This window comes from Amycolatopsis sp. NPDC051071, assembly GCF_040682875.1.
Taxonomy (GTDB): domain Bacteria; phylum Actinomycetota; class Actinomycetes; order Mycobacteriales; family Pseudonocardiaceae; genus Amycolatopsis.
In genome coordinates this window covers 1-57,671 of the sequence record NZ_JBFBBY010000037.1, presented here as the reverse complement: position 1 = coordinate 57,671, position 57,671 = coordinate 1, and the positions used below count along the sequence as shown (strand labels likewise).

Sequence of the window (57,671 nt, the reverse complement as noted above, 5' to 3'; positions counted from 1 at the left end):
TGTCGGTGAGTCGGAAGTCCGTGCGTTATGTCTTGGGTCGCGTCATCGAGGCGTGCTCAGAGGCGGATCTCGCGTGCTTCGGGCTCACGACCGTTAGCGCCGGATGTGGGCCCGCTCGCCTTGGGGTCCGAACAGGATGAGGGTTTCGACGGCGTGGCCGTCGGCCGAGCCGAGCCAATGCGGCGACGCCGTGTCGAACTCGGCGGCCTCGCCGGGCGGCACCTGCGCGCCGCCGTCGCGGCCAAGGCCGAAGGAGTACCGGAGGCCAAGGCTCGCGTCGCCGGGGTGCCCTCGGGCACCAGCCTGCTCGGCCTGGTCACGCATCTGACCGCGGTGGAACGGCACTGGCTGCTCGGGCACGACGTCGCCGACTGGCCCGCGACCTTCCGGCCGGAGGGCACGGCGGCGGCGATCATCGCCGCCTATCGGGAAACCAACACCGAAGCCGACGGCGAGATCGCGACCTGGGACGACCTCACCGAACCGGGCCCTCGTCCTTCGAAACACGCGCCGTCGCGGCGATGGACGCTGGCTCACCTGATCGAGGAAACCGCGCGACACGCCGGGCACGCCGACATCCTGCGCGAACTGATCGACGGAACCACCGGACGCTGAAACCAAAACGGGCACCATGGCTCACCGGATATCCCGGTGCCGATCCCATGGCAGAGGACAAGGGCCACGAGAACATCACTCGTGGCGACGCGTCTTTCACACAGTTATTCCGGTGGCGGTGAGTTGTATTTCGAGGTTCGCATGCCAAGTACATGAAGGCCCCCTTGCTTGCGTCAGGCGCAAGCAAGGGGGCCTTCATGTACTTGGGGCTGCCTTATGTACCTGGGCCCGGCCGTGCCGGAATCATCCACAGGACCCCGGTTGTCCTCAGGAACGGGTCAGCGTGACCCCGTAGGTGTTCGCCGCGTCCACCACGGGCTGGTAGTAGGAGTACGAACCGGTGGCGTTGGAGCCCTGGTTGTAACCGCAGTCGTGTCCGTCGGAGGGGCCGCCGGAGGTCATGCCCTGCGCGGTGTTGCCCGCGATGTAGGCGCCGCCGCTGTCACCGCCTTCGGTACAGACGGTGGACTTGGCCAGGCCGCGGGTCGCGACGCTTTCCCCGCTGTAGCGGACGGTCTGGTTGTACGCGGTGATCTTGCCGCAGGTCCAGCCGGTGGTGTTGCCCGCCTTGCACAGCGTGGTGCCGACCGGCGCCTTCGAGCTGCCGGTGATCCTGACCGTGGTGCCCTTGCGGGTGTCCACATAGCCCCGGCCGGTGTCCTCGTCGTCGATGTCCATCAAGCCCATGTCGGTCGACGGGAACTCGGTCGCGACGCCGCGGCCGATGTGCACGCCGTTGCGGTCGAGGATGTCGGGGTTGCCTTCGACGCAGTGCCCGGCGGTGAGCAGCACGTTGTCGCCGTCGCTGGTGGTGCCGGGGAAACCGAGGGAGCAGTTCGTGCCGGGGTCGAGGTCCATGATCTGGCCGGGGATGACGTCCGCCTGCGTCCGGTTCCCGGCGGCGGGCCCGGTCCGGACGGTCACGCCGGGCAGTGCGGACAGCCTGTCGAGCAGCTTGGCGTCCGCACCCGGCTGGACGGTGACGACGACCTTGTCGGCCGCGAGTTCCGGTCCCCAGGACTGCACCTGCGTGACGTCGCCCCCGATCACGGAGCCGACGGTGGCGGACAGGGTGTTCAGCGCCGATTCGCCGCGGGCGCCGGTGCGTGCCGTCAGCCCGGCCGACCGGATGGCCCGCGCGGTCCCGGCGTCGGGCGCGTTCACCACGAGGGTGCCCGCGTCGTCGAAGTACGCGCCGTCGGTGTGGAGGCCACGGGCCCTGACGTCGTCGAAGGAGGCGATCAGGTTCTTCTCGTGGTCCAGCCGATGCGCTGCCTGTACCGGGCTGATCTTCAGCTGGGCGGCGAGTGTTTCGAGCATCGTCGGGTCGTAGCCGGCGGGCGCGGCGGTGGCGGGGACGGTGAACGCGCCGAGACCGACGCAGGCGCTGAACAAAGTGAGCATGACGGGTCCGCGAATTCGCATGCGAATTTCCTTCGATAAGGAGGGAATGACAAACCGGCGGATATTCGGCAATGGCAGGGTCCGCCCGGTTCATCGCGACGTCATGCAGATTACGAGTGCCCGTAATCGGCCCGTAGCGCCGAAAGTAGGTTCGGCTGGAGCGGCCTACTTTCGTAGGCGAAATAGGAGTGGCGCGTGTATTGCTCCGCGCAAGAGTGTCATTGTCCGAACGGTGTCACTATTCGGAAAGCGACCGCGGGTGATTGCTCCATCCGGGTGTTGTGACACTTGGTGGCAACCTGTCAAGCTCGGCGGGCGGGGGCGGGCGCCGACAGCTACCGCCGGGAGTTCGACCGCTTGCTCTCCGGCGCACGTTCGCCGAGGTAGGCGTCCAGCGCGGCAGCGCCGGAAAGCAGCGCACGGCCCCTGGCCGAGAGCCGCGAGTGCCAGTCGTCCAGCGTCGCTTCGAGTGGTGCCACGCCGCCTGCCGAACGGACCTGGTCGATCAGCGGGGCGATCTGCTCCAGCAAGTAACCGCCCCGCCTGAGCTGATGGGTCAGTTTGGCGTCGCGTACGTCGGCCGCGCTGTAGACGCGGTAGCCCGTCCGCGGGTCGCGCTCCGGCCGGAGCAGGCCGGCGCGTTCCCATTTGCGCAGGGTGGCCGGGCGGATGCCCAGTTTCCCGGACAGGGGACCGACGAACAGCTCGCCGCGTTCCTGCGGCACGGGTTCGAGATCGCGGAGCGCGGCGGTGACCGCCTGGAGTGTGCGGCGGTCGTCGAGAAGCTGGGCGTGACTCTCGTCGATCAGCCGGAGCGCTTCCCCGATCGTGTCCCTGCCGACCGCCCGCATGATCGACGTCGCCGTCGAGTGGCCGTGCCCGGGGACGAGGGCGAGGAACGCGCGCAGGGCCGTCGCGTGCAGTGGCGTGTAGCCGCGGTAGCCGTGCGGACTCCGCTCGGCGGCGGGCAGGATGCCGTCCGCCTCGTAGTTGCGGATCGCCTGTGTGGACAGCCCGTGCTCACGCGCGAGGTCGACCGGCCTGAGCTGCCTGCCGCTTTGAAGGTTTCGCCCCATTTTCCTGCCAGTATCGCCTAGAAGTACCAATCGGCGGTTCAACGATACTGTGAAGACGATGATGATCGGGCTCGACCTGGCGGAACTCCGCGAAATCACGGCCTTCGCCTTGGCCTGCGCCGAGCCCGCGCTGGCGATCTTCGAACGCCGCTATCCCGGAGATCCACGCCCGCGAGCCGTCCTCGACGAGGCACGCGTGTTCGCGGGCGGGGGCAAGCGGACGAACGCGCTGCGGATGACCGCGCTGGCAGCGCATCGGGCGGCGAAGACGGCTCGCGAAGACGGCCACGAGGCCGCGTTCGAGGCCGCGCGCGCCGCCGGGCACGCGGGAGCGTCCGCGTATCTGCACCCGCTGGCGAAAGCCACTCAAGTCCCGCACATCCTCGGATCGGCGGCCGGCGCCGCCCGCGCCTTCGAACTCGACGCGGGCGACGATCCCGGCGTCGGCACCGAGTACATCGAGAAGGCGAAAGGCCTGGCGAGTCCCGTCGTGGTCGATGTCCTCAAGCGCTATCCGGCCGCACCCGGCGGTGGACGGCGGGCCGGGGAGTTGCTGCGGATCCTGGACGCGGCGTTGCGGGCCTGACCCGGCCCGGGACGCCAGGTGCCCGAGACCGCATTTAGTCCTCTAGTTGCGGCGTTCGTAGCGGGTACGCGCCTGCCGGTAGGCCGTTTCGAGCAGTTCGCGGGTCACCGCCTCGGTTCCGGCGGCCGGGTTCACCACCGCCAGCCAGCCCGCGGTCCCGTAGACGGGATGGGCGATCACGGTGTCCGCGACACCGGGGTCGACGTCGGTTTCGGCCGCTTCCCGGGGCGTACGGCCGAGTTGCCGGGTGAACGCCTCCTTCCCGGCGTGGATGTTCACGCGAAAGGTGTCCGGCCGGTCGAGGCGTGAGGCCTCGTCGCCGGGGTAGTCCTTGGTGACGACCGTCGCGAACGGCTGGACACCGTCCGGGACGACGCCGTCGGGGGAGTAGTAGAAGAACGCGTCGCCCCAGCCGAGTTCCGGCCAGTCGTCGCCGGGCGCCGGGGTGACGGCCAGGACGTCATCGAGCCCGGACACGAAATGGATGATCTCTTCGGTGGTCATGCTTCCAGCGTCGCATTAAAGTGATTATGGAGGGTTCGAGGTCATTTTCCAGGACAGGCGGGTGACAAGTCTCAAATGCGTACCGCGGAGGTCGCGCGCCGGGCGGGGTACTCCGTCCAGCAGGTGCGCAATCTCGAACGTGACGGCGTGCTGCCCTCGGCGGCGCGCACGTCGTCGGGCTATCGGAGCTACGGCGAGATCCACGTCCGGTCCGCGCTGGCCTACCGCGCCCTCGCCGCGGCCGTCGGTCCGGTCGAGGCCAAGAAGATCGTCCGCGCCGTCCACCGGGACCCGGTCGCCGAGGTACTCGCCCTCCTCGACGCGGCCCACGCCGGGCTGGACGCCGAGCGCGCGGAGCTGAGGCTGGCCAGGGAAGCCGTCCGGGTGATCTCGGGCGAACCGCTCGAGGACGTACGCGGTTCGGACTCGATGAGCGTCTCCGAACTCGCGACGGCGCTCGGCGTCCGCCCGTCGACGTTGCGGCACTGGGACGCCGAGCTGCTCGTCGTCCCCGATCGCGACCCGGCGCGAGGAACGCGGCGGTACACCCCGGCTCAGGTGCGGGACGCGCGGATCGTCCATCAGTTGCGGCTGGCCGGGTATCGCGTCGAGCCGCTTCGCGCGTTGATGCCGGAGTTACGGCGTTCCCGCCGCATCGAAGACATCACGTCCGCGCTGGCCGCCCGGGACGCCGCCATCACGACGCGCTCCTTGGCGCTCCTCGACGGCGGTGCCGCACTCTCCGCGGTGCTTTCCTACTGAAGGCTTGAAGGGTCACTTCGAGGGCTCTGCGATCGGTCGATCACAAAGGGGTCAGCGGGTGCACCGCCAGAAGACCGTCGCGTCGTAAGGCGAGATGATCAGCTTGTCGTACTCCTCGCAGTCGGCGAAACCGGCCCAGTCCGCCTGTCTTCTGGCGTCCTGGCGGGCGTAGACGAGTGCGAGGCCGAAGTCGCTGGACCCGTGCCCGACGAACTTCCTGGTCTCCTGCGTGCTCGCCGAAGCCGGGGCGGCGATTGTGCCAAGGAGTGCGGCCGCGCCGAGCAGCGCGAGCAGTATTTTCTTCATGGCCCCACGCTAGGCCAACGCGTGTGCGCGGATCGCCTGCTGGATGGGCGGTTCCGTGGCCGCCGTCCGTCGTAACATCGACGCCATGTCTTCCTCCCGCAAGATCGGTACCCAGCGTGCCTTCGACGCCGCCGCGGCCGATTTCACCGCACTGGGCCACCATCTTTGGGAGCCGATCGGCGCGGCCACCGTGGCGGCGGCCGGGCTCCGCGGCGGAGAGCGTGTCCTCGACGCCTGTTGCGGCACCGGGGCGTCGGCGATCCCGGCCGCGCGACTGGTCGGCGACGACGGTGTCGTCGACGCGATCGACCTTTCGGCGCCGATGATCGGCGAGTTGCGCGGCCTTGCCGCCGATTTGCCGCGGCTTCGCGCACACCAGGTGGACGCGATGACGTGGGACACCGACGGCTACGACGTCGTGCAGTCCGCGCTCGGCATCTTCTTCTTCCCCGACATGACGGCCGGGACCGAACGCCTGATCAGCCGGGCCCGCCCCGGCGGCCGGGTCGTGTTCACCATCTGGCGTGACGGCGCCATGGTGACGGCCGGCCGGTACGTCGGCCGCGCGGTGGCCGCGGTGACCGATTCCCCACCGCAGCCGGACCGCGAGCCGGGGCTGATCGACCGGATCAACCGGCCGGACACCTACGCCGCCTGGCTTTCCGGGCGAGGACTGTCCGATGTGGACGTCATGGTCAACGAACTCCGCCTGACCATGACCCCCGAACTGGCCTGGCTCGTCATCATCGGCTCCGGTTTCCGGGGCGCTCTCGGCGACCTCGGCCCCGACGTCGTCGACGCGGTGCGTGAGCACTACCTCGAATCCCTCCGTGCCGACGGCGTGACCGAAATCGACGCCACCACCCTGATCGGCACCGGCACGGTTCCCCGATAAAGTCCCCTGGTCCGGCGTGCCGGGGGAGCACCGCCGGACGGGTCCGGCATGCTGTGCGCGCACACGATCGTCGGGAAGGGTGTCGCATGACCGAGGTACCGGACGCCGTTGTGCCGGAACGGGTGGACAGCCCGGTCCGGCAGGCGGCACCGTCGGGCAAGGTCGGCCGGTGGCTGATGGAGCACCGGGTCCAGCCGGTCGGGCCCGAAAGCCACGAGGAACACACCACCCCGCAGTCGTGGTGGAAGGTCATGTGCCTCACCGGTGTGGACTATTTCTCCACATTGTCGTATCTGCCCGGTATCGCGGCGCTGGCCGCGGGCGCGCTGTCCCCGCTGGCGACGTTGCTGATCGTCGCGCTGACCCTGCTCGGCATGCTGCCGATGTACCGGCGTGTGGCGAAGGAGAGCCCGCGCGGCCAGGGCTCGGTCGCGATGCTGGAGAACCTGTTGCCGTTCTGGCGCGGCAAACTCTTCGTCCTTGTCCTGCTGGGCTTCGTCGCGACGTCGTGGATCATCACCATCACGCTGTCCTCGGCCGATGCCACCGTGCACGCGCTGGAGAACCCGAACGCCCCGTCGTTCCTGCACGGGCACGCGGTGCTGATCACGGTGATCCTGCTGTTGATCCTCGGCGGGGTCTTCCTGCTCGGGTTCAGCGAGGCCGTCGGGGTCGCGATCCCGCTGGTGGCGATCTTCCTGGTCTTGAACGCCGTGGTCGTGGTCGCCGGGATCGGAGAGATCTTCACCGAACCGGCCGCGTTCGACCGCTGGCTCGACGCGCTGACCTCGGGAGGTGGCGGCTTCGGCGGCGTCATCGGACCGGCGGTCCTGGCGTTCCCGTTGCTGGTGCTCGGCTTGTCCGGATTCGAGACGGGTGTGAGCATGATGCCGCTCGTCGCGGCCAAGGGGAAGAACGACGAGCAACGGCTGGCGGACCGGATCCGCAACACCCGGAAGCTGCTCACCGTCGCCGCGCTGATCATGTCCGTGTACTTGATCGCGACCAGTTTCGTCACCACGGTCCTGATCCCGGCTGAGAAGTTCAAACCGGGCGGCGAGGCCAACGGCCGCGCACTCGCCTATCTCGCGCACGAACTGCTCGGTGAATGGGCCGGGACCGCCTACGACATCAGCAGCATCCTGATCCTCTGGTTCGCCGGCGCCTCGGCGATGGCGGGGCTGATCAACATCGTCCCGCGCTACCTGCCCGCCTACGGGATGGCCCCGGACTGGGCCCGCGCCGTCCGGCCGGTCGTGCTCGTGTACACCGCGATCTGCGTACTCGTGACGATCATCTTCAACGCCGACGTCAACGCGCAGGCCGGGGCGTACGCCACCGGGATCCTCGCGATGATGGTGTCCGCGTCGGTCGCGGTGGCCATCTCCGCAGTCCGCCGCCGTCAGCGCCGGGCCGCGATCGCCTTCGCCGTGCTGACCTTGATCCTGATCTACGCGCTGGTGGAGAACGTCATCGAGAAACCCGACGGCCTCACGATTTCCGCGTTCTTCATCCTCGGGATCATCGTCGTGTCCCTGGTTTCGCGGGTCAGCCGGACCACCGAACTGCGGGTGGAGCACATCGAGTTCGACGAGCCCACCCGCCGGTTCGTCACCGATTCGATCGCCCACGACGGCGCGCTGACCATCATCGCGAACCGCCGCCAGGCCGGGGACGCCGACGAATACCGGGCGAAGGAGGCCGAACAGCGCGGCCTGAACCCGGTCCCGGGTGCCGCCGACGTCCTGTTCCTCGAAATCGACGTCATCGACCCGTCGGGCTTCAGTGACGTGCTGAAGGTCCGCGGTGTCGAGGTCGAAGGATTCCGTATCCTGCGCGTGGAGAGCCCGGCGGCGCCCAACGCGATCGCGGCGATCCTGCTCGCGCTGCGTGACGCCACGGGCGTGCGGCCGCAATGCCATTTCGAATGGAGTGAGGGCAACCCGCTCGGGCACCTGTTCCGCTACCTGATCCTCGGCCGCGGCGACACCGCCCCCGTCGTGCGCGAGATCATCCGCACCAGTGAACGGGATCCGGCGCTTCGTCCGGGCATTCACGTCGGCTGAGGCAGCCGGCCTCGGTGGCCTGAAGGCCCTTCGGTTCAGCCGAGGAAACGCGACCTTCCCAAGTACATGAAGGCCCCCTTGCTTGCGCCTAGCGCAAGTAAGGGGGCCTTCATGTACTTCCGGCGGGAGGGGACTCTTCAGGGGGCCTGACACTGCACTCGCGTGCTTGGGGACGGAACTCGCGTGCTTGAAGTCGTGACTCGCGTGCTTGGGGACGGAACTCGCGTGCTCAGACTTCGCACAAGTGAGTTCGGGATCCAGCACGTGAGATCCGTCTTCAAGCACGCGAGTCACGCGGCCAAGAAGGTCGGCGAACTCCGTGCCGACCTGCTCAACCGCTGGCGGAAGACGAAGAAGCAGATGGTGAGTGGCACCTTCGCCGACGAAACCGCCAAGGTCTGGGCCGACTACACCTCCGCGAACTGGTACTGGACGGAGATGACGAAGCAGAGCGCCGCCGACCACTACGACTTGGCCCGCCAGTACTACGACCGGTCCAAACCGTTCGACGACTCGGCGCTGCGGCGGGCCAACGAGCTCGGTTACCGCCACTGCGACTACGCCTGGCCCCGTCCGACCTCTTGGTGATCGACCCGAACCGATTTCGGTGTACAGTCGTTCACTCAACCGGGGTGAACGGCGGGGGATGGGTGCGATTACTCAAGGAGTCCGCTGGCCGCGGGCAAGGGCCGTTCGGTTCCCGGCTGCTCGGGCCGCTGGACCAGGAAGCGGCCGTGTTGCGTCGTCGCGTCCAGGGCCTGCTCACCGGGACGCTGATCGCGACCAACGTGATCGGCGCGCTGGTCGTGGTCGGGCTGGCGGCACTGCTCATGCCCGCCCCCGGGATGTCCGGCGACCTCGTCCGGGCCACCGCGATCGCTGTGCCCGTGTACGTGGTCTCCGCGGTGGTCGTGGGTGCGTTGTGGGGGACCAGGGGTGCACTGCGGACGTTGCGCTGGGCGGCCGAAGGCCGGACGCCGACCGACGCGGAGCGTGTCGCGAGCCTGCGGGTCCCGCTGCGGCTGACGTTGGTCCAGGCGGTGCTGTGGGGTGTCGCGACCCTGGTGTTCGGCCTGCTCACCGCCTTGGTGCAGCCGCGTGTCGTGCTGACCGAGATGCTCGTCGTCGGGTTCGCCGCCGTGGTCGTCTGCGCGATCGCCTACCTGGCGGGGGAGTTCATCCTGCGGCCGTACGTGGCGCTGGCGTTGGCGGGCACCGCCCCCGCGCGGCCGCTCAGCGGCGGCGTCAACCTGCGGATGCTGCTTTTCTGGTGCCTGGGCACCGGCGTGCCGGTGGCCGGACTGGTGGTCACGGCGATCCTGGCGTGGGTACGCGGCGACGTGTCGACCACGAAGCTCGCCGTCTCGGTCGTCGTGCTGGGTCTGGTGGTGCTGTGCTTCGGCCTGCTGGTGACGGTGTTCACCGCCCGCGCCGTGGTGAACCCGATCCGGTCGGTGCAGGACGCGCTGGGCCGGGTGCGGGCCGGTGACTTCGCCGTGGAGATCCCGGTCTACGACGGTACCGAACTCGGCTTGCTGCAGGCCGGATTCAACGGGATGACCGCCGGTCTCGCCGAACGCGAACGTTTGCGTGACCTGTTCGGCAGGCATGTCGGCGAGGACGTCGCGATCGAGGCGATGCGCACGTCGACCGAGCTCGGTGGCACGGTGCGGACGGTCTCGGTGTTGTTCGTCGACCTGATCGGTTCGACGGCGCTGGCCGCGAGCCGTCCGCCCCAGGAGGTCGTCGGCCTGCTCAACCGGTTCTTCGCGGTGGTGGTCGACGAGGTCGACCGGAACCACGGGCTGGTCAACAAATTCGTCGGTGACGCGGTGCTGGCGATCTTCGGCGCCCCGGTGCGCCTGACTGATCACGCGACCCTCGCGCTTTCCGCCGCCCGCGCGATTTCACGCAGGCTGGCCGAGGAGGTGCCGGAATGCCCGGCCGGGATCGGCGTCGCGACCGGTGAGGTGGTGGCCGGGAACGTCGGTGACCCGCGCCGGTTCGAGTACACGGTAATCGGTGACCCGGTCAACGAGGCCGCCCGGCTGACCGAACTGGCGAAGAACGTCGAAGCCCGGTTGCTCGCGTCCTGGACGGCGATCGAGTCGTCGGCCGGGACCGAAGCCATCCGCTGGGCGGCGACCGACGAAGTCACCCTGCGTGGCCGCAGCCGCCCCACCAGGCTCGCGACGCCGAAACCCCACCCCGGCTCGTCCACAGTGGAGTCGCCGTAGGGGGTGCTAGGGGTCGTCGTTTCGTTTCCGTGCTGGCAATCTGGGCCGCAGGTGAACGAACCGGGCAGCCAGACCACTCGTCGTCCGGTCCGAGAGACGGAAAGGCGGTGGGACGACTTGGTCGCCCACGGGGAAAAGGCCGAAGACAGCTGGTTCCGCCGGTTCCACGCGGCGCCGGACGCGAAGGCGCGACTGGTCTGCCTGCCGCACGCCGGGGGATCGGCCTCGTTCTACTTCCCGGTTTCGCGGGCGCTGGCACCGGAGATCGAGGTACTCGCCGTCCAGTATCCGGGGCGGCAGGACCGGCGGAACGAGCCGTTCCTCACCAGCGTCGACGCGCTCGCCGACTCGATCACCGCCCTGCTGCGCGACAAGACCGACCGGCCGCTCGCGTTCTTCGGCCACAGCATGGGTGCGATGATCGCCTACGAAGTCGTGCGACGGCTCGAAAAAGCGAGTCTGCCCGTCGCGAAACTGTTCGTTTCCGGGCGCAGGGCGCCTTCGCGGCCGCGTAACGAGAGTGTGCACACCCGTTCGGACGAAGGCGTGCTGGCCGAACTGCGCCGGTTGAGCGGCACCGAAATGGACCTGCTGGGTGACGAGGACGTCGTCCGCATGATCCTGCCCGCGGTACGCAACGACTATCGCGCGGTGGAGACCTACCGGCACACCCACGAAGAGCCGATCTCGACGCCTGTCGTGGCTTTCACCGGTAATGCCGACCCGGTCGCCACCGTGGACGAGGTCGGTTCGTGGGCGGACCATACGGACGGCGGCTTCGACCTGGTGACGCTGGAGGGCGGGCACTTTTTCCTGACCCGCCACCAGGACGTGATCCTGCGGCATCTGTCCGGCCTCGCCGACCAGGGGGCGCTCCGTGTCTGAGGCGCTGGCGGCGGAGGGCACCTTCGACAACCGGATCGTCGAACTGCGCGGGATCAAGGACTCCGCGCGGCGCGGGCCGGACGACGCGGCGACCGTCCGGCAGCACGAGCGCGGCAAGTTGACCGCGCACGAGCGGATCGAACTGCTGCTGGACCCTGGCACGTTCACCGAGATCGAGGCCTTGCGCCGTCACCGCGCCACCGGATTCGGGTTGGAGGACCGGCGGCCGTACTCCGACGGCGTGGTGTGCGGCTGGGGCACCGTGCACGGACGCACGGTTTTCGTGTACGCACACGACTTCCGGATCTTCGGCGGCGCACTCGGCGAGGCGCACGCGCAGAAGATCCACAAGGTGATGGACCTCGCGGAGGCGGCGGGCGCGCCGCTGGTGTCGCTCAACGACGGCGCGGGTGCCCGGATCCAGGAGGGGGTCACCGCGCTCGCCGGCTACGGCGGCATTTTCCGGCGCAACACCCGGTGTTCCGGGGTCATCCCGCAGATTTCGGTGATGCTGGGCCCGTGCGCGGGTGGGGCGGCCTATTCACCCGCGTTGACCGATTTCGTGTTCATGGTCCGCGAAACCTCGCAGATGTTCATCACCGGTCCCGACGTGGTGCGGGCGGTGACGGGGGAGGAGATCTCGCAGAACGGCCTCGGCGGCGCCGACGTGCACGCGTCGACCTCCGGGGTGGCCGCGTTCGCCTACGACGACGAGCGGACCTGCCTCGAAGACGTGCGATACCTGCTTTCCCTCTTGCCAGCCAACAACGGCGAGGCCCCGCCGCACGAGCCGACGGCCGATCCGGCCGACCGCCGCACCGACCGGCTGCTCGACCTGGTGCCGACGGATCCGTCTCGCGCGTACGACGTCTGCGCGGTGATCGAGGAGATCGTCGACGACGGCGAGTTCTTCCAGGTACACGCCGCCTGGGCCACCAACGTCGTCTGCGCGCTGGCCCGTTTGGATGGTCATGTCGTGGGCATCGTCGCGAACCAGCCCGCCGCGCTCGCCGGGGTGCTCGACATCGAGGCGAGCGAGAAGGCCGCCCGGTTCGTGCAGACCTGCGACGCGTTCAACATCCCGCTCGTGACCCTCGTGGACGTGCCCGGTTTCCTGCCCGGCGTGGACCAGGAGCACGGCGGCATCATCCGGCACGGCGCGAAGCTGCTGTACGCCTACTGCAACGCCACGGTGCCGCGGGTGCAGCTCATCCTGCGCAAGGCCTACGGCGGCGCGTACATCGTGATGGACTCGCGTTCCATCGGCGCCGACGTCTCGCTGGCGTGGCCGACGAACGAGATCGCCGTGATGGGCGCGGAAGGCGCCGCCAACGTCATCTTCCGCCGCGAGATCAAGGCCGCCGACGACCCGGACGCCGTGCGGAACCAGAAGATCAAGCAGTACCGCACCGAACTCATGCACTCGTACTACGCGGCGGAGCGTGGTTTGGTCGACGACGTGATCGAGCCGGGCGAGACACGCGAATTGCTGATCCGCACGTTGAAAATGCTCCGTACGAAGCACGCCGACATCCCCGCGCGCAAGCACGGGAACCCGCCCGTCTGATGGCCGACGCGACCGTCCGGGTCCTGCGTGGATCCCCGGACGACGACGAAGTTGCGGCCCTGATCGCGGTCCTTTCCGCGCTCGGCGCCGCGCCCCGGCCTGCTGTCCGGGAACAGCCGCGGCCCCGGCCGCGGCTCGTCCCGTTCCGGGTCGCCACCAGCTGGCGTGCCCTCCGCACTACCCACCCACGGTGATGGAGACCCAGTCATGCTCAAGGTCAGAGGTCTGACCAAGACCTTCCGGAGCCGCCGGAACACCGTCGAGGCGGTGCGCGGGGTGGACATCGACGTCGATGACGGCGAACTGATCGGCTTCCTCGGCCCGAACGGGGCCGGAAAGTCCACCAGCATCCGGATGCTGTCCACCCTGCTGCGCCCGACCGCCGGCGAGGCGGTGGTCGGCGGCTGCGATCTGCTGGCCGATCCGATGGGTGTCCGGCGGCGTATCGGCTATGTCGGGCAAGGCAACGGCGCCGGTCTCAACCAGCGTGTGGGGGAGGAACTGGAAAGCCACGCCGGTCTCTACGACATCGGACGAAGGGAAGCCCGCCGCCGCGTCGGCGACCTGCTCGACCGCTACGAACTCGGCGGGATGGCGGGCCGCAAGGTGTCCACCCTGTCCGGTGGCCAGCGACGACGGCTGGACATCGTGATGGGTGTGCTGCACCAGCCCAGCCTGGTCTTCCTCGACGAGCCGTCGGCCGCGCTCGATCCGCAGAGCCGCAGCAATTTGTGGGACCACATCCGGTCGCTGAACCGGGAACAGGGCGTCACGGTCTTCCTGACCACCCATTACCTGGACGAAGCGGACGCGCTGTGCGAGCGGATCCTGGTGATCGACGGCGGGAAGATCATCGACGAAGGCACCCCGGACGGTTTGAAGCGCAAGGTCGCCGGCGATCTCGTCACCATCGCCAGCACCGAACCCGCCGCCGCGGCCGAAGTGGCGGCCCGGTTCCCCGGAGCCGGTGACGTCGCCGTGGACGAGACGACGGCGAGTTTCCGGCTGCGTGGGTCGCACGGCGACCAGGCGGTGCCGGATCTCGTCCGCGCGCTGGACGACGTCGGCGTACCGGTGAGTTCGGTGCGGACCGAACGGCCGACCCTCGACGACGTCTTCCTCAGCTTGACCGGCCGCACCTTGCGGGACGACAGCGGCGACCAGACGAAAGAGGAAACAGCGTGAAGCGCGCGCTCCAGCAGACGTGGGTGGTGTTCGTCCGGGCCAGCCGCCCGTGGCTGCGCAGTCCGGTGTCCATTGTGGTCGGACTGTTCGGCCCGATCGTCTACCTGGTGCTGTTCGGCCCGGTGCTCGATGCCCTGTACCCGGTCAAAGGCGAGGCCTGGCAATGGTTTGTGCCGGGGATGCTGCTCCAGCTGACCCTTTTCGGCGGCGCGTACGCGGGATTCTCGATCACACCGGAGATCCGCTCGGGCGTGATGGAACGGATGCGGGTCACACCGGCGAGCCGGGCCGGGCTGTTGTTCGGCCGGGTCGCCAGTGACGTGGTCCAGCTGTTCGTCCAGGGCGTGATCCTGCTCGGCGTGGCCGCGCTGTTCGACTTCCGCGCGGACGCCGGTGCGGTACTGGCCGCGCTGGTGCTGGTCGCCGGTTTGGGGGCGGCGCTCAGCTCCGCGTCCTACGCGCTGGCGATCAAGCTCAAGGAGGAGAACAAGTTCGCGCCGCTGCTCAGCATGGCGCTCGTGCCGCTTCTGCTGCTGTCCGGGGTGCTGCTGCCGATGGACAAGGCGCCGTCCTGGCTGCGGACTCTCTCCGAGATCAACCCGCTGGCCCAGGTCGCGAACGCGCTGCGGGCGATCACCTCCGGCCAGTACGGTTCGCAGGCGCTGGTGGGCACTCTGGTGACGATCGGGCTGATCGTGGTCCTCGGTGCTTGGGGGCTGCGGACCATGGCGCGCGAACACCATTGAGGTACAAAGAAGGCCCACTGTGGGCAGTCCACAGTGGGCCTTCTTCGGCGCTCAGTTCAGGATCTGGCCGCTCAGTTCAGGATTTGGCCGCTCAGTTCAGGATCTGACAGAGCACGGTGACGGGAGTCGCCGGGTCGCCCACCTTCACGGCGAGGTTGGTCACGGTGCCCGAGCGGTGCGCGGTGACCGGCTGCTCCATCTTCATCGCCTCGACGACCAGGACGACGTCTCCCTGCTCGACCTGCTGGCCTTCGGTGACGACCACCTTCACCACGGTGCCCTGCATGGGTGAGGTCAGCGTTTCCTTGTCAGCACTGGACTTCCCGCCGGCCTGACCGGACGCGGACCGCTTGCGCCGGGGCGCGGCGGCGGAGGGAGACGCTCCCAGTGTCGCCGGGACCGACACCTCGACCCGTTTGCCGTCGACCTCGACGATCACCGTGTTCCGCGAGACGGCGGGCTCGTCGTCCAGCTCCGCGGGTGAAAACGGCGCCAGGGTGTTCACGAACTCGGTCTCTATCCATCGGGTGTGCACGCCGAAGCCGGAGGCCGTCTCGCCGGTGAAGGCCGGGTCGGTGACCACGGCGCGATGGAACGGCAGCGCGGTCGCCATACCGTCCACTTCGAACTCCGCGAGTGCCCGCGCGGCCCGCCGCAGCACCTGGTCACGAGTGGCGCCGGTGACGATCAGCTTGGCGAGCAGGGAATCCCAGGCGGGCCCGACGGTGGCACCGGTGGTCACGCCGGAGTCGAGCCGCACACCCGGTCCGGACGGCGGCGCGAACCGGGTGAGGGTGCCGGGCGCGGGCAGGAAGCCGAGTCCGGGATCCTCGCCGTTGATCCGGAATTCCATGCTGTGGCCGTGGATCACCGGATCGTCGTAGTCCAGCGTGCCGCCGTCGGCGAGCCGGAATTGTTCGAGGACGAGGTCGATACCGGTGACTTCTTCGGTGACCGGGTGTTCCACCTGCAGCCGGGTGTTCACCTCCAGGAACGACACCGTCCCGTCACGGCCGACGAGGAATTCGCAGGTGCCCGCCCCGACGTAGCCCGCCTCGGCGAGGATCGCCTTGGAGGCGCGGTAGAGCTCGGCCGTCTGCGCCTCGGTCAGGAACGGCGCGGGTGCCTCTTCGACGAGTTTCTGGTGCCGCCGTTGCAGTGAACAGTCCCTGGTGGACACCACGACGACCTTGCCGTCGCGGTCGGCGAGGCATTGGGTCTCCACGTGCCGCGGCCGGTCGAGATAGCGTTCGAGGAAGCATTCGCCGCGACCGAAGGCGGCGACGGCTTCGCGGACCGCGGATTCGTAAAGTTCCGGGATCTCTTCGAGGGTGTACGCGACCTTCAAACCTCGTCCGCCACCACCGAAAGCGGCTTTGATCGCGATCGGAAGCCCGTGCTCCCCGGCGAAGGCGACGACCTGCTCCGGACCGGACACCGGATCGGCGGTGCCGGCGACCAGCGGCGCGCCCGCGCGACGGGCGATGTGCCGGGCCGCGACCTTGTCGCCCAGCGCCCTGATCGCGTCCGGCGGCGGGCCGATCCAGGACAGTCCGGCGGCGAGGACGGCTTCCGCGAACTCGGCGTTCTCGGAAAGGAACCCGTAGCCGGGATGGACCGCGTCCGCGCCGGAAAGCTTCGCCGCGCCGAGTACCTTGCCGATGTCCAGATAGCTGGTGGCCGGGGTCGTCCCGCCGAGCGCGTACGCCTCGTCGGCGACCCGGACGTGCAGTGAGTCCAGGTCGGGTTCGGCGTACACGGCCACACTGTCCAGGCCGGCGTCGCGGCAGGCACGGGCTACCCGGACGGCGATCTCGCCGCGGTTGGCGATCAGCACCTTGCGCATGATGAATCCTTTCGGCACAGGGTCAGAACGGGGCACGGCCCCAGGACCGGCCGCGGTTCGGTGACGGCGTCATCCGCGTGACGGGCGCGCCCCACCCGCCGACGGCGGAGCGCACCGGCCGGTCCAGGCTCTTCAGCGCGAGTGCGATCGCCTTCAAGTCCTCTTCGGTCGGCTTGCCGCGGATCACCAGGAGGTCGTTCACAGCGGGATGTTCCCGTGCTTGCGGGGCAGCCTCGACGACTGCTTGCTGCGTAACGCCCGCAACGCACTGGCGATGCTCGTCCTGGTCTCGTGGGGCATGATCACGACGTCGATGTAGCCGCGTTCCGCCGCCAGATAAGGGTTGCAGAGCGTGTCTTCGTACTCGCGGCGGAGCCGGGCGGCCTCGGCTTCCGGATCGGCGGCCGCCTTGACCGCGCGGTGATGCAGCACGCTCACCGCGCCCGCCCCGCCCATGACCGCGATCTCGGCCGTCGGCCAGGCCAGGTTGAGGTCGACGCCGAGGTGCTTGGACCCCATCACGCCGTATCCGCCGCCGTACGCCTTGCGCGTGATGACCGTGACCATCGGGACGGTCGCCTCGGCGTAGGCGTAGAGCAGTTTCGCGCCGCGCCGGATGATGCCGTCGTGCTCTTGTTCCTTGCCCGGCAGGAATCCCGGCACGTCGGCGAAGGTGACCACGGGGAGGTGGAAGGAATCGCAGAGCCGGATGAACCGGGCGGCCTTCTCGCTGGCCGCGATGTCCAGTGCGCCGGCCAGGGTGGTCGGCTGGTTGGCGACCACGCCGACGCTGTGCCCGTCCAGCCTGCCGAAGCCGCAGAGCATGTTGCGTGCGTACAGCGGCTGCACTTCGAGCAGTTCGCCGTCGTCGAGCACGGTGCGCACCACCTGGCCCATGTCGTAGGCCTGGTTCGCGTTGTCCGGGATCAGGGTGTCGAGGGTCAGATCCGCCGCGGTCGGGGTCTCGCTCGTCGTGGCCGGGAAGACCGGCGGTTCGTCCATGTTGTTCGACGGCAGGTACGCCAGCAGCTGGCGCACGTACTCGAACGCGTCCTTCTCGTCGGGAGCGAGGTAATGCGCGTTACCCGTCACCGAGTTCTGGATATGCGCGCCGCCGAGGACGTCACGGTCGACCGATTCACCCATCACCGTGCGCAGGACTTCCGGGCCGGTGACGAACATATGGGAGATGTCGTCGACCATCACGACGAAGTCCGTGATCGCGGGTGCGTAGACGGCCCCGCCCGCGCACGGCCCGGCCATCAGCGAGATCTGCGGGATCACACCGGAAGCGTGCACGTGCCGTTTGGCGATTTCGGCGTAGTACGCCAGGGAGACGACGCCTTCCTGGATCCGCGCGCCGCCGGAGTCGTTGATGCCGATCAGCGGGCAGCCGGTGCTCAGCGCGAGGTCCATCACCTTGACGATCTTTTCGCCGTAAACCTCGCCGAGGCTGCCGCCGAACACGGTGAAGTCCTGCGCGAACAGGAACACCTTGCGGCCGTCGACCGTGCCGTAGCCGGTGACCACGCCGTCGCCGAGCGGGCGGTTGTGCTCCATGCCGAACTCGTGGCTGCGGTGCCGGGCGAACGCGTCGAGCTCGACGAAGGAACCGGGGTCGAGCAGTGCCTCGATCCGTTCCCTGGCGGTTAGTTTGCCCTTGTCATGCTGTTTGCGGGCGGACGCGGAACCGGCGTTCGCGGCCAGTTCTTCCCGCCGCCGGGTCAATTCGGCGATCCGGCCGGCGGTGGTGCTGCCGGACGGCGCCGCGTCGAGTTCGGTCATGGTCCTCGATCCTCATTCCACGGATGGTTCACGGACTCAGGTCGACCGGGGCGAGCGCGCTGAATTCGTCGCCGGGCCCCGGATTGCCCGGCGGTGTCCGGCCGCCCAGGTGGTCGAGCACACCCCAGACGGCGTTGAGCGCGGTGCTGACGGCGCCCTCGGCGAAACCGGCGGTCCAGGAGATGTCGTCGCCGCACAGGAAGAACCCGCGGCGCCGCGGATCGAGACCCCGCTGCATGAACTGGGTGAACAGCCGTCGCTGATAGCGGTACTGGCCGGGAAGGTTCGCCTTGAACGCGCCCATGAACAGCGGTTCGTTCTCCCAGGTCACCGTGATCGGATCGCCGACGATATGCGAGGTGATGTCCACGCCGGGGTAGACGTCCGCCAGCCGGGCGAGGAACACCTTCAGCCGCTGCGCCGGGGTCAGCGTGGAGACCTTCGCCGAGTCGTCGTTCCACGTGTAGGACAAGCACATCACGCCGGGGTTGCCGGGGCCGTCGTCGAACAGATAAATGCCGCGGTTGAGCCGGTCGGTCAGGGTCATGCCCATCACCGGGCGGCCGGTCGAGGGATCGATGTCGTGCCAGAACGGCCGGTCGGTGAGCACGAAAAGTTTGGACGCGCCCATGTAGTGGGTCCGCTCCACCGCTGTCCATTGTGGAGTGTCAAGGAGGTCGTGGTCGCAGTCGATGCGGGTGAGCAGCGTCCAGACGTGCGGGGTGAACACCACCGCGGGGAACGTCCGCGTCTCGCCGCTTTCGTCGGTGATCTCGATCGACTCCCCGCGACGGTGCATCGCGGTGACCCCTGGCCGTGGCGTGCCGTCGTGCAGTGACGCCAGCGACGTCCCACGCGGCCAATGGGCCATCGTGTCCGGCTGATGGGTCCAGAGCAGCCGGGGGACCTGCTGTGCCCCGCCGACGATCCGCACCTGGTTCTCGTCGGCGTCGGTGAAGACCACGCGCAGGATCTCCAGCACGGAGTTCGGGAAGTCGGTGTCCCAGCCGCCGGTGCCGAAGCCGACCTGGCCGAAGAGTTCGCGGTGCCGGAAGGACTGGAAACCGGGGGAGGAGGCGAGGAAACCGTGGAACGACTGGTCGTCGTACTCGTGCACCAGGCGGTTCCAGACCGCCTTGAGCGTGGTGATGTCCCGCCGCTGGATCGCGCCGCGCATGGTCATCAGTTCGGCGCGTTCGTGCAGTGCCTTCTCCCACGCCTCGCCGGCCTCCTGGTACAGGCCGGGCAGGTCGTCGCCGGTGCCCGCCCACTCCCGGTGCCCGTTCAGGTCGATCACGGTCAGCGGGGTGTCCTTCGCGAGCGGGTTCGGGAACGGCCGGGTCCGCAGGCCGAGGAGGTCGATGTAGTGGAAGAGCGCCCTCGCCGACATCGGGAACCGCATCGCCCCCATTTCGGCGATGGACGCAGGGTTTCCGGGGAAGGGCACCGACCGCAGCCGCCCGCCGAGCTCGGCCGCCTCGTAGACCACCGGGCGGAGACCGAGACGCAGGAGTTCGTACGCCGCCGTCATCCCGGCCACGCCGCCGCCGACGACCGCGACCGGGGTGCCCGCCCGCTCGGCCGGCAGCGTGCCGAGTCCGGCCGGATGGTCCAGCCAGTGGTCGTAGGAAAAAGGGAAGTCCGGTACGAGCATGGTGACCGGTCCCGCGTCCAGTGACGTCATCTGCTCCCTCTGGAAGGTCCGATCACGAAGGCTCTGTTCTCGCGTCATCCTGTCGGCGGCGCGACCTCCGACAAACCCCTAAGCGTCCGGCCCCGCCGCCGTTTTCCGTCGCCACCTGCGTGGTTTCCCCCGATAAAGTGGGTTAGGGGGGTAGTGGGGTGGTGAACGGCCGAACGCGCGGGTTAGCCTGCGATTCGCTGTCCGCCGAAGTGTTTGGGTGATGCGATGGAAGAGAAGACGGCTGTCGTTTTTCCCGGAATGAGCCAATCGGGATTCGCCGACGTCGGCAAATTCATGGTGCTCGACCCGTTCGCGCGGCGCAGGCTGGCCATCGCGGACGAGGTGCTCGGCTACCGGTTGCTGGACGCCCTTTACGCCGCCGGTGACGATCCCTATTCCGAGAGTGCGCAAGTCGCCTTTCTCGTCAATTCACTCGCACTGGCCGACAGGGCCACCGAAGAAATGGGCATGGTGCCCGATTTCTGCGCCGGGCCCAGTTTCGGGCAGAAAGCCGCCGCCGTGTTCAGCGGTGCGCTGGATTATCCGGAAGTGATCCGGCTGACCGCCGAATTGGCGGCCTGTGAACGCGACTACTTCGCGGCCGAGCACACCGACGTCGTGACCCTGACCGTCGTGCGCGTCGACGAGGGGAAGTTCCAGGAGTACCTGGACGGGCTGACCGCACGCGGCCGGTGGTACGACATCTCCGGGCATCTCGACGAGGGCATGTTCATGGTGTCGGTGCGGGAAAACCTGCTCGACGAGGTGAAGGCCGCGGTGAGCGGGATGGGTGGCTACTCGATGTCCGTGATGCGCCCGCCGGTGCACGCCGGCGCGTTCGCCGGACTGCGCAAACTGGCCGAGCGAGAGGTGTTCGGCCGGTACCGGATCGGCGAACCGCGGCTGCCGGTGATTTCGGATTCCGACGGTGCCGTGGTGCGTTCGGCCGCCGGGATGCGGCGGATGCTGCTCGACACCTTCGACCGGCCGATCCAGTGGCCGGATATGGTCGCCACGTTGCTGAAGTCGGACGTGCGCACGATGTACGTCACCGGCCCGGAGAACCTGTTCCGCCGGGTGAAGTGCACCGTCCGCAACTTCTCCGTCGTCGCCGTCGATCCGAAGAGCGCGCTGCGGACCATCCTGCGGCCCGCGGCGTGAGGTCAGTCCAGCTGGACTGTCGGCAGGGTGGCCAGTGTCCGCAGGCTCCGCCGCAACGCCCCGACCAGCAGCTCGGGCGAGGTCGAGTCCGGGTGCAGGACCGTCTGGAGGGTCAGCCCGTCCAGCAGCGCGGACAGCCGCAGGATCTCGACCTCGATGTCCAGCTCGTCGGGCAGGCCACCGCGTGCGATGGCCTCCTGCAGGATCCGCCGGATCAGGGTGCGGACGTACTGATGCTGTTCCTCGGCGGTGGGACGCAACTCCGGGCGGGTGCGGGCGGCGACGACGAAGGCCAGCCACGCGACCGCCTCGTCCGAGCGGGTCGGGTCGAGCGGGAGGAATTCGGCGAACAGGTCCTCGACCATCGCCTGCCTGTCACCATCCGGGCCCGCCGTGACCAGCTTGTCGACATGGGTGCCGATGCGTTCGCCGATCCGCTGGCCAAGCTCGCGCATGGTGAAGATCATCAGTTCTTCGTGGCTGTCGAAGTAATGCCGCACCGACCCGATGGCGAGCCCGGCCTCCTTGGCGACGTTGCGCAGGCTCGCGCCCTCGATACCCTCTCGGCTGACCACCCGGATGACGGCTTCGCTGACGGCTTTCCGGCGGTCCTGCGGGATCACGATCTTCGGCACGGTTGCTATTATAGCATGCCCGTGCTAAATTTGCCCCTATCCGGATCCGGCACATCATCCGCAGGGGCCTCGTCATGACCACGTCGTTCGCCGAAGGACGCCCGTGGGATCGCCCGCGCCGGCCGTGACCGCGTCGGCCGGGCTCGAACCGGAATGGTCGGTTCCCCAGCCGATAGTGAACAAGGAGACGGTCCGGTACGTCATCGTCTCGTTCCTCATCGGGCTGCTGCTTTACCTGTCGGTCAACTACCAGATCTGGACGACCGGGCTGACGGCTCCCCTGTGGCTCCGGCTGGCCGTGCTCGCCGCGGCGTCGGCGACCCAGTTGCTGCGGTTCCGGCCGGTCGCCGCGGCCATTATCTGCCTGATCCCGGTCGCGATCGACGGCGTGTTCGGCGGGACCGTCCCGGTTTTGCTGGTCTTTGTCGATCATCTGCACAGCGCGACGGTGAACGGATCGCACCGCACGAGCCGGATCATCGTGCGCTCGGTCGGCGTGGTCACCGTGGTGATCTCCGGGATCGCGGTGGTCACCTACGACAACTGGTCGGACGTCGTCCTGGTGATTCTCCAGGCCAGCGGGCTGATCCTGCCGGTGCGCTGGGCGCTCAACGTGCGCAGGCAACGGGAGTCTGCCGACGCCGAACGGCTGGGGAACCTCCAGCTGAGCCGGATGGCCGAACTGGACCGCAACGTCGCCATCGTCCGGGAACGCACCAGGCTGGCCCGGGATCTGCACGACGCCGTCGCCGGTCACCTGACCGGCATCGCCATCCAGGCCGAGGCACTGCTGACCTCGGTGGACCGCGACCCGGAGATGGTGCGCAAGATCGTGCGGCTGATCCGCGAGAACAGTGTGCTCTCACTGGCGGAGATGCGTTCGATGATCGACGTCTTGCGCGAGGACGAACCCGACCCGGCGACGTCGCCCGCGAGGCTCGGCGAGATCGACGGGCTGCTCCAGTCGGCACGAGCGGGTGGCCTGCGAGTCGAGTCCACTGTGGAGCTGAAATCCGATCCGGGTGTGCTGCCGACCGCGGTCGACCTGAGTGCCTACCGGATCGTGCAGGAAGCCCTCACCAACGCCGTCAAACACGCCCCCGGGGCGAAGGCCTGGCTGACGGTCAGTGACAGCGGCGGGCGCGTGACCATCGATTTGATCAACGAAGTCATGAAGCCGAGGGGAAGCCGGGCGGCGGCGGGGGGCGGGGTCGGCTTGGACAGCATGCGGGAACGCGCCCGGCTGCTCGGCGGATCGCTGACCGCGGGCCGATGCGAGGAAGGGTGGCGGGTGTACGCCGTCCTTCCGGGGGAAAGGGCGTTGACGTGACCACGAGAGTGCTGCTGGCCGACGACCATGTGGTCGTGCGATCGGGACTGGCGCTGATCCTCGACAGCGCGGAAGGGATCGAGGTCGTCGGCGAGGCCGAGGACGGCGGCAGCGCCGTGCGGCAGGCCAGGAAGCTCCGGCCGGACGTCACGCTGATGGACGTCCGGATGCCGGGGATGGACGGGGTCGAGGCGACCCGGCAGATCGTCGCCGAGAACCTGTGCGAGGTGGTCGTCCTGACCACCTTCGACCTCGACGAATACATCTACGGCGCGTTGCAGGCCGGCGCGGTGGGCTTCCTGCTCAAATCCGCGGACGCCACGCAACTGATCGACGCGGTGCGGATGGTCGCCTCCGGCGGCGGCGTGATCGAGCCGATGCTGACCCGCCGTCTGCTGACGAAGTTCACCACGCCGCAACCGAAACAGGTCGCGCACCACCCCGGCATCGACCAGCTCACCGACCGGGAACGCGACGTGCTCGTCCAGCTCGGCGCCGGTCTGTCCAACCACGACATCGCCCGCAGGCTGTACATCGGCGAGACCACGGTCAAGACCTACGTCTCCCGGCTGCTCGCGAAACTGGGCCTGCATTCCCGGGTCCAGGCCGCCATTCTCGCCCAGGAGATCGGGCTCGTCGCCGACTCACCCGGTACCGCCTAGGTCCCGTGAGCGGGGTCGCCGTGAGTGGGGTCTGGCGGCCGCTCGGGCAAGGGGGTCGTGAGTGGCAAGTCGTGTTCTATCGAGGGTAAGGCAAACGTGGCGCCTTCGGGCGGGGTGGGTGCCTGGGGTGGCGCGGCACCGCACTCGCGTGCTCAGAGCCGTGATTCGCGTGCTTGAAGCCGTAACTCGCGTGCTTGAACCCCGCACATCTGAGTTCGGGGTCTGAGTACGCGAGTTCCGGCTTTGAGCACGCGAGATCTGGGTTTGAGCACGCGAGTGGGTGCCGCGCCAACCCAGGCACCATGTCGCCCAGGAGTTGCGAAAGTGCCCTTCGCACACCGGCGGCCGCTCAGGCGAGGGGGTCGTGAGTGGCAATGCGGGTTCTCTTGAGGGGTAGGTCAAAGTGGGGTGACTGGGTCTCTGTCGTGAGGACTGCTTCGCCTGCTTCATGGCAGGGAGGCCTTCGCGGTGCGGTTCGGACTGGCTGACGGAGCCCGGCCGCGCCTTGGCTATCCACAAAGGACACTCCTGGTGGCCAAGTGCCCGATTTGAGCCTATATGTGCGGTTCGTGGTGGGCTCGTGAGTGATTTGGAGGGTTCTAACCCTCCAAATCACTCACGACCTTCTCCCAAATCCACTCAAAGGGCCCAAACCGGACTCTCGTAGGTTGAAGGGTGTCCTTTGTAGATAGTCATGGAGCGTCAGGTCTCCCTGACGAGTCCGCTGTCGCCGCCGAACCCGACCCGCCATGTTTGACTTTCCCCTCAATAACCCCTCTTTGCCACTCACGACCCCGGATCCGCAGCCCCGCCCCACGCCCCGCAAGTAGTCCTCTAGTTGCGATCACGCCAGACGTAGCCCGTGGAGCGAGTGGAGCGAGTGCGGAGCGGCGTTAGGGGGGACTAGGGGATGTGCGTCTGTCCTGGGCGGTCATAGCCTCGGTTTCGGCGCAATCGCTCTTCCGTCGTGCCCACCGCATACCGGAGCGCGGCTGCTGTCGGGGACTTCGCGCGGTTTCTTCCGCGTCGGCCGTCGGAAAATGGGGCGATTGATGACAGGCGAGCAGGGCGATGCGGGCGAGCGGACGAATCCGTTGGGGCGGCAGCTGGCCGAATTGTCCGAGCCGCGGCGGTTGCGGCGGCTGCTCGACCTGGTCCGGGAGACGGCGACGGACGCGCTGGCCTCGTTCGACCGGGCCGTGCCGGGGCCGATCGGTGGCGGGCGGTCGTTCGTCGAGCTGGGGTTCGACTCGTTGGCCGCGGTGGACTTTCACCGTCGGCTGACCGAGCGGACCGGGCTGGCCCTTCCGGTCGCCGTCGTCTTCGACCATCCCACGCCTGACGCCCTCGCCCGGTCGTTGCACAGTGCGTTGTTCGGCGAGACAGCGTCCGAAGAGGACGAGCAGGTCGCCAGGCACGACTCCGAGCCGATCGCCATCGTCGGGATGGCCTGCCGGTTCCCCGGTGGTGTCGGCACCCCCGCCGAGCTCTGGCGGGTGCTGGCCGAAGGTGGCGACGTGATCTCCGGGTTCCCCGGCAATCGCGGGTGGGACACCGGATCGTTGTACCACCCGGACCCCGACCATCCTGGCACCAGCACGACCCGCGTCGGCGGGTTCGTCCACGACGCCGACGAGTTCGACGCCGAGTTCTTCGGGATCTCCCCGAGGGAGGCGCTCACCATGGATCCCCAGCAGCGGCTGCTGCTGGAGACCTCGTGGGAGGCGATGGAGAACGTCGGCGTCGACCCGAAGACGTTGCGCGGCAGCCGGACCGGGGTCTACGTCGGCGTCGAGAACCAGGAATATGGGCCGCGGCTCGCCGACGCCGAAGAAGGCATGGAGGGCTACCTGCTGACCGGGACGGCGGCCAGTGTCGCGTCCGGACGGATCGCCTTCAGTTTCGGTTTCGAGGGGCCGACGGTCACCGTCGACACCGCGTGCTCCAGTTCCCTGGTCGCGGCTCATCTCGCCGTTTCCGCGTTGCGCGGCGGTGAATGCACGCTGGCGCTGGCCGGCGGCGCGGCCGTCATGTCGAGCCCCGGTGGGCTGCTGGCCTTCTCCCGTCAGCGTGGGCTGGCGGCGGACGGGCGCTGCAAGGCGTTCGCGGCGGCGGCCGACGGCACCGGCTGGTCCGAAGGCGCCGGGGTCCTGATCCTGGAGCGGCTTTCCGACGCCCGGCGCAACGGCCACCGCGTGCTCGCGGTGATCCGCGGTTCGGCCGTGAACTCCGACGGCGCCTCGAATGGCTTGACAGCGCCGAACGGTCCGTCGCAGCAACGGGTGATCCGCCAGGCGCTGGCGAACGCCGGTGTGCCCGCGTCCGAAGTGGACGCCGTGGAGGCACACGGCACGGGAACGCGGCTCGGTGACCCGATCGAAGCCGAAGCGCTGATCGCCACCTATGGCCGGGCCCGTCCGGCGGAGCGGCCGTTGCTCCTCGGCTCGGTGAAGTCGAATCTCGGGCATACGCAGGCCGCCGCCGGTGTCGCGGGGATCATCAAGATGGTACTGGCGATGCGGCACGGCACGGTGCCGAAGACCCTGCACGTCGACGAGCCGACGCCGGGCGTGGACTGGTCGGCGGGCACGGTGTCACTGGTCACCGACGGACGGCCGTGGCCGGAAGTGGACCGCCCGCGCCGGGCGGGGATCTCGGCCTTCGGTATGAGCGGGACCAACGCGCACCTGATCCTCGAACAGGCGCCGGAACCCGAACCCGAGTCCTTTGTGGACGAGAGGCCCGCCGCCGACGTCCTGCCGTGGGTGCTGTCCGGTCGATCGGAACAGGCTTTGCGGGCACAGGCCCGGAAGATGCGCGACGCGGTGGCCGGACTCGATCCGGTGGACGTCGGGCTCTCGCTGGCCGCCTCGCGCTCGCGGTTCGAGCATCGCGCGGTGATCACCGGGCCTGCCGGGGAACTGGATCGCGGCCTGGCGGCGGTGGCCTCGGGCGAGCCGGATCCCGGTGTCACCACGGGAATCGCCGACGGCGGGAAACTCGCCGTGGTGTTCACCGGCCAGGGCGCCCAGCGGGCGGGGATGGGCCGTGAGCTCTACGACGCCTTCCCGGTGTTCCGCGCCGCTTTCGACCTGGCGTGCGCGCATTTGGACCTGCATCTCGACGAGCCGGTCCGTGAGGTGGTGTTCGACCGGCCGGAGCTGCTCGACCGGACGATGTACACCCAGGCCGGGTTGTTCGCGGTCGAGGTGGCGATGTACCGGCTGGCCGAGTCGTGGGGCCTGAAGCCGGATCTGCTCGCGGGGCATTCGATCGGCGAACTCGTCGCCGCCCACGTGTCCGGTGTGCTGTCCCTCGAAGACGCGGCCGTACTCGTGGCCGCCCGTGGACGGCTCATGCAGGCGCTGCCCGAGGGCGGGGCGATGCTGGCGGTCGAAGCCACCGAAGCCGAGGTCGCCGAGTCGCTGGTGTCCGATGTGGACATCGCGGCCGTCAACGGCCCGCGGTCGGTCGTGCTGTCCGGCGACGAGCGTGCGGTCGCCGAGCTGGAGCGGAGCTGGACCGGACGAGGCCGCCGGACCCGGCGGCTGCGCGTCAGCCACGCGTTCCACTCCCACCTCGTGGAACCGATGCTCGAAGAGTTCCGCTGGCACAGCCGGGTGATGACGTTCGCCGAACCCGCCGTCCCGGTGGTGTCCAATGTGACCGGTGCGATCGCCGGTGCGGAGCTGCTCGACCCGGAGTACTGGGTCTCGCACGTCCGCCAGGCCGTCCGGTTCGGTGACGGTGTCGCCGCGATGGTGTCCGACGGCGTCACCACGGTGATCGAGTTCGGTCCCGGCGGGGTGCTGTCGGGGATGGGACGGTCGTGCACCGACGAGGCCGTCTTCCTGCCCGCGCTGCGTGCGGACCGGTCCGAGGTGCTGAGCTTCACCCAGGCGCTCGGCGACGCCCACGTACGCGGCGCGGAACTCGACTGGGACGGCGTGTTCGCCGGCCGCGGCGGTCGCCGGATCGAGCTGCCGACGTACGCGTTCCAGCGCGAGCGGTTCTGGTTGTCGGCGGGCCCGGCGCCGTCGGGTGGGCTGTACGACGTGGAGTGGGTCGAGGCCGCTTCCGGCGCCGCGAACGCGCCGGACGCCCGTGTCGTCCGGCTGGGTCGTTCCGTGGTCGAGGGTTTGGAGCTGGTGCAGCGGACTCTGGCGGGTTCCGAGCGGGTCGTGCTGGTGACCGGCGAGCTGGACGGCGCCGCGGTCCGCGGTCTGGTGCGGTCGGCGCAGGCGGAACATCCGGACCGGTTCGTGCTGGTGGAGTCGGACGTCGACCTTTCCGACGCGGAAGCGGTCCGCTTCGGCGGGCTGGGCGAGCCGGAACTGGCTGTTCGCGGTGGGCGGGTACTGGCGCGCCGACTGAAGTCTGTCTCGCCTGCCGGTGGTGTCGCCGACTTCGGTGACGGCGCGGTGCTGATCACCGGCGGTACCGGTGGGCTTGGCGCGTTGATCGCCCGGCGTCTGGTGGTCGCGTTCGGCGTGCGTGAGCTGGTTTTGGTGAGCCGTCGGGGTCCGGCGGCGCCGGGCGCCGAAGAACTGGTCGCGGAGCTGTCCGGACTGGGCGCCCAGGTCGACGTCGTGGCCGGTGACGTCGCGGATCGCGACGTCGTTCGCGAGCTGTTCGGCCGGTTCCGGATCACCGGCGTGGTGCACACCGCCGGGATCGTGGACGACGGTGTCGTCGGTGCGTTGACGCCGGAGCGGGTCGAGGCGGTGATGCGGCCGAAGGCGTCCGCGGCCCAGTTGCTGCACGAGTACGCCGGGGAGGTGTCGGCGTTCGTGTTGTTCTCGTCGTCGGCGGGTCTGTTCGGTGACGCCGGGCAGGCGAGTTACGCGGCGGCGAACAGTTATCTGGACGCGTTGGCGATGCGTCGTCGGGCCGAAGGGAAAGCGGCGACCTCGATCCAATGGGGCCTGTGGGACCAGGCCACCGGGATCACCGGGCACCTGACCGACGCCGACCTCGCACGCATCCGCCGTTCGGGAATGTCGCCGTTGTCCACCGAAACCGGGTTGCGGTTGTTCGGTGCCGCGGTGTCGAGTGGTCTGCCCGTGGTGGCGGCGATGAACCTCGACGAGGCGGCGATGGCCGGGCACGCGGGCCCGTTCCTGGCCGGATTCGCCACCAAGAAAGAGAAAACCGTCGCGGAGAGTCCGATCAGGACTTACGACGACGTGCTGGCGGTGGTGCGCGCGCAGGCCGCGGTGTCGCTGGGCCACGCCTCCGCCGACGCGGTGGCGGCCGAAAAGGCGTTCAAGGACTTGGGATTCGACTCGCTCACCGCGGTCGACCTGCGTAACCGGCTGAACACCGCGACCGGGCTCAATCTGCCGACGACGCTGGTGTTCGACTATCCGACGCCGCGCCTGCTGGCGGAATTCCTGATCACGGAGCTGAACGGCACCAGCCAGGATGTCGCCGACGTGCCCACCGTGACCGTCACCGGTGACGAGCCCGTGGCCATCGTCGGGATGAGTTGCCGGTTCCCCGGGAACGTGGCGTCACCCGAAGACCTGTGGCGTCTGCTCACGGCCGGAGCCGACGGGATCTCACCGTTCCCGGCCGATCGCGGCTGGGATCTGGACGGCCTGTTCGACCCGGACCCCGAGCGGTACGGCAGCACGTATGTCCGCGAGGGCGGCTTCCTGCACGACGTCGCCGACTTCGACACGGACTTCTTCGGTATCTCCCGCCGCGAGGCGCTGGCGATGGATCCGCAGCAGCGCCTGCTGCTGGAGACGTCGTGGGAGGCGCTGGAGAGCGCGGCGATCGACCCGGATTCGTTGCGGGGCAGCCGGACCGGGGTGTTCGCAGGGGTGATGAGCTCGGACTACTTCCCGAGCCTGCAGTCGGTACCCGAGGAGCTGGAAGGCTATCTGAGCACCGGCATGTCCGGCAGTGTCGCGTCCGGCAGGGTCGCCTACGCGCTGGGCTTCGAGGGGCCCGCGGTTTCGGTGGACACGGCTTGTTCGTCGTCGCTCGTCGCGTTGCATCTGGCGGCGCAGTCGTTGCGGCGTGGTGAATGTGGCCTCGCCCTGGCCGGTGGTGTGACGGTGATGGCAAGCCCGGATACCTTTGTGGACTTTTCCCGGCAACGCGGCCTGGCCCCTGACGGGCGCTGCAAGCCGTTCGCCGACGCGGCCGACGGCACCATCTGGGGTGAGGGTGCCGGCCTGCTCCTGCTGGAGCGGCTGTCGGACGCCGAGGCCAACGGGCACCGGATCCTGGCCGTGGTGCGGGGTTCGGCGGTGAATCAGGACGGCGCGTCGAACGGTCTGACAGCACCGAACGGGCCTTCTCAGCAGCGGGTGATCCGGCAGGCGCTGGCGGACGCCGGTGTCGCTGCCGCGGACGTCGACGTGGTCGAAGCGCACGGAACCGGTACGCGGCTGGGTGATCCGATCGAGGCGCAGGCGTTGCTGGCCACCTACGGCCGGGACCGGACCGGGAGCCCGCTGCTGCTGGGTTCGGTGAAGTCGAATATCGGGCATACGCAGGCCGCCGCCGGTGTCGCGGGCATCATCAAGATGGTGCTCGCGATGCGGCATGGCGTCCTGCCGAAGACGTTGCACGTCGACAAGCCGTCGAGTCAGGTCGACTGGTCGGCCGGTGCGGTCGAGTTGCTGACCGAGAAACGGGGCTGGCCGAGCGTGGATCGGCCGCGCCGGGCGGGGGTGTCGTCGTTCGGGATCAGCGGGACGAACGCGCATGTGATCATCGAGCAGGCCGAGCCGGAAGTGTCCACTTCGGACACTGCGGTCGTCTCGACGGACGTCGTTCCTTGGGTGCTGTCGGCGAAGTCCGAGGCGGGGCTGCGAGCACAGGCGACGCGGCTGACGTCGGCCGCGGATCCGGTGGATACCGGTCTGTCGCTGGCTTTGTCGCGGTCCCGGTTCGAGCACCGTGCCGTGATCACCGGCGACATGCCGGAAGCGCTGGCGGCTTTGGCGGTAGGGGAGGCCCATCCCGCGCTGGCACAAGGGACCGCGGTCGCGGGCAAACTGGCCGTGGTGTTCACCGGACAGGGCGCGCAGCGACTCGGTATGGGAAGTGAGCTGTACGAGGCGTTCCCGGTGTTCCGGACCGCCTTCGACGCGGTGTGTGCGGAGCTGGACCGGTATCTACCCGAGCCGGTCCGGCAGGTCGTCTTCGAACGGCCGGAACTGCTGGACCGGACGATGTTCACCCAGGCCGGGTTGTTCGCCGTCGAGGTCGCGTTGTTCCGGTTGGCCGAGTCCTGGGGGCTGAAGCCCGATCTTCTCGCCGGGCATTCGATTGGTGAGCTGGCGGCCGCGCACGTCGCCGGAGTGCTGTCGCTCCCGGAGGCCGCGAAGCTGGTGGCCGCACGTGGTTGTCTGATGCAGGCTTTGCCCACGGGTGGGGCGATGCTGGCGGTCGAAGCCACGGAGGCCGAGGTTGCCGACGCGCTGGTGTCCGGTGTGGACATTGCCGCGGTCAACGGCCCGACGTCGGTGGTCGTGTCCGGTGATGAGGCCGGGATCGCCGAGCTGGAAGGCATTTTCGAGGGTCACCGGATCAAGCGTTTGCGGGTGAGCCACGCGTTCCACTCGCACCTGATGGAACCAATGCTGGACGAATTCCGTGCCGTGGCACGGGAACTGACGTTTCACGCGCCGAAGATCCCGATCGTGTCCACCGGTGACGTCCGCGATCCGGAGTATTGGGTTTCCCATGTGCGCCAAGCCGTCCGGTTCGCCGACGGTGTCGCGGCGATGGTGGCCGACGGCGTGACGACGGTGATCGAGCTCGGCCCCGGCGGTGTGCTTTCGGGCATGGGTCAGGCTTGTACGGACGACGTGGTGTTCCTTCCCGCGCTGCGCACCGATCGCCCGGAGACGGCGGCATTCACGCAGGCGCTCGGTCAGGCGCATACGCGGGGTGTCGAACTCGACTGGACCGGGGTCTTCGCAGGCCGCGGGGGGCGGCGGATCGACCTGCCGACGTACGCCTTCCAGCGTGAGCGCTTCTGGCTGGGCAGGCAGGCGGGTACCGGCAGGCCGGGTGAGCTGGGACAGGCCGCCAGCCCGCATCCGCTCGTCGGCGCCGTCGTCGACCTGCCGGGATCGGGTGGGGTCGTGCTGACCGGCAGGCTTTCGTCGGCCACACAGCCCTGGCTGACCGGCTCGTCCGGTGGTGTCCTCGTCGAACTGGCCATCGCGGCCGGGGACCACTTGGGCTTCGACCTCGTCGAAGACCTCACGATCGAGACCCCGTTGCCGAACCCCGATCGGCCGGTCGACCTGCGGGTGGTCGCCGAATCGGGTGGCAAGGTCGCGGTCTACTCGCAAGCAGGCGACGAGCCCTGGAGCCGGCACGCGACAGGACTGCTTGGCCGGGCGACGCGCACGGAGACACCGCGCGATGCCGAGACGGTCACCGAGATCGCGCTGGACGAGGGCGTGAAACCGGACGGCTTCGGCATCCATCCGTCCCTTGTGGACGGCGTCGCAGCCTTGGCGGGAAGCCCGGTGCGCTGGAAGAACATCGTGTTGCGTACCTCGGGTGCGACAGTCGTTCGCGCGGGCTTGACCGCGACCGGGCCCGGCGACTTCTCCGTTGTGCTCACCGACGAGTCCGGTGAGGTCGTCTTCTCCGCGGATTCGCTGACAGTGGGGACCCATACGCCGACGGTGTCCGGTGGCGAGGTGCTCACCACCCAGTGGCGTGAAATCGCACCGCCTACGCCTGGCACGGCGGAGGTCCTGCGTTTCGAGCACGGGGAAGGCTCGCCGAGCGCCGTGGCCGCGCAGGCCCTGGAACTGGTCAAGGACAAGCTGTCCGGAACCGGCAGGCTGGTCGTGGTGACCTCGGATCTGAACGGTGCGGTGCTCCGCGGGCTGGTGCGCGTGGCGCAGGCCGAGCATCCCGGCCGGTTCGTCCTGGCCGACACCGGCCCGGGCACCGAGGTCTCCGACGAGTGGCTGGCCGGACTCGCCGAACTGGATGAGCCGGAACTGGCCGTGCGTAACGGAAGGGTGTTCGCTCGACGGCTGAGCAGGGTGACGGCGTCCGCCGGCGCCGCCGACTTCGGCGACGGTGCCGTCCTGGTGACCGGTGGCACGGGCGGGCTCGGCGCGCTGGTGGCAGGCAGGCTGGTCGCCGGGCACGGTGTCCGGGAGCTCGTCCTGGTCAGCCGGTCCGGTCCGGACGCGGCCGGTGCCGCGGACTTGACGGCGGAGCTGACCGCGGCGGGTGCCACGGTCCGGATCGTCGCCGCCGACGTCGCGGATCGCGCCGCGGTGCGAGACCTGTTCGCCCGCTTCCGCATCACGGGTGTGGTGCACACCGCCGGCGTGGTCGACGACGGCGTGCTCGAATCGCTCACGTCCGAGCGGATCACCAACGTGCTCGCGCCGAAGGCCGACGCGGCCTGGTACCTGCACGAATACGCCACGGACGTCGCGGCCTTCGTCCTGTTCTCTTCGGCGGCCAGCGTATTCGGTGACGCCGGACAGGGCAGCTACGTGGCCGCGAACGCCTACCTCGACGCACTGGCCGAACACCGGCAAGCACTGGGCCTGCCGGCCACGTCACTGCAGTGGGGATTCTGGGCACACCGCAGCGGGATCACCGCGGGTCTGACGGACGCGGATCTGGAACGCTTGGCACGCAAGGGAAGCCTGCCGCTGGAGACCGGCGACGCGCTCTCGCTGTTCTCCTCGGCGGTCGGGCGGCCGGAACCGGTACTCGCCCCGATGCGCATGGACTTCTCGGCCCTGCGGACGGCGCCGGAGGCCTCGCCCCTGCTCCGTGAGCTGGTCACCAGGCCGGTGCGGCGGAGGGCGGGCACGCGTGCGCCGGTGTCGACGTTCGCCGAGCGCGTGGCCGCGGCCGCCCCCGCCGAACGCACGGGTCTGGTGTTCGAACTGGTCCGGGCGCAGGTGGCGGTGGTCGTCGGGGGAACGGCGGACGCCGTCGAACCGGGCCGCGCGTTCAAGGAGCTGGGTTTCGACTCGCTGACCGCGATCGACCTGCGTAACCGGCTGACCGCCGCGACCGGCCTGAAACTGCCAGCCACCCTGGTGTTCGACTACCCGAGCCCGCTGGCGCTGACCGGGTTCCTCATCACCGAACTGGTGGGGGAGCCCGCCGAGGTGCTCGTGCGGGCCGGGGTCACGGCGACCGACGAGCCGATCGCGATCGTCGGCATGAGCTGCCGTCTGCCCGGTGGCGTGGCGTCCCCGGAGGAGTTGTGGGATCTCCTCGCCGAAGGCCGCGACGGGATCTCGCCGTTCCCGGCCGATCGTGGCTGGGATGTCGAGGGGCTGTTCGACCCGGACGCGGAGCGGCGGGGGACGACCTACGTGCGTGAGGGCGGGTTCCTGCACACCGCGGCCGGATTCGACGCGGGCTTCTTCGGGATCTCGCCGCGTGAGGCGCTGGCGATGGATCCGCAGCAGCGCCTGCTGCTGGAGACGTCCTGGGAGGTGCTGGAGAACGCGGGGATCGACCCGGTTTCGTTGCGGGGCAGCCGGACCGGCGTCTTCACCGGCGTGATGGCCACCGACTACTTCCCAAACCTGCGCTCGGTTCCCGAAGACCTGGAAGGTTATCTGAGCACCGGCACGTCCGGCAGCGTGGCGTCCGGCCGGGTGTCCTATGTGCTCGGTCTCGAAGGACCCGCCGTGTCGGTGGACACCGCCTGCTCCTCGTCGCTTGTCGCACTGCATTGGGCCGTGCAATCGTTGCGGCGTGGCGAATGCGACCTCGCGCTCGCCAGTGGCGTGACGGTGATGGCCAGCGCGGAGACCTTTGTGGACTTCTCCCGGCAGCGTGGCCTGGCTACTGACGGGCGCTGCAAACCGTTCGCGGAAGCGGCCGACGGCACCAGCTGGGGTGAAGGCGTCGGCGTCCTGCTGGTGGAGCGGCTGTCGGACGCCCGCGCCAAGGGGCACCGGGTCTTGGCCGTGGTACGGGGTTCGGCGGTGAATCAGGACGGCGCGTCGAACGGTCTGACCGCACCGAACGGGCCTTCGCAGCAGCGGGTGATCCGGCAGGCGCTGGCGGACGCCGGGGTCACGGCCTCGGACGTCGACGCGGTGGAAGCACACGGCACCGGGACGACACTGGGTGACCCGATCGAAGCCCAGGCGCTGCTCGCGACCTACGGCCGGGAAAGGGCGCCGGAGCGTCCACTGTGGATTGGGTCGGTGAAGTCGAACATCGGGCACACCCAAGCCGCCGCCGGTGTCGCGGGGATCATCAAGATGGTGCTCGCGATGCGGCACGGCGTCCTGCCGAAGACACTGCACATCGACAAGCCGTCGAGTCACGTCGAATGGTCTGCCGGTGCGGTGGAGTTGCTGTCGGAGCCGCACGCGTGGCCGTCGGTGAACCGGCCGTGGCGTGCGGGTGTGTCCTCCTTCGGGCTCAGCGGCACGAACGCCCATGTGATCCTGGAGCAGGCCCCGGAACCGGAGACGGTGCCCGAGACCGCGGCCCCGGCCGAGGTCGTGCCGTGGATCCTCTCGGCCAAGTCCGAACGGGCTTTGCGGGCGCAGGCGGCGAAACTGGGCTCGGCCGCCGGCCTCGACCCACGCGACGTCGGTCTCTCGCTGGCGGCCCGGTCCCGGTTCGACCACCGGGCCGTACTCACCGGCACCGGCGACGAGCTGCGGCGGGGTCTTGCCGCGCTGGCGACAGGGTCTCCCGATCCGGCGGTCGCCGAGGGGGTCCGGGTGCCGGGCAAGGTGGCCGTGGTGTTCACCGGCCAGGGCTCCCAGCGGCTGGGGATGGGACGGCGGCTTTACAAGGTTTTCCCGGTCTTCCGGGACGCCTTCGACGCTGCCTGTGCCGAGTTAGACGGACATCTCGACGTGCCCGTGCGGGACGTGGTCTTCGAACGTCCCGACCTCCTGGACCGGACGCTGTACACACAGGCCGGGCTGTTCGCGGTCGAGGTCGCGTTGTTCCGGCTCGCGGAATCCTGGGGGTTCGTCCCGGATCTGGTCGCCGGGCATTCGATCGGTGAGCTGGTCGCGGCCCACGTCGCCGGGGTGCTCTCGCTGGCCGACGCGGCGGCGCTGGTGGCCGCACGTGGCAGGCTGATGCAGGCGCTGCCCGAAGGCGGGTCGATGCTCGCGGTCGAGGCCACCGAGGCGGAAGTGATCGAGACCCTGCTGCCGGGCGTGGACATCGCGGCCGTCAACGGCCCGCGTTCGGTGGTGGTGTCCGGTGACGAGGACCGGGTGGCCAGGGTCGGCGACCTGTGGAGCGCGCTGGGTGTCCGGGTACGCCGTCTCCGGGTCAGCCACGCGTTCCATTCGCACCGGATGGAGCCGATGCTGGCCGCGTTCCGGGCCGTCGCGGCGAGCCTGACCTTCCACGAGCCGTCGATCCCGGTCGTGTCCAACGTGACCGGCGCGATCGTCACCGACGCGCTGACCGACCCCGAGTACTGGGTTTCCCATGTCCGGCAGCCGGTTCGCTTCGCCGACGGGGTGGCCGCGATGGTGGCCGACGGTGTCACCACGGTCGTCGAACTCGGCCCCGGCGCCGTCCTCTCGGGGATGGGGCAGTCCTGCACGGAGGACGCGGTGTTCCTGCCGGTGCTGCGTCCCGAGCGCCCCGAGGTGGCCGCCTTCACGCGGGCGCTGGGGCAGGCACACGTCCGGGGCGCGAGCCTGGACCCGGCCGGGATCTTCGCCGGCGCACGGAAGGTCGACCTGCCCACCTACGCCTTCCAGCACGAGCACTACTGGCTTCCCGTTCCCACCGGCGCCGCCGACGTCACGGACTTCGGCCTGACCACGATCGACCACCCGGTCCTCGCGGCGGTGATGACGGTTCCCGGTACCGAGACCGTGGTGGCGACCGGATCGCTCGCGCGACCGCCGTCGGACGGACCGGGACTGCTCGTCGACCTCGCGGTCACGGCGGCCGACCACGCCGGACGCGCTCGGGTTGCCGAACTCGACGTCGAATCGCCGATGGTGGGCAACGCGATCGCGGTACGCGTGGTGATCGAGCCGGACCACCGGATCGCCGTCTACTCGCAGGACGCCGACGAGTCCTGGATCCGGCACGCGACCGGTCTGCTCGGCACGGAAGCCGGACCGGTACCTGACGGGCAGGTCGCATGGCCGCCGTCCGGTGCCGTGCCGGGTGGCACGGGTGTCTGGCGCCGCGGCGACGACGTGTTCGCCGAACTGGCCTTGTCCGGCGACGAGGAGCACGCCGCGTTCGGCCTGCACCCCGAGCTGCTCGACGCGGTGGCGGACCTTGTCGGGATCCCCGTCGGCTGGCGCGGGATCCGGCTGCACCGGACCGGGGCGACCGCGGTCAGGCTGGCCTTGACCACACTGGGAGACGGCCGGTTCTCGCTGGTGATCGCGGATCCGGCCGGGTCCCCGGTGCTGACCGCCGACGCCGTCACCGTCGGCGAGTACCCGAACCCCGCCGTCCGCGCGCACCGGTCGCTGTTCCAGCTCGACTGGACCCCGGTCACGTTGGACGGCAAGGTTTCCGCGCCGTACGAAACCATCCGGCTCGCACCGGCGGACTCGCCGGGTGAAGCCGCCCGGCAAGCGCTGCTCCTGGTCCAGGAACGGCTGGCGGGCGCCGACGAGACGCCGCTCGTGCTGATCACCCGAGGCGCGGTGGCGACCCGTCCCGGCGAGGACGTCACCGATCTGGCGAACGCACCGGTGTGGGGCCTCGTGCATTCCGCGCAGAACGAGCATCCGGGCCGGTTCGTGCTCGTCGACACCGACACAGCCGACGTTTCGGCGTCGACGCTGGCGGCGATCGTCGCCTCGGGTGAACCCCGGCTCGCCCTTCGTGGCGGGGTGGCCTCGGTGCCGCGTCTGGCCAGGGCTCCCCGGCCCGCCGCCGGGCCGCGGCCGGTGCTGCCGGCGCACGGGACCGTCCTGATCACGGGTGCGACCGGACGGCTGGGTGGGCTGATGGCCCGGCACGCCGTCGCCGAGCACGGTGTCCGGCGGTTGCTGCTGGTCAGCCGGAGTGGGCGGGACGCGGCCTCGGCGGCCGGACTCGAAGTGGATCTGGTCGCGCTCGGCGCGGACGTCACCTTCGCCGCTTGCGACGCGGCGGACCGGGACGCGCTGGCCTCGGCCCTCGCACTCGTCCCCGCCGAACATCCGGTGACGGCGGTGATCCACACCGCCGGGGTGCTCGACGACGGAACCGTCACTTCCCTGACGCCGCGACGACTCGCCGACGTGTTACGGCCCAAGGTGGACGCGGCGCTGAACCTGCACGAGCTCACCGGCGACCTGACCGCGTTCATCCTGTTCTCGTCGGCGGCGGGGGTGTTCGGTGAGGCCGGACAGGGCAACTACGCGGCGGCGAACGTCTTCCTCGACGCCCTTGCCCAGCACCGGCGTGCGCGAGGGCTGGCGGCGACGTCGATGGCCTGGGGTTTCTGGGACGAGCGCAGCGGCCTGACCACCCATCTGTCCGAACAAGACCTGCGGCGGATCGAACGGGGTGGCACCAAACCACTCTCGACCGAGGAAGGTCTTGAGCTCTTCTCGCTGGCCGCCGCGTCGGATCGCGCCGTCCTCGTGCCCCTCTCGCTGGATCTGACGGCGTTGCGGGCGCCGGTACCGGCCTTGTTGCGTGGCTTGGTGCGGGCGACGGTCCGGCCACGGGCGGCGAGCGGCGTCACTCAGCACGAGGGTTCCTCGCTCGCGCGAAGCCTGCGTGAACTGTCCGATGTGGACCGGATCACAGCCGTGCTCGACGTGGTGCGGCAGCAGGCCGCGATCGTGCTCGGCCACGCCACGGCCGACGCCGTCGTCGCGGACCAGGCGTTCCAGGAACTGGGCTTCGACTCCTTGACCGCCGTCGAGTTCCGCAACCGGCTGGCTGGCGCCACCGAGCTGACCTTGCCGTCGACGCTGGTCTTCGACTACCCGACACCGGCGGCGCTGGCGGCACATCTGGTCGCCGAGATCACCGGGGACGCCGCGCCGGTCGACGGTCCCGTCGTGGCGGGCGCCGCCGACGATCCGATCGCGATCGTCGGGATGAGCTGCCGGTACGCGGCCGGGGTGGAGTCGCCGGAAGACCTGTGGCGACTGCTGACCGAAGGACGCGACGGGCTCGTCCCGTTTCCCGCCGATCGTGGCTGGAACCTGGCCGAACTCGTCGATCGCGAGTCCTCCAGAACGGGGACGAGCTATGTCGACGTCGGCGGTTTCCTGCGTGACGCCGGTGCTTTCGATCCCGGCTTCTTCGGGATCTCACCGCGTGAGGCGGTGGCGATGGATCCGCAGCAGCGGTTGCTGCTGGAGGCGTCGTGGGAAGTGCTGGAAAGTGCGGGGATCGATCCGGTTTCGTTACGGGGCAGCCGGACCGGGGTGTTCGCCGGGGTGATGAGCTCCGACTACCACCCCGCCGGTGGTTCGGCACCCGACGACCTCGAGGGCTATCTGGCGACCGGGAACTCCGGCAGTGTGGCATCCGGCCGAGTGTCCTATGTGCTCGGTTTCGAGGGGCCGTCGGTTTCGATCGACACCGCTTGCTCGTCTTCCCTGGTGGGGTTGCACTGGGCCGTGCAGTCCTTGCGGCGTGGTGAATGCACGCTCGCGCTGGCCGGTGGGGTGACGGTGATGGCGAGTCCGGACACCTTTGTGGACTTCTCGCGCCAGCGTGGCCTGGCTCCCGACGGCCGGATCAAGCCGTTCGCCGAAGCGGCGGACGGCACCGGCTGGGGCGAGGGCGTCGGCCTGCTGTTGCTGGAGCGGTTGTCGGACGCGCGGGTGAACGGTCACCGGGTGCTGGCCGTGGTGCGGGGTTCGGCGGTGAACTCCGATGGCGCGTCGAACGGGTTGACGGCGCCGAACGGTCCGTCGCAGCAGCGGGTCATCAAGCAGGCGCTGGCCGACGCCGGTGTCGTGCCCGGCGAGGTCGACGCCGTCGAAGCCCACGGGACGGGAACCCGTCTCGGTGACCCGATCGAGGCGCAGGCCTTGATCGCGACCTACGGCCAGGATCGTCCGGCCGAGCGGCCGTTGCTGCTGGGTTCGGTGAAGTCGAATATCGGGCATACGCAGGCCGCCGCCGGTGTCGCCGGGGTCATCAAGATGGTCCTCGCGATGCGGCACGGGCTGGTGCCGAAGACGCTGCACGTCGATGAGCCGTCGAGCCATGTCGATTGGTCCGCCGGTGCTGTTTCGCTGGTGACGGAGCCGTCGGCTTGGCCAGAGGTGGACCGGCCGTGGCGGGCCGGGGTGTCGTCGTTCGGGCTCAGCGGCACGAACGCGCACGTGATCCTGGAGCAGGCGCCGGAAGCCACGCCGGAGGTGGCGGAACCGGTCGTCACGACGGACGTCGTGCCGTGGGTGCTTTCGGCCAAGACCGAGCCGGCGTTGCGGGCGCAGGCGAAGAAACTGTGTGCGACGGCGGCCGGTCTCGACCCGATCGATCTCGGCCGGTCACTGGCCGCGCGGTCTCGGTTCGAGTACCGGGCGGTGATCACCGGAGAGCTGGACGCGTTGGCCTCGGGCGAGACGCCTGTCCGACGGACCGAGACCGGCAAGCTCGCGGTCGTTTTCACTGGTCAGGGTGCTCAGCGGCTCGGGATGGGACGCGAACTCCATGTAGCCTTCCCGGTGTTCCGGGACGCCTTCGACGCCGCGTGCGCCGAACTGGACCGGTATCTGGACGTGCCGGTGCGGACCGTGGTGTTCGAGCGGCCGGAGTTGCTGGATCAGACGGTGTTCACGCAGGCCGGGTTGTTCGCGGTGGAGACGGCGTTGTTCCGGCTGGCCGAGTCTTGGGGTGTGAAGCCGGACTTCGTCGCGGGGCATTCGATTGGTGAGCTGGCGGCGGCGCATGTCGCCGGGGTGCTGTCGCTGGCGGACGCCGCGACCTTGGTGGCCGCACGTGGTCGTCTGATGCAGGCCTTGCCCACGGGTGGGGCGATGCTGGCCGTTGAAGGCACGGAAGCCGAGGTCGCCGACGTGTTGGTGTCCGGTGTGGACATTGCCGCGGTGAACGGTCCGACGTCGGTGGTGGTCTCCGGTGACGAGGCCGCGGTTGCGTTGGTGGAGAAGGCTTTCGAGGGTCGTCGGGTCAAGCGGCTTCAGGTGAGTCATGCGTTCCATTCGCACTTGATGGAGCCGATGCTGGCCGAGTTCCATGCTGTGGCGAAGAGCCTGGAGTTCCACGCTCCGAAGATCCCGGTGGTATCGACCGGTGACGTTCGCGATCCGGAGTATTGGGTTTCTCATGTGCGCCAGGCGGTTCGGTTCGCGGACGGGGTGGCGGCGATGGTGGCCGACGGGGTCACGACGGTGATCGAGCTCGGTCCTGGTGGCGTGTTGTCGGGGATGGGTCAGGCTTGCACGGACGACGCGGTGTTCTTGCCCGCGCTGAGGTCCGGCCGGTCCGAGGTGGCGACGTTCACCCAGGCGCTGGGCGAGGCCCACGTTCGCGGTGCGGAGCTGGACTGGGCCGGGGTGTTCGCGGGCCGTGGCGGGCGCGAGATCGAGCTGCCGACCTACGCCTTCCAGCATGAGCGTTTCTGGCTGGCACGCCAGGGCGGAGCGGGGGAGCCCGCCGCGCTGGGGCAAGCGGTGAGCCCGCATCCGCTGGTGGGTGCCGCGGTGGAACTGCCGGACACCGGCGGTGTCGTGCTGACCGGCCGGGTTTCGGCGTCGACCCATCCCTGGCTGACGGGGACCACCGTATTCCTGGAACTCGCGATCGCGGCCGGTGATCACGTCGGTTGTGACGTGGTGCGCGACCTCACGATCGAAGCACCGCTGGTTATTCCCGCGGATGCCGCCGTCGATCTGCGTGTCACCGTCGGAGCGTCCGAAGAGGACGGTCGTCCGGTGCGCGTACATTCGCGGGTCGCGGGGCAGCCGTGGATTTCCCACGCCGCCGGACATCTGGGTGACGGGAACCTCGCGGCAGTGGTGGACGGTGACGCCGACGTCATCGAAGCGGCGCTGCCGGAAGAGCTGGACGGCAGCGCGTTCGGGTTGCATCCCGTCCTGCTCGACCAGGTGCTCGGCACTTCGGTGGCCTGGCAAGAGGTCCAGCTGCACGCGGGCGGCGCGACAGCAGTGCGTGCCAGGCTTTCGCCTCGCCCCGACGGGGACTTCGCGCTCTTGATCACGGACGAAACCGACGAGCCGGTGCTCTCCGCGGCGGGCGTCCGCATCGGTGCACTCGCGACCGCCGTGAGCGGGGTGCACGACTCGCTGTTCCGCGTCGTGTGGACCGAAGTACCCGCGACCGCGTCCGACGACGATGCCCGGATCGTCCGGCTGGAGCCGGGACGCACGATGGCCGAGGCCACCCACCAGGCGCTCGAAATCACGCAGTCGTGGCTGACCGGCGACAGCGAAGAGCGGCTGGTTCTGGTCACCACTTCCGCGGTGGCGGCGTCGCCGTCGGAGGACGTCGGCGACCTGTCCGGTGCGGCGGTGCACGGGATGATCCGCTCGGCCCAGGCGGAGAACCCGGACCGGCTGATCCTCGTCGACGTCGACGATGCCGCCGTCCCGGACACGCTGGTGCGTAAGGCCGCCGCGACCGGCGAGCCCGAACTGGCCGTACGCGACGGTGTCGTGCTGGCCCGGCGGCTGGCGTCCGTGCCGAAGTCGGCGGAGACCGAGCCACTGCGTATCCCCGCCGACGGGACCGTGGTGATCACCGGAGGCACCGGCACACTCGGCGGGCTGGTCGCCCGGCATCTGGTCGGCCACCACGGTGTCCGGGATCTGCTGCTGCTCAGCCGTCGCGGCCCGGACGCCGACGGCGCCACCGAACTGGCCGCCGAACTGGCCGGTCAGGGCGCCAGGGTGACCATCGAGGCCTGCGACGTCTCCGACCGGGCGGAGCTGGCCAGGGTGCTCGCCGAGCATCCCGTCTCGGGTGTCGTGCATACGGCCGGTTCGCTCGACGACGGCGTATTTGGTGCGATGACGCCGGAGCGGCTGGACTGGGTGCTCGGCCCCAAGGCCCATGCCGCGCTGCACCTCCACGAACTGACCGGCGACTTGTCGTTGTTCGTGGTGTTCTCTTCGGCGGCGGCGTTGTTCGGGGAGGCCGGGCAGGCCAATTACGCGGCGGCCAACGCGTTCCTGGACGCGCTGGCCCAGCATCGGCGGGCCAACGGCCTGGCGGGGACCTCGTTGCAGTGGGGATTCTGGGAACAACGCACCGGGATGACCCAGGAGCTCACCGAAGCCGACGTCGAGCGCCTGCGGCAGGCCGGAATGCGGCCCTTGCCCACTGGCCTCGCCTTCGACCTGTTCGACGTCGCGTGCGGCCGGCCCGAGGCGGTGCTCGCGCCGGTCGGGCTCGACCTCGGCACGCTGGCGACCCACGACGCCGGGCGGTCTTCGTTCCTGCGCGGCCTGATCCGGGCACCCCGGCGCCGGGCCGCCGCCGAAAGCAAGTCCGTGCGGTCCTTGGCGGACCGGCTGGCGGAGCTTTCGCCGGACGAACAGCGCGCGAGCGTGGCGGAACTGGTGACAAGGCAGGTCGTGGCGGTGCTCGGCCACCGGGACGACAGCGCCGTCCGCCACGGGAGTGCGTTCCGGGACCTCGGTTTCGACTCGCTCACCGCCGTCGAACTCCGCAACCGGCTGGTCGAAGCGACCGGGCTGCGGCTGCCCACCAGCCTCGTCTTCGACTACCCGAGCCCCGAAGAACTCGCCAGCCATCTCCGGTCACGGCTCGTCGTGGATGACGACGCCGCGGACGGCTCGGAGGAAGGCCGGATCCGGGCGGCGCTCGCCGGGATCCCGGTGGCGAGGCTGCGTTCCGCCGGTCTGCTCGACCTGCTGCTCGACCTCGCGGCCCCGGAGGGGCGCCCTTCCTCGGCCGAGCCGTCGGAAGAGATCGACGCGATGGAAACCGACGACCTGATCCGGCTGGCACTCGGCAACTCCGGCCACTGACCACCACCTGGGGACTTCTGTGATGGATGCGGCGAACAACAAACAGCTTGTCGAGGCGTTGCGGGCGTCGCTGAAGGACGTCGCCCGCCTGCAGCAGCAGAACAGGCAGCTGACCGAAGCGGCCAGCGAGCCGATCGCGATCGTCGGGATGAGCTGCCGTCTGCCCGGCGGAGTGCGCTCGCCGTCGGATCTCTGGGACCTGGTATCCGGCGGCGGCGACGCGATCTCCGCGTTCCCGGCCGACCGCGGCTGGGACACCGGTGCGTTGTTCGACCCGGACCCCGATCGCCGAGGGACGAGTTACGTCCGTTCCGGCGGCTTTGTCTACGACGCGGGCGAGTTCGACGCGGAGTTCTTCGGGATCTCACCGCGTGAGGCGTTGGCGATGGATCCGCAGCAGCGGTTGCTGCTGGAGGCGTCGTGGGAAGTGCTGGAGAGTGCGGGGATCGATCCGGTTTCGGTGCGGGGCAGCCGGACCGGGGTGTTCGCCGGGGTGATGAGCTCCGACTACGTCGTGAGTTCCGACCAGGCACCACCGGGTCTGGAGGGCTACATCGGCACCGGCAACGCGGGAAGTGTCGCCTCCGGCCGGGTCGCGTACTCGTTGGGTCTGGAGGGGCCGACGGTGACGGTGGACACCGCTTGCTCGTCCTCGCTGGTGGCCTTGCACTGGGCCGTACAGGCGTTGCGTCGCGGTGAGTGCGGCCTCGCGCTGGCCGGTGGCGTGACGGTGATGGCGAGCCCCGAGACCTTTGTGGACTTTTCCCGTCAACGCGGTCTGGCCCCGGACGGCCGGGTCAAACCGTTCGCCGAAGCGGCGGACGGCACCAGCTGGGGCGAGGGCGTCGGCCTGCTGTTGCTGGAGCGGTTGTCGGACGCGCGGGCGAACGGGCATCGGGTCCTCGCGGTGGTGCGGGGTTCCGCGGTCAACCAGGACGGCGCGTCGAACGGCCTGACGGCACCGAACGGCCCCTCGCAGCAACGGGTCATCCGGCAGGCGCTGGCCGACGCCGGTGTCGAGGCCGCCGACGTCGACGTGGTGGAGGCCCACGGCACGGGTACCCGGCTCGGCGATCCGATCGAAGCCGAGGCGCTGCTTTCCACCTACGGCCAGGATCGACCGGCCGAGCGGCCCTTGCTGCTGGGTTCGGTGAAGTCGAACATCGGGCATACGCAGGCCGCCGCCGGTGTCGCGGGGATCATCAAGACAGTGCTGGCGATGCGGCACGGCCTGGTCCCGAAGACCCTGCATGTCGACAAGCCGTCCAGCCGGATCGACTGGTCCGCCGGGGCCGTGTCGGTCGTGACCGAGCAGGTTCCCTGGCCGAGTGTGGATCGGCCGTGGCGGGCGGGGGTGTCGTCGTTCGGCATCGGCGGCACGAACGCGCACGTCATCCTGGAGCAGGCCGGGGAAGAAGAGTCCACTCAGGACATACCGGCCGTGAAGACGGACGTCGTACCGTGGGTGCTCTCCGCGCGAACCGAGCGTGGAGTGCGGGCCCAGGCCCAGAAGCTGCGGACGATCGCCACCGAAGCCAACCCCGCGGACGTCGGCCTGTCGCTGGCCCTGTCGCGGTCCAGGTTCGACCATCGTGCGGTGATCACCGGCGACGTGGCGCGTGGCCTGGAGGCCTTGGCCGCCGGGGTCGCCGATCCCGCGGTCACCCAAGGCGTGGTGACCGGCGGGAAACTGGCGGTGGTGTTCACCGGTCAAGGCGCGCAGCGACTCGGGATGGGGCGCGAACTCCATGAAGCCTTCCCGGTGTTCCGGGACGCCTTCGACGCCGCGTGCGCCGAACTGGACCGGTATCTGGACGTGCCGGTGCGGGCCGTGGTGTTCGAGCAGTCGGATCTGCTGGATCAGACGGTGTTCACACAGGCCGGGTTGTTCGCGGTGGAAACGGCGTTGTTCCGGCTGGCCGAGTCCTGGGGCTTGAAACCGGACTTCGTCGCGGGGCACTCGATTGGCGAGCTGACGGCGGCGCATGTCGCCGGGGTGCTGTCGCTCCCGGACGCCGCGAAGCTGGTCGCGGCGCGGGGCCGGTTGATGCAGGCGTTGCCCACAGGTGGGGCGATGCTCGCCGTCGAAGCCACGGAAGCCGAGGTCGCCGACGTGTTGGTGTCCGGTGTGGACATTGCCGCGGTGAATGGTCCGACGTCGGTGGTGGTCTCCGGTGACGAGGCCGCGGTTGCTTTGGTAGAGAAGGCTTTCGAGGGTCGTCGGGTCAAGCGTTTGCAGGTGAGCCACGCGTTCCATTCGCATCTGATAGAGCCGATGCTGGCCGAGTTCCGAGCGGTCGCGAAGAGCTTGGAGTTCCATGCTCCGAAGATCCCGGTCGTGGCGACTGGCGACGTTCGCGATCCGGAGTACTGGGTTTCCCATGTGCGGCAAGCGGTCCGGTTCGCGGACGGGGTCGCGGCGATGGTGGCCGACGGCGTCACGACGGTGATCGAGCTCGGTCCCGGCGGTGTCCTGTCGGGAATGGGGCAGTCGTGCACGGAGGACACGGTGTTCTTGCCCGCGTTGCGGTCTGACCGGTCCGAGGTGGTGTCCTTCACCCAGGCGCTGGGTGCGGCTCACGTGCGTGGCGCGGACCTGGACTGGGCAGGAGTGTTCGCAGGCCGTGGCGCGCGCCGGGTCGACTTGCCGACGTACGCGTTCCAGCGGGAGCGGTTCTGGCTTGGCTCCGGCGTCTCGGTGGGTGGGTTGTACGGGGTCGACTGGGTCGAGGCAGGCGCTGGTCGTGAAAGCGACGGCGACGTGCTCCGGTTGACCGGGTCCGTGGTCGAGGGCCTGGAGTCGCTTCAGCGGGCTCTGCCCGGTACTGACCCGGTTGTCGTGGTGACGCGGGCGGATCTCGGCGGCGCCGCGCTGCGTGGTCTGGTGCGGTCGGCACAGGCGGAACATCCGGACCGGTTCGTGCTGGTGGAGTCGGATGACGAGCTGTCCGATGAGGACGCCGCGCGTCTCGCGGGGTTCGGCGAACCCGAACTGGCGGTTCGCGGCGGCCGGGTGCTGGCGCGTCGGCTGGGGTCGGTTTCCCCGGCGGCCGGGGTCGCCGGGTTCGGGGACGGCGCGGTGCTGATCACCGGCGGTACCGGTGGGCTGGGTGCGTTGGTGGCCCGGCATCTGGTGCTCGCGTACGGCGTGCGTGACCTGGTCTTGGTGAGCCGTCGCGGTCCGGAAGCCGCTGGTGCGACGGATCTGGTCGCGGAGCTGTCCGGGCTGGGTGCACGGGTGGACGTGGTGGCGGGGGACATCTCGGATCGCGAAGTGGTCCGGGAGTTGTTCGGCCGGTTCGAGATCACCGGTGTGGTGCACACCGCCGGGATCGTGGCCGACGGCGTCGTCGGATCCCTGACGCCCGAACGTGTTCAGCGTGTCTTGTCGCCGAAAGCGGACGCGGCCTGGCTGCTGCACGAGTACGCCGGGGAGGTGTCGGCGTTCGTGTTGTTCTCGTCGTCGGCGGGTCTGTTCGGTGACGCCGGGCAGGCGAGTTACGCGGCGGCGAACAGTTATCTGGACGCGTTGGCGGTGCACCGGCGGGCCGAAGGGAAAGCGGCGACGTCGATTCAGTGGGGCTTGTGGGAACGGGCGACGGGGATCACCGGGCAGCTGACCGACGCCGACCTCGCGCGCATCCGGCGTTCGGGGATGACCCCGCTTTCGGACGAGCAGGGCTTGCGGTTGTTCGATTCCGCCGTCTCGGGCGGCTTGCCCGTGGTGGCCGCGATGAACATCGACCACGCCGTGCTGGCCGAACACGGCGGCCCGTTCCTGGCAGGCTTCGTCGCCACCACCGGGACGGCGACCCCGGACGCGCCGATCAGGACGCTCGACGATCTCCTCGCGGTCGTGCGTACCCAGGCCGCGGTCACGCTGGGGCACCCCTCGGCCGAGTCCGTCGCGGCGGAGAAGGCGTTCAAGGACCTCGGTTTCGACTCGCTGACCGCGATCGACCTCCGCAACCGGCTCGGTACCGCGACCGGCCTCAAACTACCCGCCACGCTGGTGTTCGACTATCCGACACCGCGGACGCTGGCGGAATTCCTGACCGGCGAGCTGTCCGGTGAGGTGGCCGCGGCCGAGGAGTCCGGACCCGCGACGGCCGCCGACGAGCCCATCGCGATCGTCGGGATGAGCTGCCGCCTGCCCGGCGGGGTCAGTTCCCCGGAAGACCTCTGGGACCTGCTGGCTCGCGGCGGAGATGGGCTTTCCCCGTTCCCCGCCGACCGCGGCTGGGACGTGGCCGCGCTGTTCGACCCGGACCCCGACCATCGCGGGACGAGCTACGTCCGCCACGGCGGGTTCGTCCACGACGCCGGCGACTTCGACGCGGAGTTCTTCGGGATCTCGCCGCGTGAGGCACTGGCGATGGACCCGCAGCAGCGGTTGCTTCTCGAAACGTCCTGGGAGGTGCTCGAACGCGCGGGAATCGATCCGATTTCGTTGCGTGGCAGCCGGACCGGGGTATTCGCCGGCGTGATGAGCTCCGACTACGTGCTCACCACCGACCAGGCACCCGCCGGTGCCGAAGGGTACATCGGCACCGGCAACGCGGGCAGTGTCGCGTCCGGCCGGGTTTCCTACACGCTGGGCCTCGAAGGCCCGGCGGTCTCGGTGGACACCGCCTGTTCGTCGTCGCTCGTCGCACTGCACCTGGCCGTGCACTCGTTGCGGCGAGGGGAAAGCACTCTCGCTCTCGCCGGCGGGGTGACGGTGATGGCGAGCCCGGAGACCTTTGTGGACTTCTCACGTCAGCGCGGGCTGGCCCCCGACGGCCGGATCAAGCCGTTCGCCGACGCGGCCGACGGCACCGGCTGGTCGGAGGGCATCGGCCTGGTGCTGCTCGAACGGCTGTCCGACGCCCGCGCGAACGGCCACGAAGTCCTGGCCGTGGTCCGTGGCTCCGCGGTGAATCAGGACGGCGCGTCCAACGGGCTGACCGCTCCCCACGGCCCCTCCCAGCAGCGGGTCATCCAGCAGGCGCTGGCCGACGCCGGGGTCTCGGCGGCCGAGGTGGACGTCGTGGAGGCACACGGCACGGGTACCCGCCTCGGTGATCCGATCGAGGCGCAGGCCTTGCTCGCGACCTACGGCCAGGGCCGTCCCGAAGACCGCCCGCTGCTGCTCGGTTCGGTGAAGTCGAACATCGGGCATACGCAGGCCGCCGCGGGGGTCGCGGGAATCATCAAGATGGTGCAGGCGATGCGGCACGGTTCGGTGCCGAAGACACTGCACGTCGACAAGCCGTCCGAGCACGTCGATTGGTCCTCCGGGGCGGTTTCGCTGGTGACCGAACCGTCGGCGTGGCCGGAGGTGGACCGGCCGTGGCGGGCCGGGGTGTCGTCGTTCGGCATCAGCGGGACGAACGCGCACGTGATTCTCGAGCAGGCACCGGAATCCGCGCCGGAGGTGGTGGAACCGGTGGTGACGACGGACGTCGTGCCCTGGGTCCTGTCCGCGAAATCGGCCGGAGCGCTGCGGGAACAAGCCGGCCGGATCCGCGTGGTTTCGGGTGCTCCCGAGGACGTGGGATTGTCGCTGGCGTTGTCGCGGTCCCGGTTCGAGCACCGCGCCGTGATCGCCGGAGACGTGCGGGCCGGGCTGGCGGCTTTGGCGGCGGGGGAGGCACATCCGGCGCTGGTCCGGGGGTCCGTCGTCGCGGGTAAGCTCGCGGTCGTTTTCACTGGTCAGGGTGCTCAGCGGCTCGGTATGGGTCGTGAGCTGTACGACGCGTTCCCGGTGTTCCGGGAGGCGTTCGACGCGGTGTGCACCGAGTTGGACCGGTCTCTGCCGGAGCCGATCCGGCAGGTTGTGTTCGAGCGGCCGGAGTTGCTGGATCAGACGGTGTTCACGCAGGCCGGGTTGTTCGCGGTGGAGACGGCGTTGTTCCGGCTGGCCGAGTCCTGGGGATTGAAGCCGGAGGCGCTGGCGGGGCACTCGATCGGCGAGCTGACGGCGGCGCATGTCGCGGGAGTGCTGTCGCTCGCGGACGCCGCGAAGCTGGTCGCGGCGCGGGGCCGGTTGATGCAGGCGTTGCCCACAGGTGGGGCAATGCTCGCCGTCGAAGCCACGGAAGCCGAGGTCGCCGACGTGTTGGTGTCCGGTGTGGACATTGCCGCGGTGAATGGTCCGACGTCGGTGGTGGTCTCCGGTGACGAGGCCGCGGTCGCCTTGGTGGAGAGGGCACTCGCGGGCCGGAGGCTGAAGCGGCTTCAGGTGAGTCATGCGTTCCATTCGCACTTGATGGAGCCGATGCTCGACGAGTTCCGCGCGGTGGCGCGGGAACTGACGTTCCATGCGCCGGAAATCCCGGTCGTGACCACCGGCGACCTCCGTACTCCGGAGTATTGGGTTTCCCATGTGCGGCAAGCGGTTCGGTTCGCGGACGGGGTGGCGGCGATGGTGGCCGACGGGGTGACGACGGTGATCGAACTCGGTCCTGGCGGCGTGCTGTCGGGCATGGGGCGGTCGTGTACGGAGGACGCGGTGTTCCTGCCCGCACTCAGGCCGGACCGGTCCGAGGTGGCGACGTTCACCCAAGCACTGGGTGAGGCCCACGTCCGTGGCGCGGAACTGGACTGGGCCGGGGTGTTCGCGGGTCGCGGGGGAAGGCGCGTCGAACTGCCGACGTACGCCTTCCAGCGAGAGCGGTTCTGGCTGGGTGCCGGAGTCACCGTGGGCGGGCTGTACGGCGTGGAATGGACCGGCGTCGCGTCGACCGGAGTGGCGTCCGATGCGAGCGTTCTCCGGTTGACCGGGTCCGTGACGGAGGCGCTGGAGTCGCTTCAGCGAGCCTTGACCGGCTCCGAACCGGTCGTCGTGGTGACTCGGGACGACCTCGACGGGGCCGCGGTCCGTGGCTTGGTGCGGTCGGCACAGGCGGAGCATCCCGATCGGTTCGTTTCAGTGCGCTCCGATGACGAGCTGTCCGATGAGGACGCCGCGCGCCTCGTGGGGCTCGGCGAACCCGAACTGACCGTTCGGGACGGACAGCTGCTGGCGCGCCGGCTCGGCCCGCTCACCCCGGCGGCCGGGGTCGCCGGTTTCGGGGACGGCACCGTACTGATCACCGGCGGCACGGGTGGACTCGGCGCGCTGGTCGCCCGCCATCTGGTGGTCGCCTATGGCGTGCGCGAGCTGGTGCTGGTCAGCCGTCGCGGCCTGGAGGCCGTGGGCGCGAAGGACCTGGTCTCGGACCTGTCCGGACTGGGTGCCCAGGTCGACGTCGTCTCGGGCGACATCGCGGACCGCGAAGTGGTCCAGGACCTGTTCGGCCGGTTCCGGATCACCGGCGTGGTGCACACCGCCGGAATCGTGGACGACGGCGTCGTCGGCTCCCTGACACCAGAGCGTGTCGAGGGCGTGCTGAAGCCCAAGGCGAACGCGGCCTGGCTGCTGCACGAACACGCCAAGGACGTCTCAGCGTTCGTGCTGTTCTCGTCCTCGGCGGGTCTGTTCGGTGACGCGGGCCAGGCGAGCTACGCGGCGGCGAACAGCTACCTGGACGCGTTGGCGGTTCACCGGCGGGCCGAGGGCTTGGCGGCGACGTCGATCCAGTGGGGTCTGTGGGAGCAGCCCAGCGGGATCACCGGGCACCTGGCCGAAGCCGACCTCGCGCGGATCCGGCGTTCGGGAATGACGCCGCTGTCGAACGAGCAGGGCCTGCGGCTGTTCGACACCGCCGTCTCGGGTGACGTACCCGTGGTGGCCGCGATGAACATCGACCACGCCGTGCTGGCCGAATACGGCGGCCCGTTCCTGGCCGGGTTCGCCGCCAAGACCGAGGAGCCCGCGGCGGAAGGTCTGCTAAGGACAGTCGACGACCTGCTCATGGCCGTCCGGACCCACGCCGCCCTCACCCTTGGCTACCCCGGCACTGAGCCGGTCGAGCCGGAAAAGGCGTTCAAGGACCTCGGGTTCGACTCCTTGACCGCGATCGACCTCCGCAACCGGCTGAGCACCGCGACCGGTCTCAAGCTGCCCGCCACCCTGGTGTTCGACTATCCGACCCCGCGGGCGCTGGCCGAGGCACTGCACCGGGACATGGCCGACGACACCGATCCGGCGGCCAAGCTGCTCGCCGAGGTGGACAGGCTGGAATCGGCGCTGTCCGCACCGGCCGTGACGGACGCCGACGCGGCCAGGATCACCAGCCGCCTGCGAGCCGTGCTCGACAGATGGACCGACACCCACGACCCCAAGACCGGCGACGACCTCGGTGACGCGACCGCGGACGAGATCTTCGACGTCATCCAGCGAGAATTCGGGAGCGTTCAGTGAGCCCGCAGGCCAACGACGACAAGCTGCTGCAGAACCTCAAGTTCGTCACCGGGGAACTACGCAAGAGCCGACGCAGGCTCGCCGACATCGAGGCGGCCGAACGGGAACCGATCGCGATCGTCGGGATGAGCTGCCGGTTCCCCGGCGGTGCCGACACCCCGGAGAAGTTCTGGACCGTGGTGCGCGAGGGCGTCGACACCATCTCCGGCTTCCCGGCCGACCGCGGCTGGGATCTCGACGGGATCTACGACCCGGACCCCGACCAGCCGGGCACCACCTACGTCCGCGAGGGCGGTTTCCTTTACGACGCGGGCGATTTCGATCCCGCGTTCTTCGGGATCTCGCCGCGTGAGGCGGTGGCGATGGATCCTCAGCAGCGTCTTCTGCTGGAACTCTCGTGGGAAACCCTGGAACAGGCGGGTATCGATCCGCGGTCGCTGTCCGGCAGCGCCACCGGGGTGTTCGCCGGGATCATCACCAACGACTACGCCTGGACCGTCCATACCCCGTCGCCGGAGCTGGAAGCCTTCCTCTCCAACGGAAACCTCAGCAGTATCGCGGCAGGGCGGATCGCGTACACCCTCGGCCTCGAAGGCCCGGTGCTGTCGGTCGACACCGCGTGCTCGTCCTCGCTGGTGTCGATCCACCTCGCGGTCCAGTCGCTGCGCAGCGGCGAATCCGGGCTGGCGCTGGCGGGCGGGGTGTGTGTGATGCCGCATTCGTCGGTGTTCACCGACTTCAGCAGGCAGCGCGGGCTGGCAGGCGACGCGCGTTGCAAGGCGTTCGCCCAAGCGGCCGACGGCACCATTTGGGGTGAAGGCGCCGGGATGATCGTGCTGGAGCGGTTGTCCGACGCGCGGCGCAACGGACACCAGGTGCTGGCCGTCGTACGTGGCTCGGCGGTGAACTCGGACGGCGCGTCGAACGGTCTCACCGCGCCGAACGGTCCTTCCCAGCAGCGGGTGATCCGGGCGGCCTTGGCCAACGCGCGGTTGTCGGCGGAGCAGGTCGACGTCGTGGAAGCACACGGCACGGGGACGAAACTGGGTGATCCGATCGAGGCGCAGGCACTGCTCGCGACGTACGGTCAAGACCGTCCGGCCGATCGTCCACTGTGGCTCGGTTCGGTGAAGTCGAATATCGGGCATACGCAGGCCGCCGCCGGGATCGCCGGAGTGCTCAAGATGGTACAGGCGATGCGGCATGGTGTGCTCCCGCCGACCCTGCACGTCGACGAGCCAACGTCGCAGGTGGACTGGTCGGCGGGCGCGGTGTCGTTGCTGACCGAGGCACGGGAGTGGACCGGGGACACGCGGCGCGCGGGGGTGTCGTCGTTCGGGATCAGCGGGACGAACGCGCATGTGATCTTGGAGCAGGCCCCGGAGATCGAGTCCGTTCCGGCGAGTTCACCCGGTGTCGTGCCGTGGGTGTTCTCGGCGCGGGACGGTGAAGCCCTCAAGTCGCTGGCCGGTCGGCTGGCGGACTTCGCGGACGAGTCCGATGTGGACATTGCCGGGGTGGCGCGTGCGCTGGCGGGTTCGCGGGCCTCGCTACCGCATCGGGCGGCCGTGGTGGGTTCTTCGCCGGAGGAGTTCGTGTCCGGCTTGCGTGCCTTGGCCGAGGGAGGGCCGGGGGTGACCGGGGTGGCCCGGGGTTCGCGGCCGGTGTTCGTGTTCCCGGGTTACGGTGCGCAGTGGCTGGGGATGGGTGTCGAGTTGCTGGATGCGTCGCCGGTGTTCGCTGAGCGGCTGACAGAGTGTGATCAGGAATTGCGCCGTTGGGTGGATTGGTCGCTTGTGGACGTCCTTCGGGGTGTCGATGGCGCGCCGTCGGTGGAGCGGGCGGATGTCGTGCAGCCCGCGTTGTTCGTCGTGATGGTGTCGCTGGCCGCTCTGTGGCGTTCGTACGGCGTGACTCCCGCCGCGGTGGTGGGACATTCTCTCGGTGAGGTCGTGGCGGCGTGTGTCGCTGGAGCCTTGTCGCTGGCGGATGCCGTCAAGGTCGTCGCACTGCGGTCCCGGGTGCTGATGTCGCTGGCCGGTACCGGCGCCATGGCGTCCGTGTCCTTGCCTTCGAGCGAGATCGAACTCGCCGACGGCGTCGAGATCGGAGCGGTCAATAGTCCTCACTCGACAGTGGTCACGGGCGATGTCGAGGCGGTGGCCGGTTTCGTGGCCGCCCGCACGGCCGAAGGGGTGCGAGCCCGGCTCGTCCCGATCGATTACGCGTCGCATTCCTCGCAGGTGGAAGCCATCCGAGATGAGTTCGCGCCGATGCTGGCGGACATCGCGCCGGTGGCCGGTGACGTCCCCCTGTTCTCGACCGCCCGCGCGGCTTGGGTTCCCGGAGCCGAACTGACCGGCGGCTACTGGTTCGAGAGCCTGCGTGGGACGGTGCGGCTGGCCGACTCCGTCACCGTGCTGGCGAAGGAGGGATACGGTCCCTTCATCGAGGTCGGCCCGCATCCCGCGCTCACCGTGCCGATCCAGGAATGCCTGGAGGCCGCGGGATCCGGCATGGCGGTCCTGCCGACACTGACGCGGGATTCCGCCGGCCGCACCGCTTTCGTCAAAGCGCTGGCACGCGCTTACACGGCCGGTGTCACGCCGGACTGGGCCGAGATCTTGGGGGAGGGCCCGGTCGCGACCGGTCTGCCCACGTACCCGTTCGGCCACCGGCGTTACTGGCTGGAGCGTGACGACCGGCCCGGCGACGCGGCCGAAGCCGGCCAGACCCCGGCGGACCATCCGCTGCTCGGCGCTGTCGTCACCCTCGCGGACTCCGACGCCGTGGTGCTGACCGGGAGCCTGTCCACCCGCACCCACCCGTGGCTGGCCGATCACGCGATCATGGGTACGGTCCTGCTGCCCGGAACGGCTCTGCTCGAACTCGCCGCGCACGCCGGGCACGTCGTCGAATGCGGCACTGTCGAGGAACTGACGCTCCAGGCGCCGATGGTCCTTCCCGGCAAGGACGCCGTCCGGGTCCAGGTCAACGTCGGCGCGCCGGACGCGGACGGCAAGCGGACGGTGGCCATCTCCTCCCGGCTCGGGGAGCGGTCGTGGACCCGCCATGCCACCGGGGTCCTCGGCCCGGCGCGGGCCAACCCCGAAGGACCGGTCGAATGGCCGCCCGCCGACGCCGAGGAAATCCCGCTCGACGGTGTCTACGCCGGACTCGCCGACCAGGGTTACCACTACGGCCCGGCCTTCCAATGCCTGCGGGGGGTGTGGCGGCGCGGAGACGAGGTCTTCGCCGAGGTCGCACTCCGGCCGGAGGTCCGGCCGGACCGGTTCGGTGTCCATCCCGCCCTGCTCGACGCGAGCCTGCACGCGGTCAGCATCGGCGCGCCCGGCGAGGACGGCCGGACGACCCTGCCGTTCTCCTGGAGCGGGGTGACGGTCACGCCGTCGGCGACGTCGAGCCTGCGCGTGCGGCTGGTCGTCGACGCCGCGACGGACCGCGTCAGCCTCACCGCCACCGACGCCGAGGGCACGCCGGTCGTCTCGGTCGATTCCCTGCTGGCCCGCCCGATCTCGGCAGGGCAGTTGTCGCTGGCGCGCGGCGCGAGCCTGGATTCCTTGTACGCCGTCGAATGGGAGGACGTCGCTCCGCGACAGTCCGCCCGGACGGACTGGGCGCTGATCGGCGACGCCGCGTTCGGGCTGGACGACGTCCACGCCACCCTTCCGGCACTGGCCGCGGCTGTCGACGGCGGAGCGAAGACGCCCGATGTCGTTTTCGTCCCCGTGACGGCGGACGGGTCCGGGGACCTCGCCGCCGACGTGCGTGGCACGACCACCCGGGTGCTCAAACTGCTCCAGGACTGGCTGGCCGACCCGCGGTTCACCGAGACCACGCTGGTCCTGCTGACCCGCGGCGCGGTGCCGGTGGACGACGGCGAGCTTCCCGATCTCGCCGTCGCGCCGGTGTGGGGACTGGTCCGCTCGGCGCAATCGGAGAACCCGGACCGGCTGATCCTGCTTGACACCGATGACAGCGCCGGTCCCGTACTCGCGTCCGCGGTGGCCGCGGGCGAACCGGAACTGTCCGTCCGAAAAGGACGGTTGAGAGCGCCGCGGCTGGTGCGGGCGTCGTCGGATCTGGAGACTGAAGGCCCGGTGTTCGGTCCGGACGACACGGTGTTGATCACCGGCGGCACCGGCACCCTCGGCGGACTGCTCGCCCGGCATCTGGTGACCGGCCACGACGTGCGGCATCTGTGGCTGCTCAGCCGCGGTGGCGACGCCCCCGAACTCGAAGCCGAACTCACCGCGCTCGGCGCCGAAGTGGTGATCCGGGCCTGTGACGCCGCCGATCGGGACGCGCTGGCCGCCGTCCTCGCCGAGATACCGACCGAGACACCCTTGCGGGGCGTGGTGCACGTCGCGGGTGTGGTCGACGACGGCGTCCTCGGCTCGCTGACGCCCGAACGGCTGGACCGGGTCCTGCGGCCGAAGGTGGACGCGGCGATCAACCTCCAGGAACTGACCGCCGGGCACGAGCTGTCGGCGTTCGTCCTGTTCTCCGGTGCGGCGGGCACGTTCGGCGGGCCGGGGCAGGCGAACTACGCCGCCGCCAACGTCTTCCTCGACGCACTCGCCATCCACCGCGCGGCGCGCGGGCTACCCGCGACCACGCTGGCTTGGGGCAGGTGGGACCGGACGTCCACGATCACCGGGCAGCTCGACGAAGCGGATCTGGCCAGGATGGCGAAGTCCGGCTTCCTGGCGCTCAGCTCGGAACACGCGCTGGCGCTCTACGACACCGCGCTCGCCTCCGGACAGCCGGCCACCCTGCCGATCCGGCTCGACCTCCCGGTCCTGCGGGCGAAGGCGCGCGCGGGCACCACGATCCCGTTGCTGCGCGGACTGGTCCAGGTCGAGCAGGAGGCCACAGCGGCCGACTCGCCCTTGGCGCGGCTCCTGTCCGGTGCCGGTGACGCCGAACGCGCCGTCGTCCTCCTGGACGCGGTGCGCCGGGAAGTGGCCGGAGTACTGGGGTACGGCGGCGCGGGCGCTGTCGACGCGGACCGCGGTTTCCTGGAACTGGGATTCGATTCCCTGACCGCGCTGGAACTACGCAACCGGTTGACGGCGGTGACCGGGGTGCGGCTGCCCGCCACCCTGATCTTCGACTATCCCACCGCGACGGCGGTCGCCGTCCATCTCGGGACCCAGGTCGAGACGGCCGACGGGCCGGCCCCGGTTTCGCAGGCCCAGGTCGCGCTCGCCGGGCTGGAGGACGTCCTCGCCGCAAGCGTCCTGGCCGAGGACGACAAGGCGACGATGGCGGCCCGGCTGCGGTCCCTGCTGGCACGGCTGACCGAGTCCGAAGCGGATATATCGGGACAAATCGAAGACGCTACGGATGATGAGATGTTCGCTTTGATCGATGGCGAACTCGGGGTGGGGTGAGCGGGAACCACCTGCGGGGCATTTTCGCGAGCTGGCTCGCCTGCCGCGTCGGTCGGGTTCTCGTGAGTGTTTTGGGTCGTTAGAACGACCCAAAACACACACGAGACCCGACCC

At 69.6% G+C, this 57,671-nt stretch carries 27 protein-coding genes and 1 pseudogene; 18 read left to right on the top strand and 10 right to left on the bottom strand.

Going from position 1 to position 57,671, the window contains the following annotated elements:
- Positions 1–93: 93 nt before the first annotated feature.
- Positions 94–222 (bottom strand): annotated as a pseudogene (locus tag AB0M65_RS15125) (XRE family transcriptional regulator); the annotation flags it as partial.
- Between AB0M65_RS15125 and AB0M65_RS15120 the strand changes: the two are divergent.
- On the top strand, positions 178–615 hold the full coding sequence (locus AB0M65_RS15120; protein WP_364027153.1) for a DinB family protein: 438 nt from the start codon (positions 178–180) through the stop codon (positions 613–615). The pseudogene AB0M65_RS15125 and the gene AB0M65_RS15120 overlap by 45 nt on opposite strands.
- A 267-nt stretch (positions 616–882) precedes the next feature.
- On the opposite strand, the gene AB0M65_RS15115 is transcribed toward AB0M65_RS15120, so the two are convergent.
- Both AB0M65_RS15115 and AB0M65_RS15110 read right to left on the bottom strand, forming a co-directional pair.
- A complete protein-coding gene (locus AB0M65_RS15115; protein WP_364027150.1) occupies positions 883–2,040 on the bottom strand; it encodes a S1 family peptidase in 1,158 nt (385 codons plus the stop codon).
- A 314-nt stretch (positions 2,041–2,354) separates the two neighbouring features.
- Positions 2,355–3,095 carry a TioE family transcriptional regulator gene (locus AB0M65_RS15110; RefSeq protein WP_364027148.1) on the bottom strand — a complete coding sequence of 247 codons (741 nt, stop codon included), beginning with the start codon at positions 3,093–3,095 and terminating at the stop codon, positions 2,355–2,357.
- Between the two features lie 58 nt (positions 3,096–3,153).
- Between AB0M65_RS15110 and AB0M65_RS15105 the strand changes: the two genes are divergently transcribed.
- The gene (locus tag AB0M65_RS15105; RefSeq protein WP_364027145.1) at positions 3,154–3,681 is read left to right on the top strand and encodes a putative immunity protein; all 528 of its coding nucleotides are present in this window, start codon (positions 3,154–3,156) and stop codon (positions 3,679–3,681) included.
- 42 nt (positions 3,682–3,723) lie between these two features.
- On the opposite strand, the gene AB0M65_RS15100 is transcribed toward AB0M65_RS15105, so the two are convergent.
- Positions 3,724–4,185 (bottom strand): DUF6194 family protein, encoded by a 462-nt coding sequence (locus tag AB0M65_RS15100; protein ID WP_364027143.1) that lies wholly within the window; start codon positions 4,183–4,185, stop codon positions 3,724–3,726.
- Positions 4,186–4,260: 75 nt separating this feature from the next.
- Here AB0M65_RS15100 and AB0M65_RS15095 point away from each other — a divergent pair, with 75 nt between their 5' ends.
- Positions 4,261–4,947: a MerR family transcriptional regulator gene (locus AB0M65_RS15095; protein ID WP_364027140.1), complete on the top strand. Its 687-nt coding sequence runs from the start codon at positions 4,261–4,263 to the stop codon at positions 4,945–4,947.
- 51 nt (positions 4,948–4,998) lie between these two features.
- On the opposite strand, the gene AB0M65_RS15090 is transcribed toward AB0M65_RS15095, so the two are convergent.
- Positions 4,999–5,253 (bottom strand): hypothetical protein, encoded by a 255-nt coding sequence (locus AB0M65_RS15090; RefSeq protein WP_364027137.1) that lies wholly within the window; start codon positions 5,251–5,253, stop codon positions 4,999–5,001.
- An 85-nt stretch (positions 5,254–5,338) separates the two neighbouring features.
- On the opposite strand from AB0M65_RS15090, the gene AB0M65_RS15085 reads away from it, so the two are divergent.
- From AB0M65_RS15085 to AB0M65_RS15045, 9 genes are all read left to right on the top strand, one after another.
- Entirely contained in the window at positions 5,339–6,148 is an 810-nt protein-coding gene (locus AB0M65_RS15085) for a methyltransferase domain-containing protein (RefSeq protein ID WP_364027134.1), read from the top strand.
- A gap of 86 nt (positions 6,149–6,234) precedes the next feature.
- A complete protein-coding gene (locus AB0M65_RS15080; RefSeq protein WP_364027131.1) occupies positions 6,235–8,214 on the top strand; it encodes an amino acid transporter in 1,980 nt (659 codons plus the stop codon).
- Between the two features lie 264 nt (positions 8,215–8,478).
- Positions 8,479–8,802 (top strand): hypothetical protein, encoded by a 324-nt coding sequence (locus tag AB0M65_RS15075; RefSeq protein ID WP_364027128.1) that lies wholly within the window; start codon positions 8,479–8,481, stop codon positions 8,800–8,802.
- A gap of 62 nt (positions 8,803–8,864) precedes the next feature.
- Positions 8,865–10,451 carry an adenylate/guanylate cyclase domain-containing protein gene (locus tag AB0M65_RS15070; protein WP_364027125.1) on the top strand — a complete coding sequence of 529 codons (1,587 nt, stop codon included), beginning with the start codon at positions 8,865–8,867 and terminating at the stop codon, positions 10,449–10,451.
- A 117-nt stretch (positions 10,452–10,568) separates the two neighbouring features.
- Positions 10,569–11,336: an alpha/beta fold hydrolase gene (locus AB0M65_RS15065; protein WP_364027123.1), complete on the top strand. Its 768-nt coding sequence runs from the start codon at positions 10,569–10,571 to the stop codon at positions 11,334–11,336.
- A 52-nt stretch (positions 11,337–11,388) separates the two neighbouring features.
- Complete coding sequence (locus AB0M65_RS15060) at positions 11,389–12,903, top strand: acyl-CoA carboxylase subunit beta (protein WP_364027159.1); 1,515 nt, start codon at positions 11,389–11,391, stop codon at positions 12,901–12,903.
- The gene (locus AB0M65_RS15055; RefSeq protein ID WP_364027120.1) at positions 12,903–13,097 is read left to right on the top strand and encodes an acyl-CoA carboxylase subunit epsilon; all 195 of its coding nucleotides are present in this window, start codon (positions 12,903–12,905) and stop codon (positions 13,095–13,097) included. Before AB0M65_RS15060 ends, AB0M65_RS15055 begins: the two co-directional genes overlap by 1 nt.
- 13 nt (positions 13,098–13,110) lie before the next feature.
- Entirely contained in the window at positions 13,111–14,088 is a 978-nt protein-coding gene (locus AB0M65_RS15050; protein ID WP_364027117.1) for an ATP-binding cassette domain-containing protein, read from the top strand.
- Positions 14,085–14,834, top strand: a complete 750-nt coding sequence (locus AB0M65_RS15045; protein WP_364027114.1) for an ABC transporter permease — start codon at positions 14,085–14,087, stop codon at positions 14,832–14,834. Before AB0M65_RS15050 ends, AB0M65_RS15045 begins: the two co-directional genes overlap by 4 nt.
- A gap of 91 nt (positions 14,835–14,925) precedes the next feature.
- Here AB0M65_RS15045 and AB0M65_RS15040 read toward each other — a convergent pair whose 3' ends face one another.
- From AB0M65_RS15040 to AB0M65_RS15025, 4 genes are read right to left on the bottom strand one after another with little or no spacing between them, the layout of a single operon-like run.
- Entirely contained in the window at positions 14,926–16,680 is a 1,755-nt protein-coding gene (locus AB0M65_RS15040; protein WP_364027111.1) for a biotin carboxylase N-terminal domain-containing protein, read from the bottom strand.
- Positions 16,681–16,702: 22 nt separating this feature from the next.
- Positions 16,703–16,882, bottom strand: coding sequence for a hypothetical protein (locus AB0M65_RS15035; RefSeq protein ID WP_364027108.1), 180 nt, complete (start codon positions 16,880–16,882; stop codon positions 16,703–16,705).
- Positions 16,879–18,465, bottom strand: coding sequence for an acyl-CoA carboxylase subunit beta (locus AB0M65_RS15030; protein WP_364027106.1), 1,587 nt, complete (start codon positions 18,463–18,465; stop codon positions 16,879–16,881). The genes AB0M65_RS15035 and AB0M65_RS15030 overlap by 4 nt, the downstream gene beginning before the upstream one ends.
- Positions 18,466–18,493: 28 nt before the next feature.
- Positions 18,494–20,149: an NAD(P)/FAD-dependent oxidoreductase gene (locus tag AB0M65_RS15025; protein ID WP_364027103.1), complete on the bottom strand. Its 1,656-nt coding sequence runs from the start codon at positions 20,147–20,149 to the stop codon at positions 18,494–18,496.
- Positions 20,150–20,374: 225 nt separating this feature from the next.
- On the opposite strand from AB0M65_RS15025, the gene AB0M65_RS15020 reads away from it, so the two are divergent.
- Positions 20,375–21,310 carry an ACP S-malonyltransferase gene (locus tag AB0M65_RS15020; RefSeq protein WP_364027100.1) on the top strand — a complete coding sequence of 312 codons (936 nt, stop codon included), beginning with the start codon at positions 20,375–20,377 and terminating at the stop codon, positions 21,308–21,310.
- Between the two features lie 2 nt (positions 21,311–21,312).
- Here AB0M65_RS15020 and AB0M65_RS15015 read toward each other — a convergent pair whose 3' ends face one another.
- Positions 21,313–21,945 (bottom strand): TetR family transcriptional regulator C-terminal domain-containing protein, encoded by a 633-nt coding sequence (locus tag AB0M65_RS15015; protein ID WP_364027097.1) that lies wholly within the window; start codon positions 21,943–21,945, stop codon positions 21,313–21,315.
- 103 nt (positions 21,946–22,048) lie between these two features.
- On the opposite strand from AB0M65_RS15015, the gene AB0M65_RS15010 reads away from it, so the two are divergent.
- The 5 genes from AB0M65_RS15010 (at position 22,049) to AB0M65_RS14990 (ending at position 57,557) form a co-directional block, all read left to right on the top strand.
- Positions 22,049–23,275: a histidine kinase gene (locus tag AB0M65_RS15010; RefSeq protein ID WP_364027094.1), complete on the top strand. Its 1,227-nt coding sequence runs from the start codon at positions 22,049–22,051 to the stop codon at positions 23,273–23,275.
- Positions 23,272–23,937, top strand: a complete 666-nt coding sequence (locus AB0M65_RS15005; RefSeq protein WP_364027091.1) for a response regulator transcription factor — start codon at positions 23,272–23,274, stop codon at positions 23,935–23,937. The genes AB0M65_RS15010 and AB0M65_RS15005 overlap by 4 nt, the downstream gene beginning before the upstream one ends.
- Positions 23,938–24,989: 1,052 nt before the next feature.
- Positions 24,990–43,853 (top strand): SDR family NAD(P)-dependent oxidoreductase, encoded by an 18,864-nt coding sequence (locus AB0M65_RS15000; protein ID WP_364027088.1) that lies wholly within the window; start codon positions 24,990–24,992, stop codon positions 43,851–43,853.
- Between the two features lie 22 nt (positions 43,854–43,875).
- A complete protein-coding gene (locus tag AB0M65_RS14995; protein WP_364027085.1) occupies positions 43,876–52,140 on the top strand; it encodes an SDR family NAD(P)-dependent oxidoreductase in 8,265 nt (2,754 codons plus the stop codon).
- Positions 52,137–57,557, top strand: coding sequence for an SDR family NAD(P)-dependent oxidoreductase (locus tag AB0M65_RS14990; protein WP_364027082.1), 5,421 nt, complete (start codon positions 52,137–52,139; stop codon positions 57,555–57,557). The genes AB0M65_RS14995 and AB0M65_RS14990 overlap by 4 nt, the downstream gene beginning before the upstream one ends.
- Positions 57,558–57,671: the final 114 nt, after the last annotated feature.

Excerpts from the sequence above, each read along its gene's own strand:
- AB0M65_RS15120 (WP_364027153.1), top strand. The coding sequence starts at position 178 with ATGCGGCGACGCCGTGTCGAACTCGGCGGCCTCGCCGGGCGGCACCTG.
- AB0M65_RS15115 (WP_364027150.1), bottom strand. The coding sequence starts at position 2,040 with ATGCGAATTCGCGGACCCGTCATGCTCACTTTGTTCAGCGCCTGCGTC.
- AB0M65_RS15110 (WP_364027148.1), bottom strand. The coding sequence starts at position 3,095 with ATGGGGCGAAACCTTCAAAGCGGCAGGCAGCTCAGGCCGGTCGACCTC.
- AB0M65_RS15105 (WP_364027145.1), top strand. The coding sequence starts at position 3,154 with ATGATGATCGGGCTCGACCTGGCGGAACTCCGCGAAATCACGGCCTTC.
- AB0M65_RS15100 (WP_364027143.1), bottom strand. The coding sequence starts at position 4,185 with ATGACCACCGAAGAGATCATCCATTTCGTGTCCGGGCTCGATGACGTC.
- AB0M65_RS15095 (WP_364027140.1), top strand. The coding sequence starts at position 4,261 with ATGCGTACCGCGGAGGTCGCGCGCCGGGCGGGGTACTCCGTCCAGCAG.
- AB0M65_RS15090 (WP_364027137.1), bottom strand. The coding sequence starts at position 5,253 with ATGAAGAAAATACTGCTCGCGCTGCTCGGCGCGGCCGCACTCCTTGGC.
- AB0M65_RS15085 (WP_364027134.1), top strand. The coding sequence starts at position 5,339 with ATGTCTTCCTCCCGCAAGATCGGTACCCAGCGTGCCTTCGACGCCGCC.
- AB0M65_RS15080 (WP_364027131.1), top strand. The coding sequence starts at position 6,235 with ATGACCGAGGTACCGGACGCCGTTGTGCCGGAACGGGTGGACAGCCCG.
- AB0M65_RS15055 (WP_364027120.1), top strand. The coding sequence starts at position 12,903 with ATGGCCGACGCGACCGTCCGGGTCCTGCGTGGATCCCCGGACGACGAC.
- AB0M65_RS15050 (WP_364027117.1), top strand. The coding sequence starts at position 13,111 with ATGCTCAAGGTCAGAGGTCTGACCAAGACCTTCCGGAGCCGCCGGAAC.
- AB0M65_RS15040 (WP_364027111.1), bottom strand. The coding sequence starts at position 16,680 with ATGCGCAAGGTGCTGATCGCCAACCGCGGCGAGATCGCCGTCCGGGTA.
- AB0M65_RS15030 (WP_364027106.1), bottom strand. The coding sequence starts at position 18,465 with ATGACCGAACTCGACGCGGCGCCGTCCGGCAGCACCACCGCCGGCCGG.
- AB0M65_RS15025 (WP_364027103.1), bottom strand. The coding sequence starts at position 20,149 with ATGACGTCACTGGACGCGGGACCGGTCACCATGCTCGTACCGGACTTC.
- AB0M65_RS15020 (WP_364027100.1), top strand. The coding sequence starts at position 20,375 with ATGGAAGAGAAGACGGCTGTCGTTTTTCCCGGAATGAGCCAATCGGGA.
- AB0M65_RS15000 (WP_364027088.1), top strand. The coding sequence starts at position 24,990 with ATGACAGGCGAGCAGGGCGATGCGGGCGAGCGGACGAATCCGTTGGGG.
- AB0M65_RS14995 (WP_364027085.1), top strand. The coding sequence starts at position 43,876 with ATGGATGCGGCGAACAACAAACAGCTTGTCGAGGCGTTGCGGGCGTCG.